We start from the raw sequence: 57671 nt of genomic DNA, 5'->3' as shown, positions 1-57671 counted from the left end.
ACCTAACTATAAATACAAAACCCTTTCTTACACCAATTCCGATTTTAAATGAAAATGACTTTAAGATTTCTACCAATGATATTAATAATTTACAAATAATCAAAAATGTCTATAGTTCAAATAAAAATATATCTATCAACATTAACTGCAATTATAATAACAATGCGCTTAAAAGTGCAGCAGAACAAAAAATAGCATCAATTATAAATTATATAGAAAGTAGTCTAAAAATTCCAAGCAAATCAATAAATAGTAAAATTACATTCAACCCAACAGCAGCAAATTCTTCCATAAAAATAGACTTTCAATAAGCAAAACTTATTTATAAAACAATATGAAATTTACAAATCACTAGGAGGCTTTGAAGTAGCTTTTTCAATTTTATTGTACATTTCGCCATTTATATAGTCTAATGTTATTACATACGGGAATTCATTTTTAGACAAGGTAGAAGGATCTTTTTTGTCGAACCCTAAGTGAATAGCGTTTGGAAAATTTGACTTTGTAGCAAAAGTCCAGATACAAGAAGTATCAAAATCCTTGCCTGTGCAGGTATTATAAGGACCATATTTTTGAGTAATAGAATCTCTTAAATTAGAAAAATAGTTCATCATATCGTTTTGACTGGTTTCGATATAAAAAGTGCCATAATAAAACTTATTATCTATAAATCTCAAAAATAATTTTGCCAATTTATCAGAGAAAGCCGTATAATAAGCGTAAGTAGTAGTTTTACTATTGCTATCCTCCAATTTATTCAAGAAGCTTGTATTTGGTCGATCCTTTATAACATCTTTCATTTCTTGGACAGATGAACCCCATTGAATTCCTATAAAACCATTTAAATCTCTTGCGATAAAGCCATTTAGCCACTCGCCTTTATAAATTCTTCCATCAGCCCAGGTATACGTACCCTGTCCATTTGGTTTGTTATCTTTAAATTCGCCCTCATAGATAGCTCCATCTGAAAATTTATACATTCCGTTTCCATTCATCTGCCCGTTTTTAAAATCTGCATTAAAGGAATCGCCATCTGAAAAATTCATAGCAGCGTGACCATTGAGGTAGCCATTATCAAATTCGCCGACACCACTTCCTTTGTAGCCTAAACCTTTATCGTCTTGCAAAATTAAACTTATCTTGCCCTTACCCTGAGCCTTACCGTTTACACAATCACCATCCCAATTAACAGAAATAATTTTATAACTATCAGATGACCAAAGCACCTGGCAATTTGTTTTGGGATCGGTAGCAGAACTTTGAATAGCAAATCCTGTATTCTGAAAAAACATAAATGAAAATAGAAAAATAGAAAGAAATGATAAAGTTTTAAAATTCCCCAAGATATACCCTCCTAAATGTTTTATATTTGTCATTATATCATAACTATGTCTTTTGCAAAAAACTTTAAGAAAACTTTCTACTTTTTACCCACTGTCTTGAACAAATAGTCTGGTACAAGCAAAAAGCGCATTTTTCTTCAATTTTGTTCGAAACTGGCAAGAATGGAATATCTATGCTTAGAATTTCTGAAATTAAATATTTTAATGCTTCATGATAAGCGCTATGCTTATCATCATCGAATTGGAAATACTCTTCATTGTCAATGTTCCTCAAGCTCCATATACCAGATGTTATCGTCTTAAAGTCAACTTTTTCAGAATCCTCAAATAAAAATACATAAAATGGCAGTTGAAATGACCTAATATTTTCGTACCACGTATTTCTATTTTCTATATTAGGCAAAAAGCTTTGTTTAGGTATCTTGGCAGCACCAGTCTTATAATCTATTAGAAAGTATTCACTTTTTAATTCATGAATCCTGTCTACCCTACCTTTTAACTTTATTTTCTTGTTATCACAAAAAATATTAGATTTGAACTCCTTTTCAAGATACAAAATTTTCATACCGTTTAGCTCTCTTATATTTTTTTCAAGAACCCTTTTAAGGGCTAATCTACATTGTTCTTTTTGAAGCAGGACTTCTTTCGAATGATTGTCTTGAAATTTTTCATCCAAAAAAGAGTTGATAAAATTCATTTCATTATCAAAGTTTACGTTAGCAAATTCTTTTCCTAACCATTGTTTAAAATATAAAAACAATATTTCATGTACCACATTACCTATTTCGCTGCTGCTAATATCTTCTTCAATCTTCTTGTGTTCTTTTAAGTTCAAAACATAAGAATAATAAAATGAAAGCGGACATCTTAAATATTTATCAATTGATGAGGGACTAAATTCAAAGCTTTCAAGAAGTTTTAAAATTTCATCATTTTTTTCAATAGGGCCTGGGTTTTCCTGAGTAAAAGAGATTGGAAAATTTATACTTTCTTTAGGGATAGGCATTTCAATAGATCTATTAATTTTCTGTAGTTCCCAAATTATACTTTCCACAAACCTTGAAAGTGATTTTCCTACAGAATTAGAATAGAAGAAATTAATTTCATTTGCGCCATTTATTAAACTAACAAAATTAGCTTTCTGAAGGTCTTCGTTGTCTTTTGCTGTAGGCAGATTTAAAATTTGTCTAATATCCTGAGTTAAAAAAGGCATCTCTTTTATCACATTGGGCACATTATCATCACTAATATCTATATAAAAAACCCTTTCAAAATTTATATTTCTTGTCTCAAGCGAACCCAAAATTTGAATGCCATCTAAAATTGATGAAGAAAAAGGAATTCTGGCGTTTTGCATAAAAAATCTTAATAAATTAAAATACTGGCTATGCCCTGTCGATTTCAAACCTGAAATTTCTGATGATTGTAACTCAAAGACAGTCTCATAAGCATATCTAAAAAAATTTGATCCATACAGATTTAGATTTCCTAATGACTTTTCTGATATATAGTCCAACAATTCATTAATCTTACCAGTAAAGTCAGATAAATTTTTCACTGATAAGAAAGCTCTAACTATTTTGCTATGAACCTCAATTAAAAAGTCAGTTAAGTATTTTTTAAAATCATCATCAGCACCTATTTCTATATTTAAAGATTTTATCGTATCAATAACGTCGTTATAGATTTCAGATTTCTCTTCAATTTCTTTTAGGGAAATAAAAATCTTGTTGTTATTCCTAATATAAGCGTGAATTTTTTGAAAAAGCGTTCTTGTAACAGTGCTTTGCAGGTTCTGAATGTCCTGAGATTCTTCTGAGTTAAAAGAATATTTATCAAATTTTAAAGTTTTTACATAAGGGTGAAATAGTAGATTTATATAATCGGTAGAATAAAATTTAAAATTATTTATCCTGGAGAGCAAAGTAGCAATCATATCAAATAGTGAATATATAGGAGTTCTTGAAAGAGGATACCCCATAGACACGTTGTACCTTTCGCCATCAGGAATCGCATTGTATAATACAGGAAACAGACTCGCCTCAGATACAAGGAGTATAAGATCCTTACTGCTCAGTGGTTTTTTCTGCTCTAACAACTCCCTTAATTTCAGTATCTGACCATTTAAGGTTTGGGATTGAAATATATAAAATTTTTTATTTTTTAGATCACAAAATTTTGAACTTTTTTTAACAAAAAAACGCGATTCTTTATTATTTAAAATATTACTGAAAAGTTCTTTTTCACTTTCATTTAGGCTGTAAAAGCCGCCAATTACAAAGTTTTTTTCGGGCAAGCTAACTTTTGAAACAAAGTTGTACCTTGTAGCCCTTGTAGACACCAACCTACCTTCAATTTCAGAATAAAAATCTCTATATAGAACAAAAAAATCTCTCATTCTATATGAGAAGTCGGTTTCGAAAACTTTATTGATTAGAAAATTTTCACTAGACTCATTCTGTGAGAAATTAATTATTTTCTCATAAGCATCAAAATTTACTTTATTAATAAATAGTTCTTCAAAATCTTTAAAAAACTCTTTTCCCCATGGAATAAACTCATCAAATGAGTTGTGAATCTTACTAAAAGATTCATATTTTTCTGATCCATTCAATAAATTAAATAATAAATAAATAGCCTCCATTAGATTTATCTTTCTATATGATTGCTTACCTTGTTCATATAGATTGTCAACAAAATCGTCAATAGAATAAACTAAAGGGGATCTAAATGTATTTTTGAGATATTCAGAAAATTTGGAATAAAGATAATGGATAGCTCTTCTGTTTGGAAAAACAATCACACAGTCTTCTAAAGATACATCTGAGGTGACATAATTTGCAACCTCATTGATAATATCAGAATCTTCATTTAGATAGCATATCTTGTTACGATTTTCTTCGAAAAATTCAAAATTAGTCATTCTTGTATACAATCTCTTCTGAAAGATTATCGATATCTAATATTACTCCAATTGTATCTTTTTTGTAGACATCGTAAATAATCTTCATATATTGTCTTATTTGTTTATAATATTTTTCTTTTTCCAGATTTTTATAATATTCTTTTATGCCAGTTTTATAATCAACCACATAAATAGTATCTCTGTCTACTACCAGTCTGTCAATTCTAAAAACCCTACCCCTCTTGTCAACGAAGTCAACTTCGGTATATATTTTACTTTCATTACTAAAATATCTTTGAAATTTCTCATTTGAAACCACATCAAAAATTTTTTGCATAACTTCTTCATCAAAAAGTTCAACATCTTTTTTATAAATTTGAATTATTTTATCTAAATTAACTAAATCTTCTCTAAACTTTATTTGTTCTAAAATCTTATGAATCAAGACACCCCTTCTTATGCTTTCTATATCTTCCTTCTTCCAATTTTTTTCTTCCCTCAATGGATCCCTAAGAAAGGATTGAGCAAAGGTTAAACAAGTAAGCCTTGCATTCTTTGAAGAAGTATTGATAAAATTATTTATACTCCCAATTTCTTTTACAAGCTTTCTCACATTTTCAAGGGTTTTCTCTTTTCTAAAACACAAAAAGTTATAAAGCTCGTGCCTTGCCCTTGTCATAGCCACATATAAAAGATTCAAGTCGTCTATCATACAATTAACTTCCTCATTATAAAAAACCTCCCCCAGAAGATCGTTTTTTTCTGAAAGGTCTTTAGTAATATGTAACAAAGAAAGACTCTCATTAGTAGGAGCACCAGTCTTACGAATATCATCTTCATTTAACACAAAAAGGTTAGAAATAGATCTATTTTTTCCAGAAATGCCAAAACTGCTTTCAGCATCTACAATGTTTATAACTACTGGAAATTCTAACCCCTTAGCCTTGTGAATAGTCATTAGCCTAATAGCATCACCGAAACCAGAAATCTCCACTTTGAAAACATCGGTCTTCTCCCTTTCAACAGCCTGCAACAAATTGTTTATATCCACATAACCTGAAGATTCAATCTCGGTAACAATTTCTAAGAATTTTACTAAATATGCTGATTCCTCTGGAAAATTAAATGAAATTTTGAAGGTAGAAAATATCAAAATAAGCAAGTTATAAATGGGGATATATCCTGATTTGAGATATATTTCTCTTAAGTATTTATTCCAAATTTCGATATAATTATCCTTAAAAGCAGTATATATATTCTTATCTCGATTGATAAATAGAAATTCTCTTATCTCGTTTAGGGATATGCCTTCGCTAAGAAGGATCTTTTCCATTACTTTACTAAGTAAAAAGGTAGAAAAATTTAAATTATCAGCAGGAGACTCGATAAATTTTAACAGTGATATAATCTCTTGAATTATCTTTCTATCTCTAATGTCCAATGAGCTTTCTGAAACAATGCTATAACCACCCTCCAAAAGCCAGGATGAAATTTCATTTACCTGAGAATTTGATCGGGTCAGTATTGCAATATCGCTTAATTTAAATCTTTTATTTAAATCAGACAACAAATTTAGCAATTTTGTCCTCAAATCGTAATCGTCATCAAGCCCATCTTCCAAGCCATCATCGCTTCCTGTGTTGTCAAAAAATGCAACCTGAGTCTTGAAAAAACCTAAATCGCTTCTTTCTTCTAAGGGAAACTGCAAATAATCGCTTAAGCCTGAGAGGTTATTCGCAGTAGATACTTGATCAAATATGTCTTCTTGAAAAAATTTTCTAATACTTTCAATTAGTACGCCATCGCTTCTAAAGTTATTTTCTAAATTTAAGAGATAGGTATTTTTCATTGGCTTATCTATTGTTTCTTTCATAATCTTGTAATCTGCGCCTCTAAAGCTATAAATTGATTGTTTAATGTCACCTACTGCAAACATAGAGCCGTTTCTTGTCATTAGATCGTCACAAAATCTCTTTAAGCACCCCCATTGCACCTCGTCTGTGTCTTGAAATTCATCTATCATCATATGATAGATATGACTTCCCAAACAGAACTGAACTTTAATTATGTTATTATTATCAAGATTTTCAAATATTAGTTTGTTTATGTTGCCAATATAAATTGACCCAAGTTCATTGTAGCAACCTTGAAGGACTGACTTAAATTCAGTAAACAAGTTTATATATTGCTGATATTTTACCTGGCATAAAATGGGTAAATATCCGTAAATTAGATGAACAGATGCGTCCCATTCCTTCTTTAGATGACTATAAATATCGCTTTTCTCTTTATTAAATGGAAAGCTTTTATAGATTTTCCTAATAATACCCACAATATTTATTTCAGGATTGTTTAATTTATCAATAAGCTTTATAAATTTTTCTTCATGAATTTTCCCATTTAATGCCAAACCCTTTTTCAGACCTTGTTCGGCTAAAGATGCCAAGTATTTCATTAGTCTTTTTACTTCATTTATCGATGGTTCAATATTCTTATTTTCCTTAAAGTATCCTAATTTTTTATTCTCTAAATTCAAGAGATCTAACAGATTTTTTTTTATTTCTTCTTTTGGATTGAAATTAATAATATTGTTTGTCTCATTAATCCTTAAGTATTCTTCTAACTTTTGAAATTCAATTTCTTGGATAAGCCTATCAATAGCAAAATCAAATATCTCATCACTATCAATTTTTATATTGTTCGCCAAAATGTTTGTTTCAAATGGTAGAACTCTAAAAATCTTTGCCATAAAACTATCAATTGTGCTTACTTGAAACTCACTAAAATTTTCAAAAATCAGATCAATTGCTTTTTCAGAATGAAGCATTATATCTTCCAAAGAATCATACAATAGAGCAGTTAAGTTTTTTTTATCTGGCTCATTTAATAAACCTAAATTAATTTTCTTAAGCCATTCCAATATCCTCTGTTTCATTTCGTTTGCAGCATTTTTTGTAAAAGTCAAAGCTATTATATTTGGCAGAGCGTTATTCGATATATTTGTTGATAACAAAAACTGGCAAAACCGTATACTTAAAGTATAGGTTTTGCCAGAACCAGCTGATGCGCTTACCACATAAAAATGCGGAAATGTTAACTCATCATCGCGCTGCAAACTAGATAATCTTACTCTTTCATCCCCCAATATAATTTCCTATGTAATATTAAGAAATATTAACCAAGACTATTTCTCTCAACCTTTTTCAACCAGCCATTAGGACCTTTTATTTTGCCAGTTTGTACTCCTACATAATATTCATATATTTGTTTAGCAAATTTGCCTACTTTTCCATCTCCAACTGTAATTGATGAACCGTCTTCGAAGACGTATTCTCCCACAGATGATATTACTGCTGCAGTACCAAATCCACCCGCTTCTACAATATCTCCAGATTTCACACTTTCAATAAATTCATCAAGAGGTACTCTCCTTTGAACAACCTTCAGGCCTATTTCCTTTTGCAACTCAATTATTGATTCAGAGGTAATGCTCTTCAATATGGTATCGGTAAATTCTGGTATAACCACCGTTCCATCCTTTTCAACGTGAAAATGATTCATGGCTCCAGCCTCTTCAATATATTTGTTTTCTGAATCAAGGAATAGCACCTGACTAGCACCAAATTTTTTTGCAAATTCTCCAGCCTTCAAAGAAGCGGCATAGTTGCCCGAAGCTTTTGCAGCACCAGTGCCCCCGCTTACAGCTCTATGAAATTTTTTGGTGATTAGAAGCTTTATTGGCTTTGTAAAACCAGCAGGATAATAAGCACCGCTTGGTGAAAGTATTACACAAAAAATATATTTACCAGATGGATGAACCCCCAAAGAATCTTCTGTTGCGAACATAAAAGGTCTTATATAGAGTGATGCACCCTCTTGCAGAGGAAACCACAGTCTGTCAACATCTATTAGGGCATGGACACCTTTCATTTGAGTCTCTTCATCAAGGGATGGCATACACAGTATATCAGCTGAAACATTTAACCTTTTAGCATTCTTATCGATTCTAAATGTATATATTTCACCATCGTCATGCATAAAAGCCTTTGCGCCTTCGAAAAGGGACTGTCCATAGTGTATTGATATAGCGCCAGGAGCAATCGGAATATTTGAATATGGCACAACTCTTGGGTTTTTCCAATTTGAATTTTCATAATCAATCAAAAACATATGATCCGTTCTCAATTGACCAAAAGAAAGCTGCCCTTCAGGCCTAAACTGTTCATTTCTTCTCTCAGATGCGTTTTTCAAGGTATAAGCGATATCCACTCTTTAACCCTCCATAAACATTATTTTTCTTCCTCATCGCTGATAGGATAATACTTTACTATTTTACCATCAATCACTTTTTTAATCTTATTGGCTGCTAGCAGTCTGTCCAGAACTGCCTGAGCAGTAACCAACGAATCTTTTACGCTAAACCTATATCCTTGAAAATGACTCCCAACTTTTACATCTTTAATCTCATTAGCAATAGACTTTACCGTAACTCCTTGAGCGTTCTTAATAATAAATGACATAGCTTTTTTTTCGAGCTTTATAGCAATCTGCTTTTGAAGCTCTTGCGGCATTTTATAAGAACGCCTATATCCATATATATAAAGCAGCGCACCCATAACGGCAAAAGAGAGAGTCCCTAAAATATAAACCTCAATATTCATAACGCATACCTCATTTTGTTCTCATTAGCTTAATTAGTTTATTGCTAGCAAGAATCCTAATAAAAACAATAAGCCTTTCAAGTGCAAATTCTGAATTGTCATCAAATTGTTTTTGCATATTAATTAGAATATCGTTTATAGTAAAATTTCCATCGCAGTGTTGCCAAACAAATTGACCGTATTTATCTAAATTAATAAAGCTCTTTCCGTAATTTGGAAACCATTTCTCAAATATTCTACGGAAGAAACCAGCATGATAGACGGTCAGCCGAAGCTGCCCGTCTATCATTTCATCTGAAACATTTACACTTTTAACAGGGTACATCGTTAAAAGATTGCCTTTATCTTTATTAAAACCAAACAATATTTTACTCTACCTCAACTTTTTTGTTCATCAAATAGACATAAACACCGATAGCTAAGAGGAAATAGAATAGCAGAGAAATAGGATTCACAAAGCCACCCCAGGTAAAGTTAACTGAAATATTAATATTTTCATAGACCAAGAATGCAAGGATTACGCCCATTAGAGAACCGCCAGCTATTAATCCCGAATTCAAGAGAACACCTTCTTCTATCTTTGCTCTTAACTTCTCTTTGTTGTTAACTGTCTTAGAAAGAATCAGATGCAAAAATCCACCAGTGGCAATTGCTGCAGAAGTTGGAATTGGCAAATACATTCCTACAGCAAAAGCTAATACAGAAATTCCTAAGAGCTCAGCAGCAATTGCGACAAAACCGCCTATAGCTACGAGAGCCCAAGGCATAGTGCCACCGATTACTCCTTTGATAATCAAAGCCATAAGCATAGCTTGAGGTGCAGGCAAGTCCTTCGTACCAAAACCGTATGCATGACCAAGCATAACTAAAACTGAACCGATTACAAACGATGAAGCAACAGCGCCTATGATCATTCCATATTGCTGTGCTCTTGGAGTGCCACCTACTAGGAATGCAGTTTTAAGGTCTTGAGATGTGTCACCAGCAACACAAATAGAAATACAGACAAGAGCGCCTGTTATAAGGGTTGCTACCATTGCGGTATCTCCGACCCATCCGCACAACCTAAATATTACAGCTACCAAAATAATGGTTCCTATCGTCATACCTGACACAGGGTTGCTAGATGAACCGATAATGCCTACGATTCTAGAAGACACAGTCGTAAAGAAGAAAGCAAATATTAGCATAAGAAACGAGCCTAAGAATCCAATGTTAAACTGAGGGGTAAGAGCTGTATAGAAAAATATGATACCCACAATAATGAGAAGTATCAAAAATGGCGTATCTCTTTGAGTACGAATGTCTTTTACAACATTAGTTCCCTTATTTTTGCTTAGACCTTTGATTGTAGCGTCAAAAGAACCAAGTATAGTAGGCAAGGACCTTATAAGAGTAATGAAGCCACCCACTGCAACAGCTCCAGCACCTACGTAACGAATATATGTGCTCCATAGAGCCCAATAACCCATCTGAGCTATAGGCACTGTCGATGGATAAATTGGAGTTGTCAAACCACTACCGAAATATGAAATCAAAGGCATTAACACAAGCCAGCTAAGTATGCCGCCTGCAAACATATAAAAAGATGCCTTAGGACCGATAATAAATCCTACACCTAAAAGAGCAGGCAGCGTATCAAAACCGATACCAGCTCCCTTTAGACCAGGAATACCCCAATCAGGGCTCTCGTTCCAAAGTCCTAAACCATCCATTAGAAATTGGTACAATGCACCAATTCCGATGCCCCAAAATACAGTTTTTGCGCTACTTCCACCTTGATCTCCAGCAACCAAAACCTCAGCACAAGCTGTGCCTTCTGGATAAGGCAAGTTGTGGTGTTCGTTTACTATCAAAAGCTTTCTAAGAGGCACCATTAAAACAACGCCCAAGATGCCACCCAATAGAGCCATAGTATTAAGCTCTAAAAGACCTGGATTGTATCCCCAAATAAATAAAGCAGGCAATGTAAATATTACACCTGATGCAATTGCTTCACCTGCAGATGCAATTGTCTGAGCAATAGTATTTTCAAGAATAGTACCCCTTCTGAATATCCCCTTTAAAACGCCCATAGACATTACTGCAGCAGGGATACTCGCACTAACTGTCAATCCTGCTTTCATTCCAAGATACGCATCTGCAGCTCCGAATAATATCGCCAAAAAAACACCAATGGCAATAGCAGTTATAGTAAACTCAGGAATAACCTTATCTGCAGATATATAAGGTACGTAGTCTTCCCCTGAAACATTAAGATAATTTAACTTTTTTCTCTCTTCCATATCAATCACCTTTCATAATAATATACTGCTAGTTTTTAATAGATTTTTACTAAAAGCTACAAACTATTTATTAACAGATAATTTCACCATGGCTTCAGCATATATTGCAGAACACGTAATTAAGTCTGAAATACTTGCATATTCATTCGCCTCATGACACATGTCTTGCTTGCCTTCAAAGAGTGGTCCAAAAGAAACAGTGTTTGGTATGTGTTTTGAATATGTACCGCCACCAATAGAAAGTGGAGGCGTAGTGGAGTTTACATGCTTTCTATATATCTCTAACAAAGTTTTAACCAGAAAATGATCCTCTGGGTAGAAAAGCGGTCTATCTTTTAACACAAATTCAATTTTGGCACCTGTCTGCCCAATAATTTTTACAAATTTTTCATTAATTGCATCATAATCCAAAGTTACAGGAGTCCTATAATTTATATCCAATGATAGAGTGCTGTTTTTAAAATCAACAATTCCCACATTGAAAGTTAACTTTCCGTATTTGTCCTCACAGAAAATTCCAAACTTTTTTGCATCTGTCTCGCTATCGATGTAGGCAGCAAGCCAATCAAAAGTATTTTTCACTCCTGAATTCAATGATAGTTTAGAAAGAAATACGATTAGACCCATTACGGCGTTCAAACCAGTTTCTGGATGTGCCGCATGTGTGCTTATTCCCTGACACTGTACACGTATCTTACTATCGTATTGAACGTTCCATTTATAAGGATATTGTGCTTCAAATTCCTTTATTAAATTAGATACTACTTCTTTATCCACATTGCTTAGAACAGCAGTTGCCTTATCTGGTACCACATTAGCTTTTGTGCCTCCAACAATCTCTTCAACAACTACTCCATCATTCTTTTGATCAAATTTCCAAGAAACTCTAACAAAGACCATCCCCTTTTCAGAGTGGATTACGGGAAACTCTGCATCTGGAGAAAAAGCATATATAGGGGGCTTTTCTTTTGCAAGATAAAGTGGCATATCGTTTGAACCTTCTTCTTCATTGGTGCCAAACAAAAGCCTTATCTTCTTATCTATCTTGGCTCCCAATTCCTTTATTGCGTATAAAGAATAAAGAGATGCAATGGCAGGTCCTTTGTCATCAATTGTTCCTCTGGCGAATATTTTATCCCCTTCAATTCTACCAACAAACGGATCGCTATCCCAACCATCACCAACAGGTACTACATCGAGGTGCGCCAAAGATGCCACGTAATCTTCAGAGTCACCATATTCTACTACCCCTACTGCATCATTTACCACAAAAGTTTTAAATCCCATTCTGCTCGCAATCTTTAAAGTTTCATCCAGACACTTTCTAACTTCCACACCAAATGGTGCCCCATCAACCTTTTCTCCCATTATGCTCGGATAGGTCAAAATTTTTTTTAAATCATCTAAAAATTCTGCTTTCTTTCCTTCCACAAACGATAAATAATCCATAATAAATGCTCCTTTAGACTGTCTAATTGGAATTAAAACATTAAAAAGGGGGTGCTGCGATCCCCTTCAAAATTTAGTTAGCACCAACCTCTTAGTTTCATTACTTCTATAACTCTCTTGATAGCCACCACATAAGCAGCCTGACGCATGCTGATGCCATACTCCTTAGCAGCATTTAAAACATTTTTGTAAGCATCAGACATCCTGTGATCAAGCCTCTTGTAAACGAGGTCTTCATCCCAATAATACATATAGAAATTCTGAACCATTTCAAAGTAAGATACTGTTACGCCACCTGCATTTGCAAGAAAATCTGGTATAAGATGAACTCCTTTGTTGAACAAAATCTTATCTGCGTCAGGTGTGGTAGGACCATTTGCAAGTTCGAGCACAATTTTTGCTTTAATTTCATTCGCATTTTCTTTTGTAATAACCTCTTCAAGTGCCGAAGGAGCTAAAACGTCTACATCCAAAAGTAAGAGCTCTTCATTAGATATGTCCTTTGCCCCTGCAAACCCATGAACAGATCCAGTCTTGTCTTTGTGCTCTTTCAAGGCTGCAGCATCAATGCCATCTGGATTATAAACTCCACCCTTACTATCGCTTAGTGCTACTGCCTTCATACCAAAGAGCTCTTCTGCAAGCAGTGCAGCATAAAATCCAGCATTGCCAAATCCTTGAATTGCTATAGTTGATTTTGAAAGATCGAGACCCAAAAACTTTGCAGCTTCTCTTAAAACATACATCCCGCCTCTTGCGGTAGCATCTCCTCTACCTAAAGATCCACCCATCTTAATTGGCTTGCCAGTAATAACACCAAACTGGTTTTTGCCAATTATCTTTGAATACTCATCCATCATCCATGCCATAATTTGTGGATTGGTATATACATCCGGTGCAGGGATATCCTGGTCTGGACCTATTAATTGCCAAACTTTATCGATATAGCCCCTTGCCAACCTCTCCAATTCATTAATAGACATTTCTTTAGGGTTACAAATTACTCCTCCTTTTCCACCTCCAAGTGGTAGGCCGATACAAGCTGTTTTCCAAGTCATCCAAGCAGACAAAGCTCTTACGGTATCAATTGTTTCTTCAGGATGGAACCTAATCCCACCCTTAAAAGGACCAAGAGCATTGTTATACTGGACCCTAAACCCATGAAAAACCTTTAAGATTCCATTATCCATCCTGACAGGGATAGATACATGAATCTCCCTCATGGGAGTTCTTAGAATCTGCATAACATCACTATCTATCCTCAAAATCTGCATAACCTCATCTAACTGATCCTGAACTACCTCAAATGGGTTAATTAAACTCAACTTACCCGCCTCCTTATATTTTAAGCCTTAAAACTCTTCTTTACATCTTATATTCTAATATTCTTTTAATACTTTCACAAATAACAAAATACATATATGTTAAATAAAATTTTTTTATATCATACAATTTTTTGTATTATAAATGTTTTTTAAAAAATTTGCAAATTTGATATATTTAAAAAAGATCATATAATTAAAACATGGAAAATTATATTAACTTAGAACAAATTTCAAAAGAATCTAATATTGCTGAGTCTACCATTAGAAGGTACATAAGCAAGTTCGAATTCCTTTTCGACATAAACAACGAAGGAAGACCGAAGCGTTATAACAAAAGCTGTATTCCTTATCTTATTAAAATTAACGAGATGTACAAAAGTGGTCTTACTACCGAAGAAATTAAGAAATCATTTAACGATGAAAGCGAACCTCAAGATCATGCTATAAATCTTGAGCGGAATTTAATCGATAAAAAGGGGGATTTGGACGATTTTGACAACAGTAAAGATAAAAACTCTCTGCTGCTGAAACAGATTTCAATTCTTGAAGAGATTAAAAATAGTATAAAAATTTTAGATGATGTCGACATGCTAAAAAAAGATCTTTACAAAAAAGAAATCGAAATTGTAAACTTAAAGAAAGAAAATTTTGAGTTAAAGCAAAATTTAAATAGATTGGAAGAAAAGATAAATTCATACGAAAAAGATCTAAATAAATTGAAAAAAGAATCTGATAACACGCTCATGGAGTTATTCAACAACTTAAAACTTGAACAACAAACTGAAGTCCAGAAATCTTGGTGGGGAAAAATATTTCCCAAATAAAAAAAATTTAAGGGGGTTAAATAATGAAGTTAGTTAAGTTTGTTCACAACAAAGAAGTAAAGTTTGGGGTAGTTGAAGGGAATGAAGTAATACTATTAGAAGAGAATTTTTTAAACTCTATTAAGAAGACCTCAGTAAAGCTAAGCCTAAGTGAAATAGAGCTTCTGTCTCCTGTCTCTCCTTCTAAATTCGTATGTGTAGGCCTAAACTATAGAGACCACGCAAATGAAATGAAAGAATCTCTTCCTACCGAACCTGTTCTATTCCTAAAACCATCTACTGCAGTCAACCATCCTAATTATCCAATTTCCTATCCGCCGCAAACAAAGAACCTGCACTATGAGGCTGAGCTCGTGGTAGTAATTGGAAAAACTGCAAAAGATGTCAAGATTGAAGATGCAAAAGATTATATATTGGGCTACACCTGTGGCAATGATGTAACCGCAAGAGACCTTCAGAAAAAGGATGTCCAGTGGACCAGAGCAAAGTCATTTGACTCATTTGCCCCAATAGGACCCTGGATAGAAACAGAAATCGATCCGAATTCCTTAGACATAAAATTAATTCTAAATGGCGAAATCAAACAAAAATCTAACACTTCCAATTTAATATTTAAACCTGATTTCTTGGTTAGCTTTATCAGTTCGGTTATGACCTTGTTGCCTGGCGATGTAATTATGACTGGCACACCCTCAGGTGTGGGACCGATGAGAGTCGGAGATGATGTAAGCGTAGTAATTGAAAATATAGGAACCCTACCAAATAGAATAATTTAAATCATCAGGAGGGAAAAATGTTTAAAAAATCGTTATTAATCTTTGTTTCTCTAATGCTCATCTTTGCAAGTATTTCTTACGCTGCTGCTCCAAACGATCAAGCAAGAGAGTATTTTGTTTTAGGTGAAAAATATCTTAACGAGTCAAGCTTCGACAAAGCAGAGATGTTCTTTCAACAAGCAATTGATACCGATCAGGGTTATGTTCAAGCTTATGACGAGTTAGCAAAATGTTATATAGGAACCAATCAACTTTCTAAAGCTGTAGATATCACTTCTAAAGCATTAAACATTGACCCAAACTATGTGGACGCCATGCTCACTCAGGGAATTGCTCTAAGAAAATTGGGAAGAAATAATGAAGCAATGATAATTTTAACCAATGCTACACAAAAAGATCCTTCAAACGCCAATATTTATTACAATTTAGGGTTGGTTTACTCAAACCAGCAAAACAATCAAGAAGCAATAGATAACTATACTAAGGCAATAAACCTCAATCCAAAATTCCCTGATGCCAGATATCAACTCGGCCTCTCCTATCTGGCCACAGATGATCTGTACAACTCATATACTCAATTTAGATCGCTAAAAGATACAAATACCAATCTTGCGAATTCTCTTTTTGACAAAATATATACTATAAAAAGTCTTTCAAGTCTCTACCCTGTCAACGTGATAAACGATCAAAGCGCTGAGCAACTTTCGACTAATGCAAATACAGCATTCGAAAAGAAAAACTACGATCAAGCAGTAACCTTGTATGAAAATCTTCTAGTAAAAGATCCTGATAATCTAACAGCATCAGCTAGGCTTGGAGACATCTTTAGGAGCAGATCGGACAATGGCATGACTTTTCAAGCATATAAAAATGCAATAAGGCTTGATCCTGATAACGCAAACTACCACTACTATATTGGTGTCGCCTTGGCAAAACTCGGCGAAAAATACTTTGCAATGACAGAACAAAAAATACTGAAAAACTTAAATCCAGACCTCGCAAATAAGCTTTTTTTAGAAATCTATAAATATAACTATTAATATGTCAGTAAAAAACAGCATAAAGGGTATAGTTTTCGATTTTGACGGAACACTTGTTGACACGCTGGCAGACATTGCCATAAGCGCCAATATGGCTCTTGAAGAAGGTGGATTAACTCCTTACCCAATCGAGAGCTACAAAAACTTTGTCGGTGAGGGATCAGAGGTTTTAATAGACAGGATAATCCCAAAAGAGAAATATTCAGAAGATTTAAAATCAAAATTACTCAAAAATTATAGCGAAATTTATAGGAAAAACTGGTCAAAAAATAGCAAACCCTATGAGGGAATATATGAAATTTTAGATTTTTTAAAAGATAGAGACTATTTAGTAGCAATACTCTCAAACAAGCCAGATCCCTTCACAAAAGAGATGGCAAATTTCTTCTTTCCAGAATTTCCTTTCCTAAAAATTTTAGGTGCAAGACCCCAGATACCCAAAAAACCTGATCCAATGGCAATCTACGAAATCATTTCTTTCTCAAAATTAGAAAGTTGCAATTGGTCAATGGTTGGAGACACCGCAGTAGACATAAACACGGCTAAAAATGCAGAAATCCTACCCATTGGTGTCCTTTGGGGCTTTAGACCAGATGAAATTTTGAAGGAAAAAAATGTCTTACATATTAATCAGCCAAAAGATATAATCTCTATCTTAAACAGTGATTAATAATAAAAAGATTAATTTAACTAAATTAGTTGAAAATATTTCTTACTCACAAACATTATTTATGTTAAACCCATATCCTTATGAACATTCCTTAAAATTAAGCTTTATTTCTAATCTTATATCAAGAGAAATGAAATTAGAAAAAACTCAGAGAATTGATCTTTATCTTAGCAGCTTATTGCATGATATTGGAGCTCTTTTAAGTGAGAGCTCCTGTCTGCTTGAATTAAACAAAAGGAAAGAAATCAATATTCAAAATCACGCTCATTCTGGCTACGAATTATTAAGAGATATACCCTTTTTTGATAAAATCGCATCTGTCATCAAGGATCATCACAATGAAGATACACAAAACTTACTTTCAAAAATAATATTCTTCGCCGACGAAATAGAGGTTCTAATTAGAAACAGCAATTTTACAAGCGCAAATGAAATTCAAGCAAAAGCTTTCTCAATTTTTAAAGATAAAACTTCATTCAAAGATATTCTTGATGCATATTTAGTTGTCTCAAAAAACGATTTCTTCTTATTTTTACTAAACAACCTTGAAGAGTTAAAGAAAGAAAATTCTTTGTTAGTAGAAGATAGATTTGAAATCCTAAATGATGAGCAATTAGGAGATTTAGCTAAAACTATTGCAAAAAATTTTGTTGACGCAAAGAGCGAGTTTACCAAACTTCACTCGATCGACGTAACCTATACTGCTGTGTCAATTGCCAAAGCAATGGGATTTCCCCCAATGGACTGCCAAAAGATCGAAACCGCTGGCTTTTTGCACGATATTGGAAAAATTTTTATCCCGCTTGATATTCTAGAAAAACCTGATAAATTAACAGGAAGTGAATGGCTAACCATGAAATCGCACGCTTATTATACATATTCATTTTTAAACTCTCTGGGATTAGATAAAGAAATTATAGATATAGCATCTTTTCATCACGAATGTTTAGATGGCAGCGGTTATCCATTTGGTTTGGAGGGGAATGATCTTAGTAAACTACAAAGAATTATAGCAGTTGCAGACATCTATGCTGCACTTAGACAGCAAAGACCATATAGAACAGATAGAATGAAGCATGAAGAAGCCATTGAAATATTGGAAAAAATGGCAAAAACGGGGAAGATAGATATGGAGGTTATAAAAAGCATTCCATATAATCTAATTATGCTATGGGGATATTAAATATACCTGAGACATCTCACTCTATGATTTGTTTTTACTTCTATAATCTCAGGAAAACTTTCTCTACACTTATCAACTTTTAATTTACACCTTTCTAAAAATGGACACAATTTTAATTTCGCGCTTTCAAGGTTAATTGGTGATTCAAAAGCTTCTAATTCCACATTCTTAGCTCTGTCAGAATACAAAGATGGAGCTGATTTAATCAAAAGTCGTGTATATGGGTGAAGGGGATTGTTGAAAATACTATCAGTAAAGGCCTCTTCCATCATCAAGCCCTTGTAAAGGACTATTGATTTGTTACACAGATATTCGACAATAGAGAGATCGTGAGATATTATCATCATTGTAAGATCGCTTTTAGCATATATCTCTTCAAATAATTTCAATATTTGAGCCTTTACAGAGAGATCCAGCGAAGAAACAGGCTCATCGGCGACCAAGAATTTTGGCTTGAGAATTAAAGACCTGGCTATTGCTATTCTTTGCCTTTGACCACCGCTAAATTGATACGGAAATTTCCCAAGGTCATCACTTTTTAGCCCAACATTTTCAATTATTTCATCTACCATGTCCTTTCTTTTAATTATTTCAATGCCCCCAAGAATTAGAGGTTCAAGAAGTATGTCTAAAACCTTCATTTTAGGATTAAAAGACGAATATGGATCCTGAAATATGAAAGAAGTGCTCTTTTGAAACTCTCTAAAATCCTTTTTGCTTAATTTAAAAATATTATTGTTGTTGTAGTAAAGAAACCCACTAGAAGGTTTCTCTAAGCCCACAAAAATTCTTCCAAGGGTGCTCTTACCTGACCCAGTTTCTCCAACTATTCCTATGATATCTCTATCTTGAATGCCAAATTTAATGTCCTTTAATGCATCTAAACCTACATCTTTTAAGCGTAAAAAGTTTCTTTTATAGAAGGTCTTACAAATATTTTCTGCCTGAAATAGCACTATTTAAACGCGCCCTTATTAAAACAGGCTACAAATCTATCTCTATCTACCTGTTCTAACAACAAAGGTCCGTTACATTGTTCTGTTGCAAAATCGCATCTTGGCAAAAATGGGCATATATGATCGGGAAAGTCATGCAAAGAAGGGATGCTGCCCCTAATTCCTTTAAGAATTTCTAATTTTTTACCAGTCTTTCTTGGTATCGAAGACAAAAGCCCAAATGTATAAGGATGTAGAGGATTTCTTAATACGTCCTCTGTTTTGCCGCTTTCCATTATTCTTCCGCAGTACATCACCACAACCCTATCGGTATTTTCCCATATTACCCCTAAATCATGAGAAACAAGCATTAAAGAAAAATTCAAATTTTTTTTAAAACCTTTTATTAAAGCTAAAATATCTCTTTGCACTGTTACATCAAGAGCAGTTGTAGGCTCATCAGCTATAACTATCTCTGGACCGCAAGAAATGGCGATAGCAATCATCACCCTCTGTCTAATGCCACCGCTAAGCATAAATGGATATTTGTTTAGAACTAATTCTGGCCGATCTATCTTGACATCTCTCAGAAGATTCATTGCAATCTCAACCGCGTCAGACTTTTTTATCAACCTATGAGCCTGCAAAGTCTCAACTATTTGGTCCTTCACAGTAAGAAGCGGATGAAGAGAACTCATCGGGTCCTGAAAAATTATTGCAATATCTTTGCCTCTAACTTTTCTAATTTGATCTTCTGTAAGCTTCAAAATATCCCTATCTTTAAAAAGTATAGATCCTGATACTATATTCCCTTGTTTTGGTATCAGGTTCAAAATAGAATTTGCAAGGATTGTTTTACCCGAACCCGATTCTCCTACTATACCTAAAAATTCATTTTCATAAAGGCTAAAGTTGACGTCATTTAAAACCTTTGACCATTTCTTGTTCTTTTCAGAATAAAACCCTAAGGTTAAATTTTCTACATCCAACAATGCCATTAATAAGCTATTTTTACCACTTATTGTTATGAATTATTGAACTATCTAACTCACCATGTGGTTTTTTATTTTCAGCAGGATATCCAAGCGACACAATTGCAAAAGGGATCAAGTTATCAGAAATATTAAATATTTTTCTAAGACCATTCATTCTTTCTTCTACTGGATAGATGCCGACCCAGCAAGATCCTATGCCCAATGCAGTAGCGGCAATGAGCATGTTCTCAGTAGATGCAGAGCTATTCAAGGGCCATCTGCCAGGATATTTTTCCAGAGAGGGATCGGACACTACAACTATTGCAGCATTTGCCTGTAAGAGCATGTGAGCATATTGGTGATATTTAAGAACCTCTTTTAATAAATCTTTGTCTTTTACTACTATATAATGACAAACGTTACCACCACCTGCAGACGGTGCAGACATTGCAGCTCTTAAAATAGTCTCTATATCTTCCTGAGATATTTCTTTATCAGTATAAGCCCTGATACTTCTCCTGCTAAACAATGCGTTAATTGCATCCATTGTATTGCCTCCTTATATGATAATAATTTATTAACATTTTAAAAGATTTTCAGCAATAATTAAAATATCAACTGGCCAAAATATCTGAGACCTTGGGTAAGTAATTTTTGGCAATCCCTTTATGGACCTACTGGAAAGGACTTTATCCCTAAAATAGATGGGAATATTTCCCATTCCATACAGCGCACCAAATAAAGATCCCACTAAAGCACAGTTCTTCGAAGTGTCTCCCCCTCTTATTGAAGTTTTTAAAATAGAATCTTCAAAATTATTTGAATGTAGCAACTCATAAAATAAGTTTTGAAGGCATACCAAAACATTTTCAGGTTTTGTATCGTGTTTTGGATGAGGTTGATTCTGGGCATCGGAAAGAGTACTCTTTAGAATATCCGAGAAACCATTTTCATTTACAAAATTAACAACGAACTTATACAAATCATCTTTTGTCATTTTCCTTTTCAAAGATAACCTAAGCGAATACAATAGAACTTTTGCGCACTCTAAACAAATATAATTTGGATTGGTTATCTTACAATCAAGCTCCGCAATGCTAAGGGCCTCTTGGAGCGAAGAGTTTAAAGTAAATATTGATATCGGTATAGTCCTTAATAAAAATGAATTTGAAACTTCATCAATAGACTCAGAAGAATATCCTTCTGGAATATGCCCCAATGAGTTAAGAGAGCTAAAAGCGCTCGATTGGGCAAAATCCACCTCTACTGGCTCAGAATTATACCAATACAGGTAAGCCTCAACAACTTTTTTATAGTTATATGAACAATATTTAGACAGAACCCTTGATTCTAAGATTACTATTTCAGAATTTACAGGCTCTAACATTTGATTTTCAATAGTAAAGTCAATAATCTTTTCATTGCTGTTAGAATATCCAAAAGAATCGCCAATCACTAAACCCATCATAGCGCCTTGTGCTTTAGATAATAAATCCTTATCTTTAACATATTTTCCAATTTTGGGCGTATTTGTTTGGTTGAGATCAAGAATATTCTCAGGGAGCTGCCTATAAAGTACACTTTTCCAGTTCTTCCCCACAAATTCTTTTATTACCTCGTAGGCTCCACCAAAGCATACTTGACCGCAACCGCTATAACCTTGCTTTGAATAGACTATCTCCTTGCCCGACTCATCAAAAAGATTTAGCCCATTTCCAATTAAAAGAGCGTGGGCCGCAGCGTATGTAAATGTCGTGGGACTCGAGCAATCAATTGCAAAAACGCCCTCCCCCACAGCGCTTAATGCCAATCTATAGGAAAAGCATGGCACGCATTTGTACTTAAAAGGATAGCAAAGCCTTGAATTTGCAATACTATTTTTATCAGCATCGTAAGAAGTAAGGACAACATTTGAATTAGACAAATTGAAAGTTTTTTGACCATTTCTATATACACAGTCTAAGCCTTTTGCCCAATAAAACACGTCATCAAAATTAAAAGAATTCACTACTCCCAGTACCAATTCTCTGTTTGATAGCAGAGCAATTGAAACAGACGACCCTCTATAACCTTTTGAATATGGCTCAGATCCAGAAAGAGCTGAAACTATCCAATATGTATTATTGTCGTGAGTTGATTGTGAGACTATCCCCATAGATTCACAATGAAAGCCATAGTAAGGAAACTTTTCCCTAAGATGTAGGCCGATCTTCTCTTCTATATTTTCAATTTCGCTCAACGCTAATTTTGGATTCTCGACAAATAGCCTATCAAAATAGGTTCCAGTCTTCTTTGCTATTGATAAAGCTTCATTTAACTCTTCCTGAAATAAATTTTCTTGCACTGTTCACCCCATTTTAAAAGCTATCGTTTTATCTTTGGTTTGACTCCAAACTTATAAAGGATATTAGCCATTATACAAAATCCTGTAAGGGCAAATATTATTAAATTTATCCCCACTAAAAAAGTTAATATAAACCAGTAAGGGCTCCACAAGAGTCCCAGGGCTAAGCTAATTAATATAAATAAACCTGCAATAAGAAATATGATTCTCTCAAGATACCAATTGTCTGTTGGAGCCATATACATATATTATCACCTCTTAAAAATCTTTTTTATGTCGAACTTTATCTTTCCCTCTTTGACCTTGATTTCAGTGTCTTTATATATAAAATACAAAATAGGCAATAGCGTCCATGAGAATAACGTAACGGCTACTTCTCCAGCCATCAACGATATAGCCATTCCTTGAAATATAGGATCAGAAAGTATCACGCTTGAACCAACTACTACTGCAGCTGCAGTCAAAAACATCGGCCTAAACCTAACAAGGCAACCCTCTATTATAGATTCTTTTAGAGGAACCCCTTCATTTAATTTCATTTCTATAAAATCAACCAATATAATTGAGTTTCTAACCACTATACCAGCACCTGCAATAAAACCTATCATTGAAGTGGCAGTAAAAAATGCACTCAAAAGAGCGTGTGCAGGCAATATACCTATCAAAGATAGCGGTATTGGAGCCATAATAATGAGTGGCGTAATATAGGACTTAAACCACCCGACTATCATTACATAGATGATAATTAGAACTACAGCAAAAGCAATTCCCAAATCTCTAAACACCTCATAGGTAATCTGCCATTCACCATCCCACTTTACTGAGTAGTTTAGGCCCAGTGGAGGCTCATGGGTAAAATAAAGCTTAAGAGGATTACTACCTGGAACTTTTATGTCAGAAACAGGTTTATTCATATGTAAAATTGCATATATAGGGCTCTCTTCTCTGCCTGCAACATCACCAATAACATAAACGACCCTTCTAAGATTCTTTCGGTAAATAGGCTGATCTTCGTTTGTCTTCTCTAAGGTTACCAACTCAGCAAGAGAGACCATATGATTTGTAGAAGAAGGCAATGAGACATTTTGGAGCCCATCAAGGCTTGCTCTATTTTTCAAAGGAGCCTGGACCCAAATCTCCACAGGCTCTCTGCTGTGATCGGTGTGCAAAAGTCCTGCATCACTTCCGTGAAGTGCCATTTGAAGGCTTTGTGCTATAGCATAGGTAGAGATGCCATTGTAAGCAGCCTTTTCTTTATCAACTTTGAAAACATATTTTGTTTGCTCTTCATTTTGTAACCAATCAACATCCACCACATCGCGCGTCTTTTTAAATATATCTTCAACCTTTGAGGCAATTTTCAATTGCTCATTAAAGTTAGGACCGTAAACCTCAGCCACAAGAGTACTGAGTACTGGCGGACCAGGCGGAACCTCTACAATTTTTATCCTGGCGTTATAGGGACTAGCAATCTGATCAATAGGCCCTCTAATTCTCTTAGCAATATCGTGGCTTTGCGCACTTCTTTTATCTTTAGGAACCAGGTTTATCTGGATATCGGCTACATCGTCGCCTTTCCTAAGAAAATAGTGTCTTACAAGCCCATTAAATGTTATTGGGGATGCTGTGCCCGAATATATTTGATAGTTGTCGACCTCAGGCACAGTTCTAATATATTCTGCAATTTTTTCAGCAAGCGCATTCGTAGTCTCAAGAGTGGTACCCTTTGGAGTATCTATCAAGACCTGAATCTCACTCTTGTTATCAAAAGGCAGCATCTTTACCATAACTACTTTTAATGGCAAAAGTGCTACGGCAGCTAAAAGACATATTATAGTAAAAATTATGAAAGCTACTCTTTTTTTGCCACTTTCTAACATTGAAGTAAGATTTTTTCTGTATATCTTGTTAAAAGAGGCTATTACTCTATTTTCTTTCTCTTTATCCGTTCTTTTAACATTTTTCAGCACAATATAACTAAGCCATGGGCTAATTATAAATGCAATAAGAAGAGAGATTATCATTGCAGCAGAAGCACCAATAGGTATAGGCTTCATATATGGCCCCATCATGCCAGACACAAAAGCCATAGGCAACAGAGCTGCAATAACCGTAAAAGTCGCAAGTATGGTTGGATTTCCTACCTCATTTACTGCTTGAATGGCAACTAGTATAGACACTTCTTTCTCTCTAAAATGTCTGTGTATGTTTTCTACAACTACAATAGCGTCGTCTACCAGAATACCTATAGAAAAGATCAGTGCGAACAAGGTAACCCTGTTAAGGGTAAATCCTAATAAGTAGGTCGCCAAGAGCGTAAGTGCTAAAGTAACAGGAATGGCTACAGCAACTACTAAGGCCTCTCTAATTCCAAGGCTCAAGCCTATCAGAACAGTAACCGATACAGCAGCAAGAAGCATGTGTTCTAGTAACTCATTGGACTTCTCATTAGCAGTATTTCCATAATTTCTGGTAGTAGTAATAGTTACACCCTTTGGTATAACAGTACCTTTCAGACGAGAAATATCATGCAACAATCTATCGGACAAATCAGTTGCATTTGTGCCCTTCTTTTTTGCTACTGTAATAGTAACGGCTGGATAAAGGCTCGACCTCTCAATACCTGGTATGCTCTTGTCCCATGACGGACCAAAACCCATAAACACATAATTTTTTGCCTCTTGGGGTCCATCTGTTATAGTAGCGACATCGCTTAACTTTACTGGTCTACCATTGAAAACTCCGACAATTACATTGCCCACATCATTTGCATCTTTAAGAAATGTTCCAGTCTCGACTAAAAATTCGTAGTTATTTAGCGGGAAAGAACCTGTCGAGAGAGATACGTTAGCAGAACTTATCATTTGAGATATCTGAATTGGTGAAATGTGATAAGACTTTAATTTTAGTGGATCGAGATCAACCTTTACTTCTCTTTTTGGACCACCTATGATTTGTGTTTCAGACACATCTCTATCTTTTTTGATATAATCACAAGTTTCTAGTGCAACTTTCCTAAGATCATAGCCGTTATATTCATTGCTCCACAAAGTAAAAGTCATAACTGGCACATCATTTATGGATTTTGGCTTTACAATTGGCATTGAAACGCCAGGCGGAATCAGATCGAGGTGAGAAAAGAGCTTTGTGTAAAGGTTTGTAATACTCTTTTCCATATCTTCCCCGACCTTGTATCTGACTGTTACCATGCTAAGACCAGGCTCAGAAGTTGAGTATATGTACTCTACACCCTTAATCTCCCACAAAAACTTTTCCATAGGCTTCGTAACTCTTTCCTCAACTTCTTTCGCAGAGGCTCCTGGATATTGCACAAAAACGTCAATCATTGGAACTACTATTTGTGGATCTTCTTCTCTAGGGGTCACAATTACTGCAAAAATTCCCAATATCAAAGCAGTAATAACTATCAAAGGAGTAAGCTTCGACCTTATAAAAAGCTGTGCTATTTTACCTGCAATGCCGAATTTCATATTTGTACTCCTAACTTCCTTTTACAATTGCGCCGTCAAAAGCATTCTCAGTGCCTTCAACTATTATCTTTTCCCCATTAGAAAGGCCAGACAGAATCTCAACGTTCTTTCCATATTTCTCGCCCAACTTAACCATTCTATAACTTACCAATCCCTTATCGTCTACCACATATACGCCAACCAGCCCACCTTTTCTCACAAGGGCTGATTCTGGAATAGAAATTGCCTTCTTCGTGCCAATATTGAAATATGCCTTTCCATACATACCGCTTCTAAGGTTCCCTGAGCCAAGTTCAATCTTGACCACAAAAGACCTTGACATAGGATCTACAGAGGGCACTATTTCAGATATTTTGCCCTGTATTTCAGGCAAAGATTCAACTTTAACACCAACATTGGAACCAACTTTTAAATCCTGAGAATATTTTGAGTCAACATTTGCGTCCAATTCAAAACTGGATGTATTTTCTACATTAAGCAGAGGCATTCCAGGCATAGCGGTAGTACCTACATCAACTTTTTTAGAAGATACTATCCCAGAAATCGGAGAAGTGACTGTATAAAAGCTTCTCATAACCTTAGCCTCGCCTACTGCTGCCACTGCCCTTTCATAGTTCGCTTTCGCAAGTTCCTTCTCGGTAATTATCTGATCCATCTCTTGTTGGCTTAGAGCCTTTTCGTCATATAGAGCCCTATACCTCATATAAGTAGCATTGCTCAAAGACATGTTCAATCTTGCAGCATCAAGATTTTTTTCTGCTTGTCTTACTCTTTCAGACGCATCTTGATCGTAGACGGTTAGGAGCACCTGACCCTCTGAAACGCTGTCGCCGTCTTTTACATTGACAGATGTAATGGTTCCCATAACTTTACTTGTAATGACGCTAATTATCTTAGCCTTTACTGTCCCTGTCGCCTCCAAATAGTTTGGCAAATCGCCTTGATTTACCGTTTGGAGCTTAACGCCTTCTATGGTCTTGCTCTCAATTTTCTTTGGTTGGTTTGAAGAGCAGCCTGAAATAAGAAAAATAGCTAATAATGATAACAAGAAAAGTATTGGATAAATGCGAAATGATTTTAACTTTTTATTCATATCGTCCTCCCTTTAAAATCTTACTTAATTCCCAGATCTGAAAGCAATGTTCCGCTTTTGTAATCAAGATCTACCATAGACATATAATATTTATTTTCTTTATCAACCAGATTTGCTCTTATATTATCCAAATTTGTCTGCGCATCCAATAAATCTATAAACGGAGAAAGGGCATTTTGATATCTGTGTAAAATAATGGTTGCGTCTTCTTCTGCACTAGCTAAGGCTCCCTTTGCAAGCTCCAAATTCTTTTTAGCTTCATCTACCCCAAGGTAAGAACTATATACCTCTAAGGAGATAGCATCCTGCATAGCCTTTAGGTTTTCTTCTGCCATTTTTTGTTCTGCTTTTGCTTTTTTTATCTCATTTTCTCTCTTTGTGCCGTCAAATATGTTCCAGCTTAAATAAGCGAGAAATTGATAGCTGTCTCCCTCAGACCCAAAAATATTACTGTGATCGTTCATCTGATAAGTAGCAGATAGCCCAGCATAAGGCAAATACCCTGCCGAGGCGAATTCAATATTATTTTTTGCAATCTTATTTCTCAATTCAATTGCTTTTAAATCAGCCCTGTTAAGACTTGCGCTCTTGTAATAGTCTTCACTTTGAAGCTTTATCGGAAAGTCAAAATCACCTGATGGAAGAACATTATCATCTATACCCAAAACCAAGCCAAGTGACCTTTGTAATACTTGAAAATTTTTCTTAGCGCTTACAAGCTTCTCTTTTGCAGCTAAAACAGAGGTTTCAGATCTCAAGACATCAGAATAAACGCTAAGCCCTACTTTATAATTAATCTGAGCAATCTTTTCGTGTTCGACAGAATCATCAAGGGCCTTCTGAGCAACATTTAAATATTCTTTAGCAGTCTGGACATCCAAATAACTTTTTATAACCTTGTATACCACATCTTCCTTCTTCCTCTGATAATCAAGCTTTTGTGCTTGAAGATCTTTTTTCGCCATGCTTATGCCTAAAATGGCCTTTTTAGAAAATATAAGCTGATCGACGGTAAATGACGTTTGATAATCATTTATGGAAGAAGGATTATTAAGCGAATTTATGTCAAAATCGCTTTGGGCAAATCTTCCTTCATTTAACTTTGCCATAAAGGCGTATGTGGGATTGTTTGTCCTCATATAAGTTTCATTGAAAGAGAGCTTTGGCAAATAACTGCTTTGGGCAATACCCAAATCAGCTTCTTTAACGCGGATAGACTCAGAAAGAGATTTTAACTCATGATTGTTTACCAATGCATATTGTATAGCCTCGTTTAAGTTCAAACTCATTGGCTCGGAATAAGAAATTTTGGGTGTTAGAAAAAACAATAAAAAAAATAAAACAATTAACCTCACAATTTCCTCCCAAAAATTAACTTAAATTAATACTATTTTACAACAAAAAATGAATATTATATTCAAAGATGCTGTGTTGTATTAATATATTTAAAAGTATTTAATATAAGATGTCAAGTATCTCTATTTTAACGATAAAAATAAGTTATCAATAAACTTGAGTCAAAAAGGTTACATAATGTTGGTAAAGTTATAAAATATGATTATTACAACAGGTAAAAATATAATTTGTTATCGATATTGTTTACATGCAGATATGTTGATAAATGGCAAAAAGTCCGCATGCAGCAGGGGTTGAAATGCTTAAAGAGATTGCAGGGTAAAAAGGCTAAAGTAAAAATTTTGAAAGGAGATAAAATGGAAAGCAAAAAAATACCCGCAGTAGACAAAGAAATTAGAAAATGGGGAACAAAACACGAATCTCTAATTCAGGTTTTGCATGGCACTCAAGAGTCCTTAGGCTATCTCCCTGAGGAAGTTTTATCTTATATTGCAAAAAAAATGAACGTATCACTATCCAAAATTTATGGCGTTGTCACTTTTTATAACTTCTTTAAACTTACAAAAGACGCAGAGCACGTGATTACGACTTGTCTGGGTACCGCGTGTTACGTTAAAGGAGGAGAAGCTATATTAAATGCACTGTGCAAAAGATTGGACATTGAACCAAACGAAATCACAAAAGATGGAAGATTTACAGTAAGAACTGTTAGGTGTGTGGGTTGCTGTGGTTTCGCACCAGTTATGGTAGTGGATGGAAAAGATATTCATGGCAAACTTACGCCAGAAACGGCTATCGACATCCTTGAAAAGTATATGTAGCAAAGATCCCTCTTTAGAGACCCATAACATAAATAAATCATAGAAATTGAAAAACAAAAAGCTTTTAAGATCGGTAATTATGAGTTAAAAATTAGACATAAAGCACCTTTTTTAAAGATTTTGACTAATATAAAAACTCATAATCAAGTTAAGCAAAACTTTACACGGAGGTTTTTAGGTGGAAAAAATTAAATCAATTGATGAATTGCGAAGATTAAAAGAACAATCACAGGCTTTTCTTAAAACAAGGCAAAAGGATGTAAAAGTTAAAATCTACATTAGCGTTGACAAAGAAGAAAACACCAATGCTTCAAGAGATGTACTTCTTGCAGTCCTTGATGAGCTTAAAGAAAGAAACTTTTCGGATTTCCAAATTATCGAAAAAGCCCCTATGGGATCTGGTATAAAAGAACCATTTATGGCATTGGAGAGAGATGACTTGGTTGTTTACTATAGCAATATCACACCAAATATGGCAAGAGAAATTATTGCCTCTCATGCAATAAAGGGACAAATTGTTAGCGATTGGGCTTCCAAAAGGAGCAATCTATGAAAACTTATAGAATTCATGCACTAGTATGTGCTGGAACACAATGTCTTGCAGCAGGAGGCAATGGCTTTAAAGATGCACTAGTAGAAGAATTGAAACAACACGGTCTAACAGAAGAGGTGCTTATTGTCGAAACTGGTTGTATGGGATCCTGCCAATTGGGCCCTCGAATGGTTGTTTATCCTGAAGGAATAATGTACACAAGGCTTAGCCCAGAAGATGCAAAAGAGATTGTAGAAGAAGATTTTCTTAGAGGAAGACCTGTAACAAGACTTCTCTGGAAACAAGATGAAAAACAATTTCTCACATTAAACGAGACCCCATTCTTTGCAAAACAGACAAGAATAGTTTTGAGAAATTGCGGTTTTATAAATCCGGAAGACATAACCGAATGTATTGCGCAAGGAGGTTATGAATCATTAGCCAGATGCATAACCGAGATGACCCCTAAAGATGTAATAAAAATTATAAAGGATTCTGGACTGCGTGGAAGAGGAGGAGCGGGATTCCCTACAGGACTAAAATGGGAGCTTGCAAATAAACAAATATCTGATATCAAGTACATAATATGCAACGCAGACGAAGGAGATCCTGGCGCTTATATGAATAGATCTGTCCTTGAAGGAGACCCACATTCTGTTCTTGAAGGAATGGCAATAGCAGGATATGCAGTCGGAGCTCAAAAGGGATTTATTTATATAAGAGCAGAATATCCCCTTGCAATTAAAAGGCTTGAGATTGCTATAAAACAAGCAAGAATGTCGGGCCTATTAGGCAAGGGTATTCTGGGAACAAACTTTTCATTCGACGTAGAGCTGAGGATGGGTGCGGGAGCATTTGTTTGCGGAGAGGAAACCGCCCTAATAAATTCTACTGAGGGAAAACGTGGTGAGCCAAGAAAGAAACCGCCCTATCCAGTTGAAAGCGGCCTATTTGGAAAACCCACAGTTATAAACAATGTTGAAACTCTTGCCAATGTATCGATTATTATCGAAAAAGGTGCAGATTTCTTTAGACAGTTTGGCACTGATAAGAGCCCTGGAACAAAAGCCTTTTCTCTTGTAGGCAAGGTTAACATTGCAGGCTTGATTGAAGTTCCACTGGGGACCCCTCTTAGAACAATAGTATTTGATATTGGTGGAGGAATTCCCGAAGGGCATACATTTAAAGCTGCACAAACAGGAGGACCATCTGGAGGGGTTATCCCCGCAAAACACCTGGATATACCTATGGATTACGAAAATCTTCCTCAGCTTGGAGCAATTATGGGCTCTGGCGGTCTTATTGTAATGGATGAAACAAGCTGTATGGTAGATGTGGCCAAATTCTTCCTGAAATTTACTGTGGACGAGTCCTGCGGTAAATGTGTACCTTGCAGAGAAGGCACAAGACAAATGCTTAATATCTTGGAAAAAATTACCAGTGGGCTGGGTACAATGGAAGACCTCGATCTTCTTGAGAAACTTGGCAATGTTATAAAGCAAACCTCCCTTTGCGGACTGGGACAAACCGCACCAAATCCAGTATTGTCAACACTTAGACATTTTAGAGATGAATATATAGCACACGTGAAGGACAAAGTGTGTCCAGCAAATGTTTGCTCAATGAAAGCAAAAAATAATTAATTTGATATGTGCAAGACTTATATTGAGAAGTGATTGAATCAAATTGGTCAGTTTAAAGCCAGCAAGGTTAAAAGTTAATTGCGAGTGTTTTGAAATTATAAAAGAAGTATTTAAAGAAGTAGACAAAGGAGATTTCAAATGAGTGAATTATTAAATGTAAAAATTGACGGAAAACCTTATCAGTTTCACAAGGGAGACACGATTTTAAAAGCATGTAAACAAGTTGGCCTTGAAATACCAACTCTTTGCTATCTTGAGGGCATTTCAGAAGAAGGCTCATGCAGTTTGTGTGTGGTAGAGATTAAAGGTATAAAAACTCTACAAAGAGCTTGTATTACAGAAGTTGCTGAAGGAATGGAAATCACTACAAACTCAGAAGCTATACACGAAGCAAGAAAAATCAATCTTGAGCTCTTGCTGGCCCATCACCCATTGGATTGTATGACATGTGATAAAGACTCTGACTGCGTTCTTCAAGATCTTGCTTATCAATTTGGCATAAAGAAGAGCCAATTTCTTGACGAAAAAGATACATTTTCTTGTCCAATAGAAACTGCGTGGGATACAAATCTGTTTATTCAATTTGATCCACAGAAGTGTATACTTTGCAGGTGTTGTGTGGGCGCTTGCGAAAATCAGGCAGTAGTTGAAGCGATTGGCATTGCAATGAGAGGTTATAAATCTGTTGTCTCTACTCCTTTTAATCTCGCGCTGGAGCAAACTAATTGCCAATTTTGTGGAGCATGCGTTCAAGCATGTCCAACCGGTGCGCTTATCGAAAAACCACGAATTGGAAAGGGAAAGATATTTAAATTTAAAAAGACTGAAACTGTATGTGCCTATTGTGGCGTTGGTTGCAACCTTGCGCTTTACAAAGACAAAAACAATAATCTTGTTATGGCAAGAGCCGTTGAAAACAAAGATCCAAACAGAGGTAGACTCTGTGTAAAGGGTAGATATGGCTATGAATATGTAAATTCTTTCGAGAGACTCACAAAACCTCTTATAAAAGAAGATGGCATTTTTAGAGAGGCCTCATGGGAAGAAGCCATTGACTATACTGCAAACAGATTGCTTGAGATTAAAGAAAAATATGGCCCTGATTCCATTGGCGTTCTTGGCTCTGCCCGTTGCACCAACGAGGATAATTATATAATCCAAAAATTTGCGCGAGCTGCCTTGGGCACAAACAACATAGATCACTGTGCAAGGCTGTGCCACTCTTCGACCGTTACAGGATTAGGCAAGGCATTTGGAGCAGGTGCTGCAACAAACCCAATCTCGGACATTGAAAACGCAGATGTTATGTTTATTATTGGTTCTAATACAACCGAAACTCATCCTGTCATCGCTCAATTTATTAAAGAAAATAAGAAAAAAAGAGGAGCGAAATTAATAGTTTGTGATCCAAGGAATACAGATATTGCAAAATATGCCGACACTTTTATCCAACACTACCCCGGAACTGATGTAATACTTCTAAATGCGATGATGAAGATTATCGTCGATCAAGAACTTACGGATAAAGAATTTATTGCCAATCACACAGAAGGCTTTGAAAGACTCTTAAAGATTCTTGAAAACTTTAATATAGATGATGCTTCAAAGATTACAGGCGTCGATAAGAAACTAATTGAAGAGGCAGCGATTGTTTATGCTAAAGGTCCAAATTCAATGATTTTCTACACAATGGGCATAACACAACACCATGTAGGAGTTGACAACGTTCTTTCTATTGCAAATCTTGCTCTTATTACAGGACACATAGGCAAAGAAGGAAACGGTATAGACCCATTAAGAGGACAATCAAACGTACAGGGCGCATGTGATGTAGGCGTATTACCCGACGTATATACAGGCTATCAGAGGGTAACAGACGAATTTGCAAGAAAGAAATTCGAAGATTTCTGGAAGGTAGATCTCCCTAAGAACACTGGCTACGCAGTATCACAATTTGGAGACCTGACGCTTGAAGGAAAGCTAAAAGCCGTGTATACAATGGGAGAAAACCCGATGGTCACAGAAGCAGACGTTCGTCACGTAAAAGAGAGTCTTGGAAAGCTGGAATTCTTAGCCGTACAGGATATTTTTCTTTCTGAAACTGCTGAAATTGCAGATGTTGTCTTTCCTGCCAAAGCCGCTTATGAAAAGTCTGGTACATTTACGAACACAGAAAGAAGAGTTCAGCTCCTGAGACCTGCAAGGAATCCATCTCCATCTGTAAAAGATGACTGGAAAATAGTATGTGAAGTCGCCACTCGTATGGGATATTCAATGCATTATAAGGATGAGGAAATGATTTGGAACGAAATAAGAGAGCTCACGCCTTCACTTAAAGGGATAACCTATGAAAGATTGGAAGAAAATTCTCTGCAATGGCCTTGTCCTGATGAAACACATACAGGCACGAAAATTCTCCACTACAATGGCAACTTCAAGCGCCCTAACGGGAAAGCTCTTATTAGCGGCGTAGAGTTTCATCCACCCATTGAAATACCCGATGATAAATATCCATTTATTCTTACAACTGGCAGAATGCTTTTCCATTATCACTCAAGAAATGAAACCAGAAGGGTTAAGGTGCTTGAAAATTTCGTTCCAGAAAATTTCGTAGAGATCAATCCTGAAGATGCCAAAGAGCTCAACCTTAAAAATAAAGATAAGGTTAAAATTCGAACAAGGCGCGGAGAGATCGTCGTAAAAGTAAAAATTTCGACGAAGCCCAAGAGAGGCGTCATATTTGTGAGCTTTCATTTCTCTGAAACAAATGCAAACATACTCACCATAAACGCGCTCGATCCTGAGGCAAAGATACCAGAATACAAGGCATGCGCCTGCGCTATTGAAAAATTTTAACTTAATGGGACTATTTAATTGAAGATAACTTTATAAAATTTTTTAATATCTACCCAAAATATGGATATTTAGATCAGAATAAGCGCCATCATCTATTAGGTCATTAATATTGGTAGTGCTTGAATTTGAATTTAATTCGACTATGTATATATAATCGCCTAAATAGGTCTTTCTGGGTATATCATGAATATAGCCAATCTTATAACCGCTATTTTCTAAAGAGTCGAGTAATTTTACTGCCTGATTGTCGTCACCAGTTAAAACCAAGATATAGTGATCGCCATTATTGTTTTGCCTATTTATATTTGTGACAACCCAAAACCTCGTAACGTTTGAGTCATTCATTTGAATGTCATGAGCTAAAACGTTTAAATGATAGACTTTTGCAGAACCTTCTGATGCAATTGCAGCACTGGAATTATCCTTTAGTTCTGAAACCTTTTTGGAAGCCTCAGCAGTACTAGATACCTCAACAATTTTAGCATCGGGCAAGTTTTGCTTAAGCCATTCCTTGCTCTGGGATATGCCCTGCGGATGTGAGTATACTGTTTTTATGTTTTTTAACTGAGTATCACCCCAAACCAAAAGAGCCTGTCTAATAGGCAGATCGACCTTTCCTACGACAGTTAAACTGTCATCCTCAGCAACTAACTCTAAATAGTTATAAACGGGGCCACCTATGGTATTTTCTACAGGCACTACTGCATACTGACATTTGCCTTCTTTAAGCATGTCTATTGACTGAGTTACGGTTTTGTTTGGGATTAGCTTCTCACTGGAGCCAAAATATTGCATTGACGCCTCTTCGCTATAGGTCCCAGCAGGTCCTAGATAGCAAACATCAGCAAAGCACTTGCTCTGAAATAAAATAAAAGCTAAAAATAAAACAGTAAAAATTTTTTTCAAGTGATTCACCTCCTGAAATTGTTAATCAACATTAAGAATAACTTTATTTTTATCCAAATCTTTTGCCTTATGCAGAAGCTCATAAGCTTGTTCTAACATAAGCTCAACATTATTTTCTATTTTTGTTGTTACGCCAATAGACACTGTCAAATTTAATTCTCTGCCATCAATTGCAAATACATAGGACTCTATCTGTCTTCTAAGCGATTCGAAAATATTGAAAGCGCTGTCATTGTTTACTATACCCATAACACAAAACTCACCTGCGCCAACCCTGACAACAATGTCTCCAGATCGAAATCTATTTTCGAAAATCTTTGCAATATTTTTTAAAACCTTATCACCAAGAAGATGTCCATTTATATTATTTATGTCCTTGAAGTTATCAACGTCAATCACAGAGAGCATAAGCTTTTGATTGTTTCTTTTTGCGTTCTCTAAAAGTTTTCTACCTGCTTCATATAAAAAGTTTATGTTATGAAGCCCCGTTAATATATCAGTTGTTATAAATTTTCTATTATTTTCGATTAATTCCAAAATTTCGATATTTTGCAAAACTCTTAAGAAAAATTCTTCTCTATTAAATGGCTTAAGAATAAAGTCATTGGCTCCAACCAATAAGAATTCCTTGGTCAAAATAGTGTTTTCTATAGCGCTGATCCCGATAATTGCCATTTCCTCATATGAATATGTTTTTCTAAGGACGTCTACCAACTCGACTCCACGCATCCCAGGCATATTTTCATCGGTTAAAACAAGCTTTATATTTTCAACTTTACCCACAACTTCAATGGCATCTTTTGCATTTTCTACAGCAATAACCTGGAAATTATACGTCTTTAAAAGAGAGGCCATATATTCTCTCATAATGGCTGAGTCATCTACAATTAAAACTTTGATAGATTTGTCTTTATCCAGCCTAATAATTAGCCTCAATAGATAATCTAAGCTAAAATTTCTGTCTTTATTTATACATTCCACAATACCCTTTTTTAGAAACTTTTCTCTAATGTTTTCATTTAAAGCAGAAGAAAAAATAAATAAAGGAATTTTGTTATCTGTTAAATAATCTACGTATTCATTAACTGTTGCATCGGGCAAATCAGACATACCAATTACGCCGCATAAAATATTGCTTTTATTTTTATTGACAAAGTCTTTCGTTTCACTAAAAAATTCGAGAAACACAGGCTTGAAATCAGTCCCCTTTTTAATAACATCATTAATACATTTGGACACAAGCTTACTCTGCCCCAATAACAATACATCCATCGAATTTACCCTCCCAAATAATTAAAAATTACCGAATATTTAGCATAATGCATTAAATAAAGTTATATAAATGATTATAGCTTATACCAAAAATTTTTAATATAAAAAGTCTTAATAAGAAAAAATTATTAATTATAAATTATCTACAGTAACTACGTTTCTGCCTAACTTTTTAGACTTGTAAAGCATTTTATCTGCACGTTTTATCATAGACTCGACACTATTAGCTAATTTAGTTGTAACCCCCACTGATATGGTCAGTTTTGTGCTGTTTTCAGCATCTCTAAATTCATAAGAGGCTATATATTTTCTCAATGATTCAAAAATGCCAGCAGTATCATCACCCATAATTCCAATAACGCAAAACTCGTCTCCGCCCAACCTGGAAACGATATCGCCAGCCCTGAATCTATTTTTTATTAGCTTTGCAAGAGTTTTTAAAACCATATCTCCGAAAAGGTGGCCATACGTGTCATTTATATCTTTGAAATTGTCAACGTCTATTATGGCCAAAGAAAGTTCAAGATTGTTTCTTTTAGCATTATCTAAAAGTTTTTCACCTGCATCGAATAAAAACCTTCTATTGTATAGCCCCGTAAGAAAGTCTGTAGTTGCGTAAACCTTTTGGGATTCGAACATCTCTAATATCTCTATATTTTGCATAACTCTTAAGCAAAATTCTTCTTTATAAAAAGGCTTTAATATAAAATCATTTGCACCACGCTTTAAGAATTCGACAGTCAGCAAACTGTTTGAGTATGAACTTATACCTATAATAGCCATTTGTTCTTTGGTAAAAGATTTTCTTATGTTGTTTACTAAATCAGAACCTCTCATTCCTGGCATATTTTCATCAACAAGAATTAGTTTTATGTCTTTATTTTTATCTAAAAGAGACAATGCCTCATCAGAATTTTTTGCGGAAAAAACATGGAGATTATGCGATCTCAATATATCTTCCATAAATTTTCTTGAAACAGAAGAGTCATCAACTATAAGGACCTTTATATCTTTGTTCTTATAGAGTCTTTTGACAATTTTTATAACATAGTCAAGATTATTGTTGCTATCTTTTAGTACATAGTCTGCCACACCTTTTTTAATCAATGTGTCCCTGATGTCATCATTTAAAGTAGAAGTAAAAACAATTGCTGGAATTTTATTTTTTATACAAACGTCCACAGCTTCTCCGTTTGGAGCGTCTGGCAGGACTAGACCAAGAACAGCACAAAGAACATTATCTGAGTTGTTCCCAACAAAATCTTCAAATTCTTTAAAAGAAATGAAAATTATCGGTTCGAGATTGCTATCCTGTTTGATAGCATTGTAAAGATACTTTGATATAAATTTACTATATTCACATATTAATACAAACAACCTGCACCTCCAGGTTCTTTCTTAAAAAATTAAAAAATTATTATTATCATTATATATCAAGATTTTGAATAATATTATCAGTAATCTTTACCGAACTTTTCACACATTGCTTACAAACGTTATTTAGCAATTCTTTTTCTTTAAACTCACTTTTGCCAAGAGGCGTCTTCAGTGAGCAGCCCCCCAACAAATCTCTACAATGATATGAACCGTGTATCCCTTTAAAGCTTTCTAAAAATATAGTCGTTTTTTGTTCTGTTAGTTCTTTCAATTTACTTTCATCGCTAACCACATTGCCTAAATGCAAACCTATGACCATAATAGCTGCACTTACAGCACCACATATTTCGCCCATTCCGCCAATGCCAGCACCAAACCCACGAGCCAAATTTATAGCCTTATCCCTATCAAAATCCAAATCTTCACAAAAGGTATGTAAAACTGACTGTGCACAGTTGCCAAGCTTCGGAAAATATTGCAAAACGAGTTCTTCTTTATCCATATGTGCAAAAACCTCCTTAAGAAACACTATAAAATTTTATCTTGATATTATATAATAAATTTCTAATAGTAAATGTTTAACATAAATATTTTAAGATAACTAAACATCTATATAATTCAGTATAAATTTTATTCAATATACAACCGATAATACTTAATGAGAGATAATAAGGAATATGATATAATTTTTTAGTTAATCTTTCGTCAATAATATGTTATGAAAGGAGAAAATACAATGTCAGTTCAAGGAATTAGTTCATCCTTACTTATTCAAAATCAATTATATACGAATTCTACTTCGAATGTGACTCCTGGGAGCAACACGACACAGTCCACACAACAAGCATCTCCTCAACTAGGACAGGCATTAATGCAAACTTTACAACAATATGGCATTACACCTCAAGCTATGCAAAATAATACCCAGGGAAATCATCACGCACACAATGGAGGAGGAGCAGGAAGTCAATTCGTACAGCAGTTACTTGCAACCTTGAATCAAACAAATTCAACTTCCACTCAGACGAATGCTGCCAATTCCAATACCAATTTTTTGTCATCTCTAAATTCATTGGTTTCATCGCTCCAAAACACCCAGGGAACAACTAGTACACAAAGCGCTAGCATAACTGCTCTAAATAATTCTTATACGAATCTGATCAATTCCATTACATCAACCAATACCCAAAATAACTCTTCAAATGCGAATTCATCTAACCAGTATCCTACACTTGCGAATTTCTTGCAGACTCTTTCACAAAACCTCTCAAATAACCTTGCAAGCAGCTCATCTGGATCTATCTTAAACACAATAGCATAAAATTTATCTCTGTTTTTGTTAGCAGTAGTTAATTTATTTAAAGCAAAAAGCCTTCAGACTTTTGGGGCAACGTAGTCTGAAGGCTTTTTTTATTTATCTACTATCTTTTATCCTCATACTCTCTAAGCAATCTTGCAAACAGCTCAGGTACCAATTTCATTTCTTTATCGTTTAGAACGCAAGCTATTCTCATCTGAGTATTAGCGTAAGGATTTTTGTTTTTATAAAATCCAGCAGCAGGAGCTACAAGAAGGGTATAATTTATTCCATTAATCTCTACGCTACCCTCGCTCGCACAATACATAACAAAGTCATTTGCGTCGAATCCAGGCTTTACTACATTTCTTACGTCCACCATAGAATATATTGCTGCCTCTGGTTGAGTAACAATTAGATCTGGCATTAGAGATTTCAAACCGCTATAAAGCTCGCTCAATATTCTCTTGTAGTATGATCTCAATGACATTACCCAGCCTTGAAGCTCTCTTTGGTCCTCAAGTGCAATTGCAGAGGCAATGTATTGATCAATGCAAGAAGGACACAGATAAGTGGTATTGGCAGCCCTTGCCTGCTCAAAAAACAATTGATTATCTGTGACAAGCGCCCCCATTCTGAGGCCACAGGCATTAAATAACTTTGAAAATGACTCTATACTAATCCTTATTTTTGCTTCATTGATTCCAAGAACCTCATCTTCAGAAACGTTCCATATTGAAGGAGCAAATTTTATATCATCCCTATAATAAAGCCCTCTGTATGCCTCATCGCTTACGAAAAATATATTATGTTTGATGCAAATTTTTGCGAATTTATTTATAGTCTCCTGAGTCATAAGCGTTCCCGATGGATTGTCATAAGGTATTATCAGAAAAGCTGAAGGATTCTTTTCCTCAATTATCTTTTCGATGGTGTCTATTTCAACATCACTAAATATGCCATCAGAATTTAATTCCCTATCTATCGCCACTATTTCCCTGCCCAATTCCTGAGCAATTGAAATATAGTTAGTATAAACGGGATCGAGCATCATAAGAGGTCTATTTGCATCCTTGAACTTACCGCAAACGCCCAACATCACCAGCTTCATAATATGTGACGCGCCAGTATCCACCATTGTAAAAAGTTCAGGGTCTAAACCAGGCTTTAAAAAAGACTTTATAATATTTTTAAAAGTCTGATTTACAGAATCTATCCCCTCAGTCTGAGTATATCTCCATATACCTTTCTTTAGACTTTCATCCTCCACAGATAACAATCTTCTTAACATTGCAGGATGAGTGGGCAAGGAAATATTGCCTATAGCAACGTTTATGGCACTGACAGGTTCACCAGTTCTCTTAAGCCTATCTGAAAAAACTATGCTGGACTTTCTAATACATGAAGGAGCGATTGAATTGAAAAAATCAGTTGTAGCCAAATCTAAATTTTTCATTTTATAACCTCCATTAACAACTTATAAACAAAAGTCTAAATTATCTAATAATCAAAGTCAATTTATACTCTATTGACAACTTAAAAATACTAAAATTCCCTCCAGGAACCTTTTACTATGACAAATTTTAATCCAAGAGGCGGCCCAAACCAATTTTCTGGCGGATCGAAAAATACGACACTTGAGCCATCATTTAACAACGTATTAGAGTTGGGATCTTCATTGAGCACCAGTAAAGATCCCAAAATATTCCCTGATATATCTGCAGAATTAAAAACGGTGACAGTGGAATTGACCGATTCATTTGGCCCAATAGATATAGAATTGGCATATAGCGATGAGCTTTTTAGAGAACCCTTTAACGCTGGATCTGACGTGCTTATATTAAAAATATTATTTACATAAATGTTGGAACCCGTTGCATCTAAGACTCCCCCATCCAAAACATAAATATTATTAAAATTTAATTGAGCATTATTTGAAATTAATTGCCCATATATTCTTGAATCGCCCTCTACATTCAGAGCTTTATTTATGGTAGCGAAAGAGCTCTTGTCGTCTAAGAAGTCGCCTTTAATCTGAGCTCCGTTATTCACCAAAACTTTGGAAGAATTTACCAGATTCAAATTTTTTAACACTAAAAGCGCGCCGCCAACGTTTAGATTGTTAGAATTTAAAAAATTTAAATCCGACAAGACATTTAAGCCATTTTTAATATTTACTTCTTTACTTCCCAATGAAAGAGTCCCTCTCACAAAAAGCTGCCCGTTGAAGTCAAAATTAGCACTCGATGGAAGCAACAGATCCCCATAGGTAGAGACGTCAGAAGAAAATGTAATTTTACAGTTGCTCTGAGGATTATTTATCCTCAAACTTGTGCCCAACTTTACAGGAACCAGATAGGTCTGGCCACAATTCAATGAGTTTATTACTGGCGCACTGTTAGCTGGATCCATATAGTTGACTACAAATCCAGAGGGCAGATTTTGCAAATTCTTTAAATACTCTTGCCAAAAGGCAGAGTTTTCGTCAAAGTTTACTTTTGTGGGATCAGATGAACTAAGTACCCCATCTGCACCCGAAACGAAAAATATATTAGGATACGAGTCACCAACATAATTAACTAAAACGCCAGGCACGGCTTTATCGTTAGCATTGGTTACAACCTTTACGCTGCCTATTGTAGAAGTATGACTCCTTACCCCAAGAGCGAATTTTGGAACAGAGATCTGTTGCTCAGCTAAAACTTCAACATTCTTATCAAGAGAGGTTGCGACTATTCTTTTGTATTGTCCAATATCATACACAGCAATCTTTACAGGTATTGAGTTCTCTACTAAATCCTCTCCAGAGTATTCTGGATCCGTTGACAATGTCAACACAGCATCATTGATGGCCTTTTCACAGGCAATGAGATAATTAGCGTTTGTTTTGACTACAATATCGGTATTTAAAGTGTTTTTTATAACTAAAAAAGTAGTAGAAAGTGCGATAATAATGAAAAACATTGTTAGCATCACAAAAAGAAGAGAAAAACCCTTTTTATATATTTCGCAGTTTAATGTATTTCTCAATGTGTGTTTTTTCAGGTGAATCGATGTCAATCGCAATCTTCACGATATCTCCCGACGCATCCTCTATAAAATTTCCCCGATCGACCCTGCCCCTAAGAGCGACCAGACCAGACACGTATACGTCAGGCGCATTCATAGGCTCTGTATTACCATTTACATACCTCATAAGGAAACCATTCGAAACATAATATCCTACATGCTCGTAGTTGCCGTCTCCATCCGGGAAGCTCTCACTTGGAATATTGTTTAAATCAAGATTAAAATAAATAGCATTCTGGTTTATGATTATTCCTGGATCTGAAGTTTTATCGCTTGCTAACAAGAGGTTCTTGTATCCGCTCTGTCTAATTTCTTGTTCAATTCTCAATATTACGAAAGAGCTCTCTGATATAACTTCATCTTTGCCTTGAATTTTCGTTAGAGTCTTTGAAGAGTTATATAGGTTCATTACCAAGGTCAAGATTATAATAGATCCTAATAAAACTGACAGAAGAACTTCTAAGAAGGAGAGTCCGTTTTGAAATTTATCTTTATATCTCAGTTTGTAATGTAACATCTTCAAATCTTTTTGGATTCTCTTTGTCAACTACATTTATGATTATCAATTTCTTATTGTTGTTTGCAATCTTTTGAATGTTTACCTTAAAACAGTCGCTATCAACGCAGCTAGTCTCTTCAAGGCTCAAGTCATGATCGCTTTTATCTGACAGGGCTCGTTCAAAATTACTTTGCGCAATTTCAAGAGCTTTATTGTAAACGTGTAGATTCTTTTCCACTATCATAGAGCGAGATAGACTACCGAAAGAAACCAACATAAATATTGATAGAATAAAAATGCTTACCAAAATCTCCAATAAAGTAATTCCATGTTTGTTATATAGAATCCTCACCGCCAAAACCCCTTTAGAAAGTAACATGGTGTCCACGACAGGAATCGAACCTGTGACCCCCGGATTAGGAATCCGATGCTCTATCCTACTGAGCTACGTGGACACATATAATAAATTACCAAAATAGCTCTATTATGTCAAATTTAAAAATATTATGTTTTAATATAGACTATGACTGAGAAGGTAAACTTAAAATACAATTTTGATGATAGACCTCCACTGTACATAATCTTTCTTCAGGGTTTACAATGGCTAGTCTTAATACTCCCACCCTTAGTCATTGTAGCCAGCACCATAGCAAAGCTAGACAACTTCTCATACTCAGAAGAAGTAAATTTTCTTGCAAAGATATTTCTAATTTCAGGCATTTTTCAAATACTTCAACTAAAATTTGGTCACAAATTGTCCCTTTTGGTTGGGCCATCCACTGCTCTAATGCTGGGCTTTGTCCTGAATCCTGGTGCATCTTTGGAAGAGATCTCGTTCGCCTCAATATCAGTAGGCATATTTATACTAATCCTTGCAAAGAGCAATATCATAAGACGATTTTCAATACTTCAGTCAAAAGGAGTGACAGTAAGCGTGCTTTTGCTAATAGGGATTTCGCTCATTCCCATTTCTATAAGCCTAGCCTTTTCATCGGTGCCTTTTACTTCTACCGAAAATATAATTTTTATTCTGATATTATCGATAATTACGATTTTCTTTTCTAAACAAAGCTTCCCCCTATCAAAATTTTCGATCTTCTTCTTTATGAGCATATCTTCAATCATTTTCTTAATATTTATAAAGCCTATTCACACAGAACCTGTTTTAAGTGCTAATTTATTTTCACTCCAAATGCCAAAATTCGATCCCGTCATAACAATATCGTTTTTATTTTGTTATCTTGGAGTGGTAATAAACGAGATAGGCTCTACTCAATCTCTTTTCGGAGTGCTAAATATTCCCCCATCTCTTGAAAAAACAAATAAAGGCATTCTATTTGACGCTATATCTGGAATATTTTCTGGGATTTTTGGGTCAGTTGGAACTGTTAGCTATTCGCTTACGCCTGCCTTGATAGTAATGACTCAAAACGCATCAAAGTATTCGTTTTACCTTGTTGGTTTAATATTTATACTCGCCTCGCTATACCCTACTCTGGTTGGAATTTTCGTGCAGATACCTACTCAGGTAATTGCAGCGTCTCTTCTAGTGGTGGGATATATCCAGATAGAGGCAGCGATAAAGCTTTCAAAATCAGAAAAGGGTTATCACAGCCTTCACATAGGCTTAATTTCTTTTTTGGGATACTTAATCATTCCATACATCTTCGAAAAAGTAGTAATTATTCTGCCAGAGTTAAACATCTTATCAGGTCTTTTCTTAAATGGCTTTAGCGCTGGATTACTATCAGCAATTATTGCAGAAATTATCTACAGAATTTTCAAAAGAGCGCAAAACATACAGTCAAAATAGTAATCTTTCTTATTTCAAAAATTTACTAAATTTATGTATAATAAAATCTAATCATCAGAAAGGGGTGGCTTAGTGAAAAAGATTTTTGTTCTTTTGTTAGTAATTGCAGTTGCTTCATTTGTATCTATAGGTTGTTCTAACAACAATAGAACTAAAACCATAGTCATTGGATCGAAACCATTTAATGAACAGTATATAGTTGCAAATATGATGGCAATACTATTGAAAGAAAATGGATTTAATGTAGAGATAAAACAAGGCCTGGGCGGATCTTTAATTAACTTTGAAGCATTGAAAAAGGATCAAATTGACGCCTATCTTGAATATACAGGCACGGCATATAATGTAATCTTAAAGCTGCCGCCTTTGAAGAGTTGGAACCCAGATTATGTTTACGAGAAAAGCAAAGAAGAAATGCTATCTAAATATTCAATACTTACCATTGCGAAGCTTGGCTTCAGAGATGACTATGCTATAGCGATAAAAAAGGATTTTGCGCAAAAACACGATATAAATAACCTGAGCGAGCTATCAAAGTATGCTCCATCAATGACCCTTGGCACCGATCCAGAATTTGCCACCCGACAAGATGGCCTGCCAAGGATAAAAGAGATATACGGCTACTCATTTGGAAACGTAAAACAGATGGAACCCACGCTAATGTACGAGGCCGTAAAGAACAATCAAGTAAACGCAATTTCAAGCTACACCACAGATTCAAGAGTGGATATGTTTGGGCTCAAAGTCTTAGAAGATGACAAATCTGCCCTGCCCCCGTATGACGCAATAATCATTGTGAACAAAAAATTTGCAGAACAATACCCGGAGGCTATCAAAGTACTTCAGAAGTTGAACAACGTTATCAACACAGATGAAATGAGAAAACTAAACTATAAATTTGACGTTGAAAAAGAAAGTGCGGATAGCATTGCAAAAGAATTTTTGATCAAAAAGGGTTTAATAAAAAAGTAGAAATAAAATAATATGATTTTTAAAAATGTAGATAGTATAGAAATCGTCCATTTAGTAAAAAATTATCGCAATTTTATGGCCATAGACGATGTAAGTTTGAAAATAAATGGCAAAGAGCTCTTTGTGATAATCGGACCTAGTGGATGCGGAAAAACAACTCTTTTAAAAACAATAAACAGGTTGGTTGAGCCCGACAGCGGCGGCGTATTTATCAATAACAACGACATAAGAAATCTCGATGTAGTGAAATTAAGAAAAAATATTGGATACGTAATCCAACAAGTTGGGCTCTTCCCTCATATGAACATAAAGGACAACATATCTTTAATTTTAAAACTTGAGGGCTGGCCCAGAGAAAAAATAGACAAAAGAGTTAAAGAAATTTTAAAAATAGTTTTCTTAGATGAAATTTATCTAAGAAAATTCCCAAATCAATTAAGTGGTGGACAGCAGCAAAGAGTAGGTCTTGCAAGAGCGTTAGCACTAAACCAACCGCTTCTTCTAATGGACGAGCCTTTTGGTTCTGTCGATCCAATACTAAGAAGACAATTGCAAGATGAATTTTTACAGATCAAGAAGGTGCTTGGAAAAACTATTGTATTTGTAACCCATGATATAGAAGAAGCATTCAGACTTGGTGACAGGATTGCTGTAATGAAAGACGGAAAAATAAAACAAATTGGTGAGGCAAACGATCTAATTTTAAACCCTGCTGACTCTTTCGTTTTAAACCTTGTAGAGTCGGATAAAAAGTATAAACACATCTCAAATTTAAAAGTTAGAGATGTTATGATACCAGTGAAAAATTATACGATTGATTCACAAGCAAAAATTTCTGATTCTATTAAATTTATGTTGAAAAATAATATAGAATTTGGAATCATTGTTAAAGAAGATAAATTTTTAGGCACAACAGACCTAAAAGCCCTTTTAAATAGCAATTTTATAAAAAACGATCAAAAAATTGAAAACCTTTACAACAAAGAAACGCTAAAATTTGGCCCAGAAAAGCCACTTTATGACGCACTGGCTGAAATGAAAAAATCAAATATATCAATTGCTGTCGTATTGGAAAGAGATATGCCAATAGGCATAATCCTATCAAGTGAGATTTTAAATAGGCTTATATGATAAAGCTTTCTGAAATTATAAACTTCATAAATTTTCAAGATCTTGTCCAAAGAACAGCTGAACAAATATATATGTTTTCAATTGCAATATTGTTGTCGATTGTGTTTGGCTTAATCATAGGCATCGTCTTACATAGAGCACAAAAATTGTCAAATATAGTATTTAATATTTTAAATATCATAGAAACTCTGCCCACAATAGCACTTTTAGTTTTATTGCTTCCATTTTTAGGACTTGGGATGAAGCCCACGATCTTCGTATCAGTTCTTTATGCGATACTGCCAATTGCAAGAAACTGTTATGTAGGCCTAAATAACGTTGAACAAAATTACATTGAAGTAGCGCGTTCCATTGGCTTAAACGAATTCGAGATTCTAACAAAAATAGAGATTCCGCTTGCCCTACCTACGATAGTTTCAGGCATCAGAATTTCTATCGTATTTACAATGGGTGTAGTAACGCTTGGCGGTCTTATTGCAGCAGGAGGTCTAGGCGCTAGCATTCAAACTGGCGTACAGCTTTATGATAAAACCTTAATATATGTATCTGCAGTATGGGTAGGGATATTAGCCCTTTTTTTTGACGCATTGGCCTATCTGGTTGAAAGATTTTTACAAAAGAGATTCAATAATGTTTGACGAAATATTAAGCTCATTTTACGTTCACATACTGCTTACATACATATCTTTAATCTTAAGCATAGTTATAGGCATACCCCTTGCGGTAATATCTTTAAAAAATCGCCACATTGCAAATTTCATAATAGGATTTTGCAATTTAGTCCAGGCAATACCTAGCTTTGCAGTGGTAGCTATAGTTGTGCCTTTATTTGGTATAGGATTTAAGCCAGCAATATTGGCAATATTTCTTAGAATATTGATGCCTATTGTAAAAAACACTTATGATGGACTAATTAACATAGATATTTTAGTATTAGAGTCGTCAAAAGGAATGGGTTTGAGCGAGTGGCAGATATTAAGATATATAAGATTTCCAAATGCCTATCCATCAATATTTGCTGGAATAAAGTTTGCATCTATATTGTCAAATTCTGTCGCTATCTTGACCGCTATAATTGGAAGCGGTGGTCTTGGATCAATAATATTTGAAGGTCTGGCAAGTTTTAACATAAATAAAATTCTGGCTGGCTCAATACCAGCAATTCTTATTGCATTATTTATGGACATAAGCTTTTCAATGATAGAGAAAAAATTCTTTACTTACCAGGATATCATAAACAAAAATCATCCCTAGAAAGGACTCTTAGGCAAATTTTTTAATTTTTATTGTCCAACTTAAAGCTTACAAGGGTCTTGACAGGCAAATACAAAAGTGATAGTTTAGTTACAAATAAGCCATGAAGGCTCTTAACCCCAGAAAGGGTTAGCTTTCATGGCTTTTGTTTTTACAAGGTTTTTAAAGGGGGTGTAAGATTAAATTTTTTATCGTAATCTACTTAGATTACAAAATTTTTTGAAAGAAAATTTATCACGAGGATAGGGAGGAGTAAATGCACATTCCAGATGGTTATCTTAGTCCGCAAACGTGCGCGGTAATGGGAGCTGTTATGCTTCCTGTTTGGTGGACATCGGTAAAAAAGGTCCAGAGCACCATTAATAAAAAATATGTGCCGTTAATGGCACTTGGTGCAGCTTTTTCTTTTGTAATAATGATGTACAACGTTCCAATTCCAGATGGCACTACTGCACATGCAGTTGGAGGTTCACTTCTTGCAATAATATTTGGTCCGTGGGCTGCAACGCTGTGTATAACAATCGCTTTAGCAATCCAAGCGCTTCTCTTTGGCGACGGAGGCATACTTTCTTTCGGTGCTAACTGTTTTAATATGGCTTTTGTTTTGCCATTTAGCTCTTATTTCATTTACAAAATATTAACAACAAATTCTGATATATCCAGTGCAAGGCGGTACATATCAGGGTTTATTGCAGGCTACATCGGCATAGTTCTTGCAGCAATCTGCGCAGGAATAGAGTTAGGACTACAACCTTTGCTATTTCATACAGCTGCGGGAGTTCCCTTGTACTGTCCTTATCCATTAAGTCTTGCAGTACCAGCAATGGCATTCGCGCACTTGACAGTAGCTGGCCCCGTTGAGGGGGTAGTAACTGCACTTGCAATAAAATATTTACAGGCAAGCAACCCAGAAATGCTCAGTATAGAAAAAATTAAGGCCCCATCAAAAGCTTTTGGCTATGCAAAAATTTGGATAGGTATGGCAATAGTTGCAGTCCTTACTCCACTCGGACTTCTTGCGTCAGGTAGCGCATGGGGAGAATGGGGAGCAGATGAAATAAAGGACAAGATTGGGTTTGTTCCAGAGGGTCTCGCTCAGATGTCCGACAAGTGGCACGCACTTATGCAAGATTATGGCATTCCGGGTTTTGACCAGAGCTTCTTACAATCTGCAGTAGGATACATAGCAGCAGCAATAGTTGGTATAATTCTTATAAGCCTTATCACATACTTGTTTGGGAAAACTTTGAAAAATAAAGATAAGGAGATTCATGAAACTAAATAACTTAAAACGGTGGTTATATGTGTCCAAAGTGTTTTAAATTAAGTTTTACAAAATCTACTAAACCTGGATTTTTGGAAAAAACGATCAATGAATTAAATAATGTTATGAAAGAAGAATTTGTTGCCGGGAAGATAGCTTCCCGGCACGGCCTTTTACAAAACCTTGATCCAAGGATCAATTTTTTAGCGACACTGCTGCTTATAATTTCTGCGAACTTTATCCATCAACCATTGGTATTATTATTTTTCAATTTCTGGGTTATCTGGTTAGCAAAGGTGTCGCTCGTTCCTCTTGGCTCATTTTTAAAAAAAATATGGTTAGTTGTTCCTCTTTTTACTGGAGTTATGGTGATACCTACTATTTTCAGTCCATTTTTACCAGGTGAGCCTCTATTAATTTTATTTCAATTGCCACATCCTGTTCAAGTTCTGTTCTGGCAAATTCCACAAGTTATATCCATAACCAAGCAAGGAGTTTTGGCTGCTGTTGTATTGGTGCTCAGAGTTGGAATATGTGTTTCATTGAGCTTATTGCTAACTCTTACTACAAAATGGTCGCTATTGTTAAAAGCCTTAAGTAAAATATGTATACCGACTATATTCATCACAATTTTAGAAATGGCTCACAGATATATTTATCTTCTTTTGCAAACAACAGTTGATATGTTTACTGCAAAGAAAAGCCGAAGTGTAGGACATACAACTACAGGTGAGGAAAGAAAATTCGTATCAAACTCGATGTCTATACTTCTTGGAAAATCCTATTTCATTAGCAATGAAGTTTACTCTGCAATGCTTTCAAGAGGTTATAATGGAAATACATTGGTTCTTACAGAGTTTAAATTGAAAGCATTCGATTGGCTCTGGCTATTTTTCATAATAATAGTTTGTTTATTCTTTATCGGAGGAGATCATTTATTTGTCTGGAAATAATAATATTTTTGCACTAAAAGAAATTAGTTATCGATACCCAAGCAGTGAAGAAGCGCTTTCAAGAATTAATTTGGAAATTAAAAAGGGAGAATTATCAATCTTTTTAGGGGCAAACGGGTGCGGTAAGTCAACCCTGTTAAAAATTTTAGATGCCCTTATATTCCCTCAAGAGGGAGAATTTTATGCATTTGGGAATCTTATAACCGAAGAGACCCTTTCAAACGAAGAATTTTTCTACTCGTTCAGAAAGAGGATAGGGTTTCTTTTTCAAGAATCAGACGTTCAGCTCTTCAACCCAACGGTCTGGGATGAAATAGCCTATGGACCCTTGCAATTAGGATTAGGCAAAACTGCTGTCAGGGATAGAGTAGAAAAAACTTTAGATCTATTGGGCTTGAAACGACTTAAAGACAGACCACCCTTCAAGCTGAGCGGTGGAGAGAAGAAAAAAGAAGCAATTGCATCCATACTTTCAATCGAGCCAGAGGTTTTATTATTAGATGAGCCAACCAACGGCTTAGATCCCAGAACTCAAAGACATTTGATAAATCTTATAAAAGACTTTCACAAACAGAATAAAACCGTAGTTATATCCACCCACAACCTTGATCTAATATATGAATTGGCTGACAAAGTCTATGTCTTCTCTGAAGACCACAAAATCATTGCATCAGGATCGCCAGAAGAAATCTTAAACAACAAAGATTTGCTTATAAAGGTAAATCTTATCGATGAACACTTTCACAAACATGTCCATACAGGAGACCACCTGCACTTTCACTCACACGAATAAATTTGTTCTTGTCGTCTATTTAATTAATAAATTTCAGCTTCGATAGCCTTTGTGTGTTATAGAGCGCTTTTATAATTCTTTAGCTCGCTATAACACACAAGATTTAGGTTATAATAATAATTATATTAAAAAGCGGGGTGTGAGCGTGAAAGAGTTCACTGAAAGTTCACTGAAAAAGTTTAACGGAAAAGATGATAAGAGCGTTTATATTGCCTACAAAGGAAATGTGTACGACGCCACAGGCAGCAAACTATGGAAAACTGGGACACACATGAATACCCATACCTCTGGCAAGGACCTCACAGCAGAAATATCAGCAGCGCCTCACAACGAAAGCATGTTGGAAAGGTTAACCGTCATTGGGACATACAAAGAAGACCCCCAAGACGAAAGAGTGCCCACCTGGCTAAATAATATTTTAGAAGCGCACCCAACTTTGAAAAGACATCCCCACCCTATTTCAGTACACTTGCCACTGGCTTTTATGATGGGTTCTAGCTTGTTTGCATTAATTTTCTTGTTTTTCGGGCACAAATCTTTTGAGAGCACTTCCTTTTATCTTTTTACAGCAGGTCTAATTTCTACTATACCTGCAATTTTTACGGGATTATTTACCTGGTGGCTAAACTATAGGCTAAACCCATCTATCCATATAAAACTAAAAATAATATTTACCATCTTAGTCGATCTTGATGCCATCGTATTGCTATATATGAGATTAAACAATCCATCAATACTCTCTTCAATACACGCCAACCCCCACACCTCAACATATATCTATCTAATCCTAATACTGCTTCTCACTCCACTTACAGCAGTTATAGGATACAATGGAGGAGAGTTAGCTTTTCCAACTAAAAAATAATTTTAAATAAAGCAAGCCAGCAAAAAGGAGATACAACCTATGAGAATAGAGATAATAGATCCAGATCGCTGTGTAGGATGTGAAATATGTATGCTCGCTTGTGTCAGAAGGCAAGGATTTGCAGGACTTGCCAAGTCAAAGATCGCAGTTCATTCTTCGGGCGGCATGGAAAAGGGCTTTACTGTATTAGTTTGCAGAGCCTGTTCAGACCCACCCTGTGCAGCAGTGTGCCCCACAAATGCTCTTGAAGTAAGAAAAGATGGAGGGGTAAATCTTATTTCAGAAAAGTGCATAGGTTGCAAAAATTGTGTTGAGGCATGTACGGTAAATTCAATATTCTGGGATAATGAGGCAAATAAGCCAAATATATGCATTTACTGTGGATTTTGTGCCATGAACTGCCCTCATCACGTACTTTATTTTAACAAGGAATGGGGTAAAGAAAATGTTTGAAGACAAATTTACTCGCGTTCTTTATATAGACTTATCAAAAAAGAGTTTTGCGATAAAATCAAGGCCCGATTTGTTTGAGAAGTGGTTAGGCGGATCGGGTGTGGGAATTCAGCTATTGAAAGAGGAGTGTCCAAAAGATACAGATCCCTTTAGCCCGGAAAACACAATAATATTTGCAGTAGGACCTATTACTTCTCTTTATCCTCTTGCATCCAAAACAGTAGCAATGTTCAAATCCCCCTTGACAGGCAACCTTGGGGAAAGCCACGCTGGCGGCAGAAGCGCAGTAAGCATTATGATGGCTGGATACGGTGCAATAGTTATTAAAGGAAAATCAGACATTCCAATTTATCTTTCAATATTTGACAATGAAGTTAGATTCCATGATGCAAGGGCTATTTGGGGAATAAAGGATGCAATCACCGTTGGAAAGATAATCAGACAAAGAGAGACCTTTTCAGGCCAAAGAAGCATAATGAGAATAGGCAGAGCTGGAGAAAATCTTGTAAGTTTTGCATCGCTAAACACTGAAACATATAGACACTTTGGCAGATTGGGTTTAGGAGCAGTTTTTGGCAGTAAGAATTTAAAAGCTTTAGTGATAGCGGGTAAAAGAACGATAAATTTAACAGACCCAAAAGCATATTTGAGAGTCTATAAAAATATTTTGGATGAAACCACATCAAGCCTGATGAAGAAATATCACGACCTTGGAACCGCTGTGAATGTCCTCCCTCTTCATGAAATTGGCGGCCTCCCTATTGAAAATCTAAATAAAATCTCTTATGAGGGTGCAGCTGAGCTCTCTGGGGAAAATCTTGCTCAAAATTATCTGGGCAGAAGAATAGCCTGCACTGGATGTCCAGTTGCATGCGTTCATATAGCAGCCTTCAGAGATCCGCACGAAGAAGAAAAATATTTTTACAAGACATCTATGATTGGATATGATTACGAACCCATTTATTCGCTAGGAACGATGCTTGGAATCAAAGACGCTAAGGGTTTTCTGAAGTTGATGGACAGAACTGAAAAGTTAGGTCTTGATGCAATGTCATCTGGAGTAGCCCTTGCCTGGGCCACAGAGATGCTTAACAAAAATATTGTTACTGAAAGCGAGACATTGGTTAAGTTTTCTTTTGGAGACTGGGAGAAGTATATTGAAGGCTTAGAAAATATTGTATTAATGCCAAATGATTTTTATAAAGCGCTTTCAAGAGGCACCAGTTATGCATCAGAAATTTACGGTGGCAAAGATTTTGCACTTAACTTTGGAAAAAATGAGATGCCAGGATATCATACCGGAGCAGCTACCCACCTTGGATGGTTTTTAGGAGCAAGACACAGTCATCTGGACAATGCAGGCTACAGCATGGATCAGAGCCTGAAAGGAGACTATCCAGAACCAGAAAAATTGGTAGACAACCTAATAGAAGAAGAGGCAAACAGGCAAATTCTATCAAGCCTTGTGGTTTGTTTCTTTGCAAGGGCAATATATCTAAATTTTGACAATACTATAAATTGTCTAAAAACAGTCGGCATAGATCTAACGAAAGAAGAGCTTAAAGAGTTAGGTATGGAAATTTATAGACAAAAGATGTCATATAAAACTCAGGAAGGATGGCTGCCAAGCCACTTAGATCTCCCAAAAAGAATATTTGAAACCCCAGCTCCATTTGGAAAGATTTCTGAAGACTATATGAAAAAGGCAATAGATCATTTTAGAGATAGATTAGAAAAAGATTTTCGCTAATTCTTAAAAGCTTCATTTAAAAATTTAGCCAGAAATTATTTTTTAGATAATTTCTGGCTAAATTTTTTATCCATTCGTATATTCTTCGTCCAAGTTCAACAAAAATATTTCAAAACTGCTTGATCTTATAAAGAATACATAGAATTGAACTATATACTATATTATAAAATTAAATAAGTTTTATGATATAATTTACTAATGAAATATGTTTCATAACTAATATTGGGAGGAATTTATATGGCTGAAAACGATTTTAATTCGTTAATCAAGCACTTTTCACCAGCATGGTTTGCTTCTGTCATGGGCACAGGCGGTCTTGCAAACGTTTTATATTCGCTTAGTACACATTTTACCTTTTTAAAGATTGTCGCTCAATCGCTGTTTTTTTTAAATATCTTTCTTTTTCTGATTTTAATAATTCCATGGGTATTGAGATGGTTTTTACACATCAATAAGCTATTAGAAGATTTGAGCCATCCAATAATGTCAAATTTTTTCCCAACAATGCCAGTTGGAGGGCTCGTACTTGGAACGAACTTCTTTCTAATAGGCAAAGATTTTTTCAGCCACGAAAATATTGTATTTATAGGTAATTTATTATGGCTAAATGGCGTAATACTTTGTCTGATATTTGGAGTTCTTGTAACTTACAATATGGTTGTTAAAGAAAAAATAGAACCAGAATTTATAAATTTCTCATGGTATATACCCCCAGTTGCAACAATAGTCGTTCCTCTTTTGGGAAATATGGTAGCAAGATCTTATCTAAACACAAATATAGAATATGCACGTGCGGTTAATTTTACAGACATCATCTTTTTTGGGATTGGTCTTTCTTTATTTATCCTTCTAAACAGCATTCTATTAAATAGATTTATAGTTCACAAATTGCCAGGATCTGTTGCGACGCCTACCTTCTGGATAATACTTGGTCCAATAGGAGTAGGAACGCTTAGCCTGCTCGGTATTGCAGACGTTTCAGCATCTCTAAATATAATTGAATCAGCAGGATTGGGGACAATTAATTTTATGGGTGCAATATTTTGGAGTTTTGGCGTTTGGGCATTTTTACTGGTTGTTATAATAACCTTAAAATATCTGATAAGCGAGAAACATATACCTTTTACACTTTCTTGGTGGGCATTTATATTTCCTCTTGCAGCATATACGCTGTCAAGCTATAGCATATACCAATACTGCAAAGTCGAATACGTTTATTGGTACACAGTAGCTCTTGCAACGCTTTTAACATTTCTTTGGATATTAACTTTTATTAGCTCTATTTATGGAACATTTAGCGGAAAATATCTTTTTCCAAAGCAGGTAAAATAAGTAGGCGTCGCTAATAAAGCTTCAAAATAATATGATTTGAGTTTTTATAAATAATATAGTTTTCATTATGGTCAATATATTGCCCATCTGGAGAGATTACTTTTCCTGAAGAAATAATTTTTATTTCATTATTGTATTTTAGCAATCCAACTTCGTTGTTCTTCGGGAAAATTAAAATTGAATTTACATTTACAGGAATTTCTAAATTAATTTCATTCCAATTACTAAAAATCTGATCTGTCTTGCCAACAAATATTTTTGTAATACTGTTATTTTCAACTTTTCCTATGTAAACGGAGTCGTCAAGACCGATTCCCAAAAGCTCATATCCCTTATTTAAAAATAGGCTGCCAATCTTATTTTTAAATAGATATATTCTTCCATCGGTTGACTGTATAAAAATTTGATCTCTGTGCCTTAATTCAGACATTCTGCTGATTCTATTAAAGGGCAAGTAAACATGATCAAATTGACCCATTATATCTATTCTATAAAGGGTGCTATTGCCAAGCCTATTAACAATATTCACATAAATCATATTGGTTAAGGTTGAGAGGGTTACATCTTTAACGTCCTCCCCACTTCGAACATATATCTTTCCAACTTCCATATAATGAAAATTATTAAAGTCATAAGCGACCAACGAAATCTCATATTCGTAACCCAGATTTTTTTTATAAAAGTACAAAATCCTATCCCTGTCCGGGAGCCAGGTATAATATTCTACAGCCCCATCATCCACATCAATAATCTTTTGTAAGCTAGAATCCTTAGAATTTAAAACAAAGATTTTGCCGTCATTTAAAAAAGAAATATACTTTCCATCATATGAAGCATTAATGTAATTAGCCTTGTAAGCGAGCTTAACCTTAATTTCTTTAGGCAAATCAGAATTATCAGTAATTTGTTTTATATCAATATTTCCAGAAGTAAGAAAGACATTGTTTATATAAAGTAAAATCAAGATTTGAATCAAGACAGGTATGATAAACCAGGTTAAAAATCTTTTTTTCATAGGAGATTATTTAACTAAAAAAACTGTTGGCACAGTTCTCTCTCCAAGAGGGTTAGAAGGATTATTGATTACTCTTCCCTTGTAGAACATTGTAGTAGACGAGCCGCCATCAAGGTTGGCAGCGTTATAGGCACCATATTTAAGCATAATATCCTGAACATCTCTAAGGGTGGCGCCTACACTTTCAAGCGCCCTGCCATCAATAGTCAGAAATATTACAGTTCCATCAGCTTTCTGACCAATTGCAGTCCTAGGAGCTATTCCCCAACCGCCATCGCCGTTTTTTATCATTGGCTGTCCATTAACGATAAGAGGAGGCCCAAAACTTACCGCTTCTTTTATATCAAGATTCTTAATTTCATCAAAATTCAATTTTCCTACTATTAACTTCCCTTCAGCAGTAAAACCTACAATATCTCTCTTAATTTTATCGTTTACAAAATCGCTATAGAAAACCTTCCCATCGTGGATAATAATACCCTCAGGAACACCACCAGTAGCGCTCCATGAACCATTCTCAAGGCCTAAGAACCCTCCAGCGTTTATAGCGGCAATAGCATTGTTTTCATCAGCAATCTGGCTAACAGTCTGACCTTCTTTTGGGAGGAGCTTCGAGACGCCAACCTTTACTCGAGTAGGATCCTTTATTAGCAAAACCTTACCTACAAAATACTTACTTTTAATCTCATACACATTGATAGTATTGTCATGATGATTTACAAATTTAAGAAGATTTGGATCGGAATTGCCGAAAATAATAGAATTGGTTTTATCCATAATAGTTTTTATTTTCTGCTCAGGTAAAAAGAGAGTAGCCAGAAATTGATGACTGGAAGTGGTCATTGCAGACTCAACCCACATATCCCTAATATTTGAAAAAGGACCATAGAAAACAAGCGCAGGAATGACAATGCACGCCAGCAAAATTTGAAAAAGACTATATATGACAATCTTTTTCAAAGAAAGTTTATTATTTGGATTATTTGATTTAATTTTTCTATTTTTCAAATTTTAATAAGTTAGAATAAAACATAAGAATTATATTATATCTCAAAAATTAATTTTTTATTAAAAAAATATAATACTACTTAGACGAATATCTAAACAGACATATCTAAACTAAATAGTATTATATTTATATAATAGAAGA

50 protein-coding genes and 1 tRNA gene (1 of these 51 running past the window's edge) are annotated in these 57671 nt (G+C 35.1%); 23 read left to right on the top strand and 28 right to left on the bottom strand.

Annotated elements, in window-relative coordinates:
* A protein-coding gene (locus V4762_RS06300) for a TIGR00341 family protein (RefSeq protein WP_347314936.1) crosses the window boundary here: on the top strand, positions 1-311 show its end. Its footprint begins 1315 nt before the window's first position; only the last 311 of its 1626 coding nucleotides appear in the window; its start codon lies off the left edge, out of view; its stop codon occupies positions 309-311.
* Positions 312-341: 30 nt separating this feature from the next.
* Here the strand turns inward: V4762_RS06300 and V4762_RS06295 are convergent, their stop codons facing one another.
* The 9 genes from V4762_RS06295 to V4762_RS06255 all read right to left on the bottom strand — a co-directional run bounded on the left by V4762_RS06295 (position 342) and on the right by V4762_RS06255 (position 13968).
* A complete protein-coding gene (locus V4762_RS06295) occupies positions 342-1343 on the bottom strand; it encodes an MORN repeat-containing protein (RefSeq protein ID WP_347314935.1) in 1002 nt (333 codons plus the stop codon).
* Positions 1344-1407: 64 nt separating this feature from the next.
* A complete protein-coding gene (locus V4762_RS06290; protein ID WP_347314934.1) occupies positions 1408-4266 on the bottom strand; it encodes a PD-(D/E)XK nuclease family protein in 2859 nt (952 codons plus the stop codon).
* Complete coding sequence (locus V4762_RS06285; protein ID WP_347314933.1) at positions 4259-7393, bottom strand: UvrD-helicase domain-containing protein; 3135 nt, start codon at positions 7391-7393, stop codon at positions 4259-4261. The genes V4762_RS06290 and V4762_RS06285 overlap by 8 nt, the downstream gene beginning before the upstream one ends.
* A gap of 29 nt (positions 7394-7422) precedes the next feature.
* Positions 7423-8517, bottom strand: coding sequence for a branched-chain amino acid aminotransferase (locus V4762_RS06280; RefSeq protein WP_347314932.1), 1095 nt, complete (start codon positions 8515-8517; stop codon positions 7423-7425).
* 20 nt (positions 8518-8537) lie between these two features.
* On the bottom strand, positions 8538-8909 hold the full coding sequence (locus V4762_RS06275; protein ID WP_347314931.1) for a hypothetical protein: 372 nt from the start codon (positions 8907-8909) through the stop codon (positions 8538-8540).
* Positions 8910-8919: 10 nt separating this feature from the next.
* Entirely contained in the window at positions 8920-9273 is a 354-nt protein-coding gene (locus V4762_RS06270) for a PqqD family protein (RefSeq protein ID WP_347314930.1), read from the bottom strand.
* A 4-nt stretch (positions 9274-9277) separates the two neighbouring features.
* Complete coding sequence (locus tag V4762_RS06265; RefSeq protein WP_347314929.1) at positions 9278-11194, bottom strand: OPT family oligopeptide transporter; 1917 nt, start codon at positions 11192-11194, stop codon at positions 9278-9280.
* Between the two features lie 63 nt (positions 11195-11257).
* Positions 11258-12643, bottom strand: coding sequence for a dipeptidase PepV (gene pepV / locus V4762_RS06260; protein WP_347314928.1), 1386 nt, complete (start codon positions 12641-12643; stop codon positions 11258-11260).
* 77 nt (positions 12644-12720) lie between these two features.
* Positions 12721-13968 (bottom strand): Glu/Leu/Phe/Val family dehydrogenase, encoded by a 1248-nt coding sequence (locus V4762_RS06255; RefSeq protein ID WP_347314927.1) that lies wholly within the window; start codon positions 13966-13968, stop codon positions 12721-12723.
* Positions 13969-14168: 200 nt separating this feature from the next.
* Between V4762_RS06255 and V4762_RS06250 the strand changes: the two genes are divergently transcribed.
* The 5 genes from V4762_RS06250 (at position 14169) to V4762_RS06230 (ending at position 18461) form a co-directional block, all read left to right on the top strand.
* Positions 14169-14792 carry a MerR family transcriptional regulator gene (locus V4762_RS06250; protein WP_347314926.1) on the top strand — a complete coding sequence of 208 codons (624 nt, stop codon included), beginning with the start codon at positions 14169-14171 and terminating at the stop codon, positions 14790-14792.
* Between the two features lie 23 nt (positions 14793-14815).
* Positions 14816-15568 carry a fumarylacetoacetate hydrolase family protein gene (locus V4762_RS06245; protein ID WP_347314925.1) on the top strand — a complete coding sequence of 251 codons (753 nt, stop codon included), beginning with the start codon at positions 14816-14818 and terminating at the stop codon, positions 15566-15568.
* Between the two features lie 17 nt (positions 15569-15585).
* Positions 15586-16608 carry a tetratricopeptide repeat protein gene (locus V4762_RS06240; protein WP_347314924.1) on the top strand — a complete coding sequence of 341 codons (1023 nt, stop codon included), beginning with the start codon at positions 15586-15588 and terminating at the stop codon, positions 16606-16608.
* 1 nt (position 16609) lies between these two features.
* Positions 16610-17278, top strand: a complete 669-nt coding sequence (locus V4762_RS06235) for an HAD family hydrolase (protein ID WP_347314923.1) — start codon at positions 16610-16612, stop codon at positions 17276-17278.
* A 61-nt stretch (positions 17279-17339) separates the two neighbouring features.
* Positions 17340-18461: an HD-GYP domain-containing protein gene (locus V4762_RS06230; RefSeq protein ID WP_347314922.1), complete on the top strand. Its 1122-nt coding sequence runs from the start codon at positions 17340-17342 to the stop codon at positions 18459-18461.
* On the opposite strand, the gene V4762_RS06225 is transcribed toward V4762_RS06230, so the two are convergent.
* The 8 genes from V4762_RS06225 to V4762_RS06190 are packed head-to-tail and all read right to left on the bottom strand — an operon-like array spanning position 18458 to position 28653.
* Entirely contained in the window at positions 18458-19417 is a 960-nt protein-coding gene (locus V4762_RS06225) for an ABC transporter ATP-binding protein (protein WP_347314921.1), read from the bottom strand. The genes V4762_RS06230 and V4762_RS06225 overlap by 4 nt on opposite strands.
* Positions 19417-20394: an ABC transporter ATP-binding protein gene (locus tag V4762_RS06220; protein WP_347314920.1), complete on the bottom strand. Its 978-nt coding sequence runs from the start codon at positions 20392-20394 to the stop codon at positions 19417-19419. Before V4762_RS06220 ends, V4762_RS06225 begins: the two co-directional genes overlap by 1 nt.
* Before the next feature lie 13 nt (positions 20395-20407).
* Positions 20408-20917: a nitroreductase family protein gene (locus tag V4762_RS06215; protein ID WP_347314919.1), complete on the bottom strand. Its 510-nt coding sequence runs from the start codon at positions 20915-20917 to the stop codon at positions 20408-20410.
* 30 nt (positions 20918-20947) lie between these two features.
* Entirely contained in the window at positions 20948-22714 is a 1767-nt protein-coding gene (locus V4762_RS06210; RefSeq protein WP_347314918.1) for an inositol monophosphatase family protein, read from the bottom strand.
* Positions 22715-22734: 20 nt separating this feature from the next.
* On the bottom strand, positions 22735-22953 hold the full coding sequence (locus V4762_RS06205; RefSeq protein ID WP_347314939.1) for a YgaP family membrane protein: 219 nt from the start codon (positions 22951-22953) through the stop codon (positions 22735-22737).
* A gap of 12 nt (positions 22954-22965) precedes the next feature.
* The gene (locus tag V4762_RS06200) at positions 22966-26205 is read right to left on the bottom strand and encodes an efflux RND transporter permease subunit (protein ID WP_347314917.1); all 3240 of its coding nucleotides are present in this window, start codon (positions 26203-26205) and stop codon (positions 22966-22968) included.
* Positions 26206-26215: 10 nt separating this feature from the next.
* The gene (locus V4762_RS06195) at positions 26216-27298 is read right to left on the bottom strand and encodes an efflux RND transporter periplasmic adaptor subunit (protein ID WP_347314916.1); all 1083 of its coding nucleotides are present in this window, start codon (positions 27296-27298) and stop codon (positions 26216-26218) included.
* A 20-nt stretch (positions 27299-27318) separates the two neighbouring features.
* Positions 27319-28653, bottom strand: a complete 1335-nt coding sequence (locus tag V4762_RS06190) for a TolC family protein (protein ID WP_347314915.1) — start codon at positions 28651-28653, stop codon at positions 27319-27321.
* Between the two features lie 357 nt (positions 28654-29010).
* On the opposite strand from V4762_RS06190, the gene V4762_RS06185 reads away from it, so the two are divergent.
* The 4 genes from V4762_RS06185 (at position 29011) to fdhF (ending at position 34506) form a co-directional block, all read left to right on the top strand.
* Entirely contained in the window at positions 29011-29475 is a 465-nt protein-coding gene (locus V4762_RS06185) for an NADH-quinone oxidoreductase subunit NuoE family protein (RefSeq protein WP_347314914.1), read from the top strand.
* Between the two features lie 178 nt (positions 29476-29653).
* Entirely contained in the window at positions 29654-30028 is a 375-nt protein-coding gene (locus V4762_RS06180; protein WP_347314913.1) for a (2Fe-2S) ferredoxin domain-containing protein, read from the top strand.
* The gene (locus V4762_RS06175; RefSeq protein WP_347314912.1) at positions 30025-31650 is read left to right on the top strand and encodes a NuoF family protein; all 1626 of its coding nucleotides are present in this window, start codon (positions 30025-30027) and stop codon (positions 31648-31650) included. Before V4762_RS06180 ends, V4762_RS06175 begins: the two co-directional genes overlap by 4 nt.
* A 138-nt stretch (positions 31651-31788) precedes the next feature.
* Positions 31789-34506: a formate dehydrogenase subunit alpha gene (fdhF, locus tag V4762_RS06170; RefSeq protein ID WP_347314911.1), complete on the top strand. Its 2718-nt coding sequence runs from the start codon at positions 31789-31791 to the stop codon at positions 34504-34506.
* 42 nt (positions 34507-34548) lie between these two features.
* Here fdhF and V4762_RS06165 read toward each other — a convergent pair whose 3' ends face one another.
* The 4 genes from V4762_RS06165 to V4762_RS06150 form a co-directional block, all read right to left on the bottom strand.
* Complete coding sequence (locus V4762_RS06165) at positions 34549-35412, bottom strand: prephenate dehydratase (protein WP_347314910.1); 864 nt, start codon at positions 35410-35412, stop codon at positions 34549-34551.
* 21 nt (positions 35413-35433) lie between these two features.
* The gene (locus V4762_RS06160) at positions 35434-36684 is read right to left on the bottom strand and encodes a GGDEF domain-containing response regulator (protein WP_347314909.1); all 1251 of its coding nucleotides are present in this window, start codon (positions 36682-36684) and stop codon (positions 35434-35436) included.
* Positions 36685-36816: 132 nt separating this feature from the next.
* Entirely contained in the window at positions 36817-38061 is a 1245-nt protein-coding gene (locus V4762_RS06155) for a GGDEF domain-containing response regulator (protein WP_347314908.1), read from the bottom strand.
* 49 nt (positions 38062-38110) lie between these two features.
* Positions 38111-38563, bottom strand: coding sequence for a C-GCAxxG-C-C family protein (locus tag V4762_RS06150; protein WP_347314907.1), 453 nt, complete (start codon positions 38561-38563; stop codon positions 38111-38113).
* 234 nt (positions 38564-38797) lie between these two features.
* Here V4762_RS06150 and V4762_RS06145 point away from each other — a divergent pair, with 234 nt between their 5' ends.
* Entirely contained in the window at positions 38798-39382 is a 585-nt protein-coding gene (locus V4762_RS06145; protein ID WP_347314906.1) for a hypothetical protein, read from the top strand.
* A gap of 100 nt (positions 39383-39482) precedes the next feature.
* Here the strand turns inward: V4762_RS06145 and V4762_RS06140 are convergent, their stop codons facing one another.
* The 5 genes from V4762_RS06140 to V4762_RS06120 all read right to left on the bottom strand — a co-directional run bounded on the left by V4762_RS06140 (position 39483) and on the right by V4762_RS06120 (position 43381).
* Positions 39483-40814: a pyridoxal phosphate-dependent aminotransferase gene (locus V4762_RS06140; protein ID WP_347314905.1), complete on the bottom strand. Its 1332-nt coding sequence runs from the start codon at positions 40812-40814 to the stop codon at positions 39483-39485.
* Positions 40815-40903: 89 nt separating this feature from the next.
* The gene (locus V4762_RS06135; RefSeq protein ID WP_347314904.1) at positions 40904-42322 is read right to left on the bottom strand and encodes a hypothetical protein; all 1419 of its coding nucleotides are present in this window, start codon (positions 42320-42322) and stop codon (positions 40904-40906) included.
* Between the two features lie 34 nt (positions 42323-42356).
* Positions 42357-42950 carry a PulJ/GspJ family protein gene (locus tag V4762_RS06130; protein ID WP_347314903.1) on the bottom strand — a complete coding sequence of 198 codons (594 nt, stop codon included), beginning with the start codon at positions 42948-42950 and terminating at the stop codon, positions 42357-42359.
* Positions 42919-43278, bottom strand: a complete 360-nt coding sequence (locus tag V4762_RS06125; RefSeq protein ID WP_347314902.1) for a type IV pilus modification PilV family protein — start codon at positions 43276-43278, stop codon at positions 42919-42921. Before V4762_RS06125 ends, V4762_RS06130 begins: the two co-directional genes overlap by 32 nt.
* Positions 43279-43304: 26 nt before the next feature.
* Positions 43305-43381, bottom strand: a tRNA-Arg gene (locus V4762_RS06120).
* Between the two features lie 68 nt (positions 43382-43449).
* Here V4762_RS06120 and V4762_RS06115 point away from each other — a divergent pair.
* The 12 genes from V4762_RS06115 (at position 43450) to V4762_RS06060 (ending at position 55506) form a co-directional block, all read left to right on the top strand.
* Complete coding sequence (locus V4762_RS06115) at positions 43450-44739, top strand: solute carrier family 23 protein (RefSeq protein ID WP_347314901.1); 1290 nt, start codon at positions 43450-43452, stop codon at positions 44737-44739.
* Between the two features lie 72 nt (positions 44740-44811).
* On the top strand, positions 44812-45711 hold the full coding sequence (locus V4762_RS06110) for a glycine betaine ABC transporter substrate-binding protein (protein ID WP_347314900.1): 900 nt from the start codon (positions 44812-44814) through the stop codon (positions 45709-45711).
* A 12-nt stretch (positions 45712-45723) separates the two neighbouring features.
* Positions 45724-46842: an ABC transporter ATP-binding protein gene (locus V4762_RS06105; RefSeq protein ID WP_347314899.1), complete on the top strand. Its 1119-nt coding sequence runs from the start codon at positions 45724-45726 to the stop codon at positions 46840-46842.
* On the top strand, positions 46839-47480 hold the full coding sequence (locus V4762_RS06100; protein WP_347314898.1) for an ABC transporter permease: 642 nt from the start codon (positions 46839-46841) through the stop codon (positions 47478-47480). The genes V4762_RS06105 and V4762_RS06100 overlap by 4 nt, the downstream gene beginning before the upstream one ends.
* On the top strand, positions 47473-48096 hold the full coding sequence (locus V4762_RS06095; RefSeq protein WP_347314897.1) for an ABC transporter permease: 624 nt from the start codon (positions 47473-47475) through the stop codon (positions 48094-48096). Before V4762_RS06100 ends, V4762_RS06095 begins: the two co-directional genes overlap by 8 nt.
* Positions 48097-48352: 256 nt before the next feature.
* Complete coding sequence (gene cbiM / locus V4762_RS06090) at positions 48353-49381, top strand: cobalt transporter CbiM (protein WP_347314896.1); 1029 nt, start codon at positions 48353-48355, stop codon at positions 49379-49381.
* Between the two features lie 17 nt (positions 49382-49398).
* Positions 49399-50313, top strand: coding sequence for a cobalt ECF transporter T component CbiQ (cbiQ, locus tag V4762_RS06085; protein ID WP_347314895.1), 915 nt, complete (start codon positions 49399-49401; stop codon positions 50311-50313).
* Positions 50300-51106 (top strand): energy-coupling factor ABC transporter ATP-binding protein, encoded by an 807-nt coding sequence (locus tag V4762_RS06080; protein ID WP_347314894.1) that lies wholly within the window; start codon positions 50300-50302, stop codon positions 51104-51106. The genes cbiQ and V4762_RS06080 overlap by 14 nt, the downstream gene beginning before the upstream one ends.
* Before the next feature lie 145 nt (positions 51107-51251).
* Positions 51252-51971 (top strand): DUF2231 domain-containing protein, encoded by a 720-nt coding sequence (locus tag V4762_RS06075; RefSeq protein WP_347314893.1) that lies wholly within the window; start codon positions 51252-51254, stop codon positions 51969-51971.
* A gap of 39 nt (positions 51972-52010) precedes the next feature.
* The gene (locus V4762_RS06070; RefSeq protein WP_347314892.1) at positions 52011-52424 is read left to right on the top strand and encodes a 4Fe-4S binding protein; all 414 of its coding nucleotides are present in this window, start codon (positions 52011-52013) and stop codon (positions 52422-52424) included.
* Complete coding sequence (locus V4762_RS06065; protein ID WP_347314891.1) at positions 52417-54174, top strand: aldehyde ferredoxin oxidoreductase N-terminal domain-containing protein; 1758 nt, start codon at positions 52417-52419, stop codon at positions 54172-54174. Before V4762_RS06070 ends, V4762_RS06065 begins: the two co-directional genes overlap by 8 nt.
* 237 nt (positions 54175-54411) lie before the next feature.
* Positions 54412-55506 (top strand): TDT family transporter, encoded by a 1095-nt coding sequence (locus V4762_RS06060; RefSeq protein WP_347314890.1) that lies wholly within the window; start codon positions 54412-54414, stop codon positions 55504-55506.
* 10 nt (positions 55507-55516) lie between these two features.
* Here the strand turns inward: V4762_RS06060 and V4762_RS06055 are convergent, their stop codons facing one another.
* Both V4762_RS06055 and V4762_RS06050 read right to left on the bottom strand, forming a co-directional pair.
* Positions 55517-56521, bottom strand: coding sequence for a hypothetical protein (locus V4762_RS06055; protein WP_347314889.1), 1005 nt, complete (start codon positions 56519-56521; stop codon positions 55517-55519).
* Between the two features lie 6 nt (positions 56522-56527).
* Positions 56528-57481: a phosphodiester glycosidase family protein gene (locus tag V4762_RS06050; protein ID WP_347314888.1), complete on the bottom strand. Its 954-nt coding sequence runs from the start codon at positions 57479-57481 to the stop codon at positions 56528-56530.
* Between the last annotated feature and the right edge of the window lie 190 nt (positions 57482-57671).

The sequence above is a fragment of the Thermodesulfobium sp. 4217-1 genome, from assembly GCF_039822205.1.
GTDB lineage: Bacteria > Thermodesulfobiota > Thermodesulfobiia > Thermodesulfobiales > Thermodesulfobiaceae > Thermodesulfobium.
The sequence above is the reverse complement of the archived record's forward strand: the minus strand, read 5'-3'. Positions and strand labels throughout refer to the sequence as shown.

Excerpts from the sequence above, each read along its gene's own strand:
- V4762_RS06290 (WP_347314934.1), bottom strand. The coding sequence starts at position 4,266 with ATGACTAATTTTGAATTTTTCGAAGAAAATCGTAACAAGATATGCTAT.
- V4762_RS06275 (WP_347314931.1), bottom strand. The coding sequence starts at position 8,909 with ATGAATATTGAGGTTTATATTTTAGGGACTCTCTCTTTTGCCGTTATG.
- V4762_RS06265 (WP_347314929.1), bottom strand. The coding sequence starts at position 11,194 with ATGGAAGAGAGAAAAAAGTTAAATTATCTTAATGTTTCAGGGGAAGAC.
- pepV (WP_347314928.1), bottom strand. The coding sequence starts at position 12,643 with ATGGATTATTTATCGTTTGTGGAAGGAAAGAAAGCAGAATTTTTAGAT.
- V4762_RS06250 (WP_347314926.1), top strand. The coding sequence starts at position 14,169 with ATGGAAAATTATATTAACTTAGAACAAATTTCAAAAGAATCTAATATT.
- V4762_RS06245 (WP_347314925.1), top strand. The coding sequence starts at position 14,816 with ATGAAGTTAGTTAAGTTTGTTCACAACAAAGAAGTAAAGTTTGGGGTA.
- V4762_RS06240 (WP_347314924.1), top strand. The coding sequence starts at position 15,586 with ATGTTTAAAAAATCGTTATTAATCTTTGTTTCTCTAATGCTCATCTTT.
- V4762_RS06235 (WP_347314923.1), top strand. The coding sequence starts at position 16,610 with ATGTCAGTAAAAAACAGCATAAAGGGTATAGTTTTCGATTTTGACGGA.
- V4762_RS06230 (WP_347314922.1), top strand. The coding sequence starts at position 17,340 with ATGTTAAACCCATATCCTTATGAACATTCCTTAAAATTAAGCTTTATT.
- V4762_RS06220 (WP_347314920.1), bottom strand. The coding sequence starts at position 20,394 with ATGGCATTGTTGGATGTAGAAAATTTAACCTTAGGGTTTTATTCTGAA.
- V4762_RS06215 (WP_347314919.1), bottom strand. The coding sequence starts at position 20,917 with ATGGATGCAATTAACGCATTGTTTAGCAGGAGAAGTATCAGGGCTTAT.
- V4762_RS06205 (WP_347314939.1), bottom strand. The coding sequence starts at position 22,953 with ATGGCTCCAACAGACAATTGGTATCTTGAGAGAATCATATTTCTTATT.
- V4762_RS06200 (WP_347314917.1), bottom strand. The coding sequence starts at position 26,205 with ATGAAATTCGGCATTGCAGGTAAAATAGCACAGCTTTTTATAAGGTCG.
- V4762_RS06195 (WP_347314916.1), bottom strand. The coding sequence starts at position 27,298 with ATGAATAAAAAGTTAAAATCATTTCGCATTTATCCAATACTTTTCTTG.
- V4762_RS06185 (WP_347314914.1), top strand. The coding sequence starts at position 29,011 with ATGGAAAGCAAAAAAATACCCGCAGTAGACAAAGAAATTAGAAAATGG.
- V4762_RS06175 (WP_347314912.1), top strand. The coding sequence starts at position 30,025 with ATGAAAACTTATAGAATTCATGCACTAGTATGTGCTGGAACACAATGT.
- fdhF (WP_347314911.1), top strand. The coding sequence starts at position 31,789 with ATGAGTGAATTATTAAATGTAAAAATTGACGGAAAACCTTATCAGTTT.
- V4762_RS06160 (WP_347314909.1), bottom strand. The coding sequence starts at position 36,684 with ATGGATGTATTGTTATTGGGGCAGAGTAAGCTTGTGTCCAAATGTATT.
- V4762_RS06150 (WP_347314907.1), bottom strand. The coding sequence starts at position 38,563 with ATGGATAAAGAAGAACTCGTTTTGCAATATTTTCCGAAGCTTGGCAAC.
- V4762_RS06145 (WP_347314906.1), top strand. The coding sequence starts at position 38,798 with ATGTCAGTTCAAGGAATTAGTTCATCCTTACTTATTCAAAATCAATTA.
- V4762_RS06140 (WP_347314905.1), bottom strand. The coding sequence starts at position 40,814 with ATGAAAAATTTAGATTTGGCTACAACTGATTTTTTCAATTCAATCGCT.
- V4762_RS06135 (WP_347314904.1), bottom strand. The coding sequence starts at position 42,322 with ATGTTTTTCATTATTATCGCACTTTCTACTACTTTTTTAGTTATAAAA.
- V4762_RS06115 (WP_347314901.1), top strand. The coding sequence starts at position 43,450 with ATGACTGAGAAGGTAAACTTAAAATACAATTTTGATGATAGACCTCCA.
- V4762_RS06105 (WP_347314899.1), top strand. The coding sequence starts at position 45,724 with ATGATTTTTAAAAATGTAGATAGTATAGAAATCGTCCATTTAGTAAAA.
- V4762_RS06100 (WP_347314898.1), top strand. The coding sequence starts at position 46,839 with ATGATAAAGCTTTCTGAAATTATAAACTTCATAAATTTTCAAGATCTT.
- V4762_RS06095 (WP_347314897.1), top strand. The coding sequence starts at position 47,473 with ATGTTTGACGAAATATTAAGCTCATTTTACGTTCACATACTGCTTACA.
- cbiM (WP_347314896.1), top strand. The coding sequence starts at position 48,353 with ATGCACATTCCAGATGGTTATCTTAGTCCGCAAACGTGCGCGGTAATG.
- cbiQ (WP_347314895.1), top strand. The coding sequence starts at position 49,399 with ATGTGTCCAAAGTGTTTTAAATTAAGTTTTACAAAATCTACTAAACCT.
- V4762_RS06070 (WP_347314892.1), top strand. The coding sequence starts at position 52,011 with ATGAGAATAGAGATAATAGATCCAGATCGCTGTGTAGGATGTGAAATA.
- V4762_RS06065 (WP_347314891.1), top strand. The coding sequence starts at position 52,417 with ATGTTTGAAGACAAATTTACTCGCGTTCTTTATATAGACTTATCAAAA.
- V4762_RS06060 (WP_347314890.1), top strand. The coding sequence starts at position 54,412 with ATGGCTGAAAACGATTTTAATTCGTTAATCAAGCACTTTTCACCAGCA.
- V4762_RS06055 (WP_347314889.1), bottom strand. The coding sequence starts at position 56,521 with ATGAAAAAAAGATTTTTAACCTGGTTTATCATACCTGTCTTGATTCAA.